Consider the following 57671-nt stretch of genomic DNA (forward strand, 5'->3'; position numbering starts at 1 on the left):
GTCACCGACTTCTTGATCGACACGGGCGGGACCAGCTTGGCGGCCTCGGGCGCCGCCTCGGGTGCCCCGCCCATGCCACTCAACGCAGCATGGATCGTCGAGATCAGTTCCGGCAACTCGGCCGCGCGGACATGGTTCTTCGACACGTAGGCGGCGGCGATCTCTGACGTCATCTCGATCAGGGTGGCGGTTTCGGCTTCGGACATCGGCTTTCTCGCGTGATGGTGGTTGGTCCCATGCCCGGCGGTGATCCGCAAGGCGATAGACGCGCCGATGTCGCGCCTGCGGAGCCCGCTGGCGGCTTCCTCACGGTTGCCTGCCCGAATGGGCTCAGCTACCTGCGAAGGCTTCCCACAAACGAGCCCGCGCCCATGCTGAGACTCCGGAAGACGATCGACGCCGCCGGCAGGCGAGCCAAGCTCGACGATTGCCTTGCGGCTGTCCGGCGCGAAGGCGAGGGTGCCGAAGCGGACCCCTTCGACGACGCCATGCTGGCGGCCGTGGCTGGCCTCGCGGAGGCGATGAAGGCGGAGGCCAATGTGTTGGCCGAGATTGAAGCGCGGCACAGGAAAGCGGCGTGGAAAGCGTGAGGCAGGAACCTCACGCAAGATCGGCTCCGCCTCCACGGTCTTCATCACTCGGCCGATTGAGGGTGCTGACGCGGACGAAGACTAGCAGTGGTGCGAAGCCGCTCCATCGGAACTCGGTTGCCACCCGAGGGTTGGCCTGTGCCCGCCGGCTGAAAGAGACGATACACGCCACGATGCCGAGCGGGGGAGGTGACACCATGAACCGCATCACGATCATTGCCGGCGCGACTGCCTTCGCGCTGCTGGCCGCTTCGTCGGTCCAAGCCGCCAGCGCTGCCAACTCGCAAAACGGAACGGACTCGTCCAATCCGAACGCCACCCTGTCGCCGCCGACCAGCACGTCAGCCATGCCGGCCACGAACATGCCGATGGGAAGCTCCTCCGCGGACGGCACGGCCGTCCCCAATGGTGCCGGGACAGGCGCTGCCGGGGCGATGAACCCAAATGCTGGAACAGGCACCGCGCCGGGTGCCGGCATGGGTGGTGGGGCCGGTACGGGGGGCGGAACGTCCAAGTAGACGTTTCTCGCGACAGGGGCTCGACGTGAAGCGCCTGGCCCTTACCGTCGCGGCTTTCGCCATAGGCCTCATTGCCCGACCGCGCCGGGCGCGGTAGCCTCGACTACCCCGATGCGATCGGGGTAGCTCGGACTCAAGCTCATGTGCCTCCGTCTCGCCCTCTCCGCCATCACTTTTGTGGTCGCCGTGGGGCCGGGGTGGGCGGCACAGAAACAGGTCAGACCGATAGGGCTGGTGATCTTGTCTGGCACGTGCACCAAACTCATTGTAAACGGAAAAGATCAAACAAGTGAATGCGGTAACAAAATTCTGAATACGGACTATTCCGATAGTAGGACCGGTTTCTACTTTACCACTAATTCTGACTTAGTCCTTACATTGTCGGGAATCGGTGACCGGCAAGTGAAACTTGATGCAAACAATGTCGTTATGCCGATCGACATGGTCATATTAGGTCTGAAAGAGCAGAATGACCCCGTGACGGTTGTCGGAACCTGCAAATTCGCCAATCCATATTTAGGCCCTGTACTAGTCACATGCAAGGCCGAAGGTGCTCTTGGCACCTTCGAGGGTTCCTTCATGACTGATGGATCTAAGCCAAACCGCAAGGTCTTCTGACCCTACGCCAATCCACTGTTGACCTGTGCCACCTCCCGGCTTCGGGCGAGGTGCCGCTCGATGTCCGCCATGAGGCGCGGCCCGTCCTGAGCTGCGGTGTGGACCTGCATGCCGTGAATCGTCGTGGTGTTTGTCGAGCTGTGGTCGTTGTGGTTGGTCACGGCGTGCGTGTAATTCGACGCCATGGAGCGACTGCGGAAGCCTTCACGTAGGTTCTCCGTGTGCCGCATCGTACGGTCCATCGCCTCGTAAACATGGCTGCGATGGGGTCGGCTACTCTTGCCGATGCGCTCCGCGCTGCGCTCCGTCACGTCAACGGGGACCGGGCCGCTGCCGTGCGTGGTGAGCCGGTTGGCGTGCCCGATCGCCGCTAGCGCGCGGTGCAGCCCATAGTGGGCGGCTACGCTCGGGTCTCGCGCCCGCATCGCATCGGCGAGCTTCTGATGCGCGGCGTCGAGCGGCTTCGGTGCGTACCTCGGATCGCGATGATCCGTGGTTCTGACCGCCCCGTCGGCGCCGCGCGCCATCCATGACGGCAGCGGTTTGCCGTGCTCCACGTAAATGCCGTTCGGCCCGGCGACGCGGTTGGGATGCCTTTCCGCTGCCCGCATCGCATCCGCCAACTTCTGATGCGCGGCGTCGAGCTGTCCCGAACGCTCCAGGTCGCTCAGGGCGTTCGCGGTGCCGTGCTGGTGCTGCTTGTCGAGGGCGTAGGGGGCCGTGGCCGTGACGACGGGCTTCGGGTGCTCGGGTTGCGGCGGAGGGGCTGCGGGCTGCGCCTGAACGGTCGGCGTTGGCGGGGTGTTCTGTTCCTTGAGGTAGGGGCCGATGAGAGCATGGTCGCCGGAACGGGAATGCCCATCGGCGAGGCGGCGCCGTGCGTCCAGGGCCTGCTGATCCGTGACGTGGTTCGGGGTGGGCGCGGGGGGAGATACTGGAGCGGAAGGCTGCGCGGGCGGCAAACCACCCTTGGCCGTGCTGTCGAGCCGCGCGAGGGCGTTGGCGTGGGCCGAATGCGTCATGCCTTCGACATGGCTGGCTACCGTCATGCCTGGCCGATCGCTGGCATTGTAGCGCCCGACGTCGGTAACAGCATGAGCAAGGGCATGACGAAGCTGTTCGACGCTTGGCGCAAGAAGGCGGAGAAGGGTCCGATCATCCTGTTCGTGGACGAGATCGACACCATCGGGCGGCGGAACGGCAACGGCCACAACGAGAGCTGGTTCACGTCGGTCATCAACGCCTGGCTCGCGTTCCTCGACGGCGCCGTCCCGCGCGACGGGATCGTGGTCGTGGCGGCCACGAACCACCCCGACCGCGTCGACCCGGCCCTGCGCAGGCCCGGTCGGCTGGACCGCCACGTCGAGCTGCCCATGCCCGACGTGGCGGCCCTGACGTCGATCGTGCGGGCGCACCTCGGTGCCGACGCGGTGCTGACCGACGACGAGCTGGCGGAGGCGGCGCGCGCGTGCCGGGGGCGTTCCCCGGCCGAGATCGGGCTCCTGGCCCGCGAGGCCCGCCGGATCGCGCGGTGGTGCGGACGTCGGGTCTGCGCGAGCGACCTGACGGACGTCGTGGCGATGGGGCGGGCGGACGAGGTGCCGGAGACCATGCGGCGCATCGCCGTCCACGAGGCGGGCCACGCGGTGGCGGGGGTGCTTCTGGATGCCGACACGCTGACGTGCGTCGACCTGGACGCGGGGCGGACGAGCTACACGCGGCTGAGCATCGACACCCCGACGGCGCTGGACAAGCGCGTCGTCATGATGCTGTCGGCCAGGGCGGCTGAGCAGGTCCTGCTCGGCGAGGTCAGCACCGGGTGCGCCCGCGACCTCGAGGACGCCACCCTGCTCGTCAGCGACATGCGGGCGACCTGGGGCATGGGCGACGCGGGCCTCGTCAGCATCGCCACGGCTGCCACCATCCACGACCCGCGGCACCAGGCCTACGTGCGCAGGACGCTCGACGCGGCCTACGCGAGGGCCGTCGAGCTGATGACGGGCGGCAGGAACGCGGTGGAGCGGGTGGCCGACGCCCTGCTCAGGCAGCGCTACCTCGACGCGGACGAGGTGCGGGCCTTGGTGGCGGGTCCCATGGCAGGTCCCCCGCGCGTGAGGCGGACGGCGCCGATGATGGGCGGTGCGATCAAGCGCGTCGTGGGCGGGCGTGCGACGGGCCCGGACGTGTAGACCAAGGGCCGTCCGGGGAGACTCGGGCGGCCCGTGCTTTTGGCGGCATTGTCCCGGATTTTGCCCCCAGAAACCGACGTAGGGAATGCCAACTCTTGGCGCTCTAAGTTTCGTTCGGCCTCGTCTCGTCCCACACGGGCGCCCAGCTCTCCGGCACGTAAAGGTGCCCTTCGACGACGACCTCGGGGCGGGCCGCGTTGCCCGCGTGGAGGCTCTCCCAGGGCCTTCCGCGCCACCAGACGACCTCGCCCGCCATGTAGGTGCGCAGGCAGGACCACCCGTCGTCCACCAGGGGGCGGCGGTCGTCCAGGCGGTGGACGACGGCGCCCCCCGGTCGACCCCGGGGCCGCGTCGTGGAGCGGGGACGGGGCCGCGTCAGTGTCGAACGTCACGGGCGGCATGAATGGGAACTGTGCCTCTCTCCGAAGGTCAGGAACGATGGTGGACATCGGTGCGCGAGCCCACCCTCGTACAGCCGCTATCGACCCAAGTCGGTCGTTCGGCGCCGATTTGGCCTGCTCCTAAATCTGACGTTCAGGACCATCGCAAATCGCTGCTGGAGAACCGAACCGGTCACCGATCCGACCGGTGTTGCGCTCACGACCGCGCGGATTGATTGAACAGGATGCGGCGCTCCTCCTCGGTGGGCGGGGCGGAGCGACGTAGCTCCTTGGCGAGGTCGACGCTGCGCTGCACGGCCGAACGGTCGCGGACCGGGACCACACGATAGGGCAGCCCCGTCTCCTCCACATGATCGACACCTTCCAGCCGTTCGGCGTCGGCCAGTAGTAGAAGTCGATCATGCCTCGCCCTCCCGCTCCGCCCCGAAAGCGCCCGCGCGCCGCCAAGTGGCGATCTCTTCGTCGCCAACGACCGCCTCGCGCAGCACCGCTTCCGTGTCGGCCCCGTAGGCCGGCGCGGGCGCGCCGATCGCCGCCGGGGTGCGGGAGAAGCGTGCGGCGGGGCGCGCATCGCGCACGCGGCCCGCGCTCGGGTCGTCGAACTCCTCGACGATGCCGTTGGCCCTGACCTGCGGGTCGTCGAGCGTGGCGTTGCGGGTCAGAACGGGCGCGCAGGGCACGCCCGCCGCGGCGAGCCGCTCCAGCCACTCGGCGGCTGGCCTCGCCCGCAACACCTCCTGCGTCAGGGCGAGGCGGTCGTCGATGTTGCGCTGTCGATCGGCGACGGTGCGGAAGCGGGTGTTATCCAACCAGCCGGGACGATCGACGGCCCGGGCCAGGGCGTGCCATTCACGGTCGGACTGCACCGCGACGCTGATCGGCGTGTCGGCGGTGTCGTAGATGAGGTCAACGAAGCTCGCCGCCTCCTGCTGGGGCAGGCTGTCGCCCACAGGGTCTGGCTGCCCATGTCCGAAGCCCACAGGAACGCCACCACAGCATCGAGCATCGACAGGCGGACATGTTGGCCCTCGCCGGTGCGGGCCCGGGCGAAGAGCGCCGCCGTGACGGCCTGTGCCGCCACAATGCCTATGAGTTTGTCGGACAAGATTGTTCGCACGAGGCGCGGCCGCTCGTCATCCGACCCGGCCTGAACGGAGGCGAGGCCCGACACGCCCTGCATCAAGGGGTCGTAGACCGGCTTGCCGCGGTAGGGCCCGTCCTCGCCGAAGCCGCTGATCGACACGTAGATGATCGTCGGCGCGACGGCGCGGACCGCCTCCTCCCCGACCCCGATGCGCTCGGCGACGCCGGGGCAGAAGTTCTGCACGAAGACGTCCGCGGTGGCGGCGAGCCTGAGAAGCACCACGCGGCCCGCCACGGTCTTGAGATCGATCACCGCGGAGCGCTTCGAGCGGTTGTTGTGGAGAAACGAGGCCGAGACGCTGCCGCGGCGGTTGGCGCCGGCGCGGGTGTGGTCACCGCCGCCCGGCGCTTCGACCTTGATGATGTCGGCGCCCTGGTCGCCCAACATCATGGTGGCGAGCGGCCCCGAGATCATCGAGGTCAGGTCCAGGACGCGGATGGAGTCGAGCGATCCAGGCATCTGCGACAGTGCTCGGCAGCGGTCCCAATTCAATCGGGTCGCTCCGGGCGCTGTTCCGTCGCTGGTCGGCCCCGGGCTGAGGCGAGGCCTCCCCGCTCAGCCGAGGAAGCGGGACAGCTCGGCGAGCAGGGCCGTCGGGTTCTCCTCCGCGATCCAGTGACCGCACCGCGGGATCCCGGCGACCCGGACGTCGGAAGCGACCTCGCCCAGCATCTTCTCCGCGATCGGCAGAAAGAAGCTCGACGTCCCGCCAAGGCCCAGCACGGGCATCTTCAGCCTGCCGCCCTCGGCCAGCGCGGCCCGGTTATCCTCGCCGTCGCGGTCGAAGGCGCGGTAGACCTCGAAGCCCGCACGCATCGCGCCGGCGGCGGCGAAGGCCGACGCGTAGACGTCGAGATCCGCCGGTCCGATCGCGCCCTGGTCATAGGCCAAGCGCTCGAAGAAGTGCTGGAGGTACTGCCGCTCCCTCCCGAAGGTGAGCAGTTCCGCGAGGTCGTTGTCGGCGTTGTGGAAGAAGAAGTGCCACATGGCGGCGCTGCGCAGCCGCGGCGTGGCGACCAGCGCGTCGTAGGCCGCGGTGCCGGGCAGCGGCGCTTCCATCAGCACCAGGCGTTCGACGCTCTTCGGATAGGCGCTGGCGAAGGCATAGGCCACCATCATCCCGATGTCGTGGCCGACGAGCGCGATGGGCTCATTCACGCCGAGATGGTCGCCGAGCAGGACGTTGACGTCCCGCGCCATAGTGCGCTTGTCGTAGCCCTCCTGCGATTTGGAAGAGGCGCCGGCGCCGCGATAGTCCGGTGCAATCACGCGCCATCCGGCCGCGGCCAGTGACGGGATGACGTGGCGCCATTCCCACCAGGTCTGCGGGTAGCCGTGCAGCAACACGATCGTGCGCGGTCCCGCTCCGGCCTCGACGTAGTGCATCTTCACGCCCGGCTGCAGCTCCGCCGTGCCGTGGGTGACCTGTAGATTAGCCGCCTTCGTCATGGTTTGCCTCTCTACTGCTTCCGCCGCTGGTTTACGCACGCCCGCCAACGTGGTCCCCCAATCGATGGGTTCACGTTCCAACGGCGTGCACCACCATCAGCATTCCGGACTGGTTCTAGCCCTGGCACAGCGCCATCGTCCTTTACCCTCGGCAGCGATGGCGATCCCGCCTTCCGCCGCCCCTCGGTCGTAACGACGTAGACGCGCTACGGCGGCTTGCAGTTGGGGTCCTGGGGGATGGGACAAGCGTCAGCTTCGCAGTGATCCAGATCCAGATCCAGGGTGTTGGGCGTCCGATTGGGAGGTCCACCGTATGCCAGACAGCTACACCGTCGAGCATATCGCCCGCTTCGCTCATCGTGCGGACGGCATTGCCATGCCGGCCGAGGCGCGCGACCGCCTGAAGCGCAGCCTGCTTGACGCGCTCGGATGCGCCATCGGAGCGTTGGGAGCTGGCCCGGTCCGGGCCGTGCGGGCACTGGTCGAAGATTTGGGCGGGGCGCCGCTCTGCACGCTGATCGGCGGCGGGCGGTCCTCGCCCGACCGCGCCGGCCTCTACAACGGTTGCCTCGTCCGCTACCTCGACTTCATGGATAACACCGCTCGGCAGGGCGAGGTGTGTCACCCGGCCGACAATACCTCCGCCGTGCTGGCCGCCGCCGAGCACGCGGACGCCTCCGGTGCCGACTTCCTCACGGCGCTCGCCGTCTCCTACCAGGTGCAGACGCGACTGCTCGAACTTCCTACCATGCGGGCCGGCGTCAATTACACGACCCCGCTGGCCTTCTCGGTGGCGGCCGGGGCCGGCCGCGTGCTCGGGCTCGATGAGGGGCGCCTCGCCCATGCGCTGGCCCTGGCTGGCGTCGGCGCCGTGTCATTGGCCACCATCCAGGCCGAGCCGGTTTCAAACTGGAAGGGCCTGTCTTCGGGCGAAGCCGCGGGGCGAGCACTCCACAACACCTATCTGGCCCGCAACGGCATCACGGGCACGCTCGGGGTCTTCGACGGGCCGCTCGGGTTGTTCCAACTCGTCGATGCCCGGCTCGACACGGATTGGGAGCGGGAGAAGCTCGACATCGGACTGCAGGTTTCGATCAAACGGCACAATGCCGAGTTCCAGTCGCAGACCTCGGTCGACCTCGCAATCGAGCTACGCGACGCCCACGCGCTCGCCGGAGCCGCGATTGAGCGGGTGATCGTCGAGGTGGCGGATGGCGCCTACGAGGTGCTCGGCGGAGGCAAGTACGGCCCAAAGCTCGACTGCCGCATCAAGGAGCAGGCGGACCACAACCTCCTCTACCTCGTCGCCGTGGCGCTCCTCGACGGCGAGGTTTGGCCCGGGCAGTTCGCCCCGGAACGCATTCTGCGCGACGATGTTCAGGCGCTGCTGCGCAAGGTGGTCGTAGGGCCCGATAGTTCCTTCACTCGCCGGATCCCGGGCGAGATGCCCGTGCGCATGACAGTCCAGCTCGCTGACGGGCGCGCCATCACAGGCGAGAAGACAGACTATGAGGGGTTCCACACGCGGCCGCTCTCCTGGGACCAGGTGCGGGGCAAGTTCGACCGGCTGACGACGGGCAAGCTCGACCCCGCCCTCGGTCGCGACATCGCGGATGCGGCCCAGGGCATCGACAGCCTCGCGGTCCGAGAACTCACCGCGCTGCTGGCGCGCGTGCCGGCGGATTAAGGGCTCGAAATCCGCCGGATATCCTTTGGCATGACGAGCCGGGCGTAGAGCTCGACGGCCGGTATGGCCCGGCAGACGCCTACGGTCCGGTCAGTCGCCGAAACGGCGCATTAGCTGGTCGGCCGACGCGATGAGCCCCGGACGCCCGAGGTTGCGCACCACGCGCCGCATGGCTTCCCAGGCCCGCGGCGGGTCGAAGGCGGGCAGGCCTTGAACCGCTTTCGCGAGGGGACTCGTGATGAGGCCGGTGGCTGCCTCGCCCGTGTAGGAGTATCCGAGCTCGGTCTCGCCGCCGGCCTCCACTTCGCATAGGATTAGCGTGGTGCTTTCTCAGGAGCAAGGTGCCGTCCGCCTCCGGCCGGTCGGTCGGCACCGTGAAGGCCGAGGCCCGGACAGCGCCGATCGTCGGCGCCGAACCCTTGTCGCGTATGCCCGTCACTCGAGGTCGATCGCCAGCAGGTAGTCCGTCGCGGCCACGAAAAACCGTTTCTTGCCTTTTCCGCCAAAGCAGCAGTTCGCCGGCGTGGACGGGGTCGGGAAGAAGCCGAGCTTGGTCCGGTCCGGCGCGTAGATCTGGATGCCGTCGCCCGAACTCGACCAGACCCAGCCGCGCTCGTCCACCGCGAACCCATCCGGGTACCCGTGGTCGGTGCGCAGGAAGAAGCGCCGGTTGGACAGCGTGCCGTCCTCTGCCACGTCGAAGGCGATGATCTCGTGCGTGTCCTTCTCATGGCCGCCGATGATCTCGCCGAGCGAGCGCGCCGTGTCGGACACGTAGAGGGTGCGCCCGTCGGGCGAGAAGAACAGCCCGTTGGGCTGCTCGAAATCGGCCATCCGCCGCAGGTCCTCCGTGGCGGGATCGAAGCCGTAGACGCTGCGGTGGTCGAGGTCCGGCTCGACGATCGATCCCTGGTTCGGCATCAGGATGCCGAAGGTGGGGTCGGTGAACCAGATCGCCCCGTCGGCCGCCACTGTCACATCGTTGGGCGAGTTGAGGCGCTTGCTATCGTAGTGGGTGACGATCGGCACGGCGCCGCCCCGCCCGTCCGAGCGGCTGATGCAGCGGCGGCCGTGCTCGCAGTGGACCAGCACATCCGGACATGCTGCTATAAGGCAAGCGCCTCATCGGGGTGATGGGCGGCGGCGGCCAGACACCGGCTTTCCATCGCAGCCTGATATACCTTCAGGCGCAGGGCCTGTTCCCGCTCGAAAAGCTAGTGCGGACCTACGCCTTCGCGGACGTGAACCAGGCGATCGACGACAGCGATGCCAGGACAGTGGTCAAGCCGATCTTGACGATGCCGTAGACCGGGACGGAGGCGAAGGGCCGCCGTCGGTCGTCAAAGCCCGGTAGGACCCTCCCTTTGAGCGGGTTCGTTGGATTATGGATCGAGCCTGCCGGCATCGGCAGCAGGGGTTCCCGACGCAAGATGAAGGAAGACGACCTTGAAATCTCGTGACATGGCGCGTGGCTTGGCTTGGTTTGGGATCGGGCTTGGGGTGGCCGAAATGCTGGCGCCCAGGGCCGTAGCCCGCGCCACAGGATTGGAGGGGCACGAGAAGCTCCTGCGGCTGTTCGGAGCTCGCGAGATCGCCTCGGGCATCGTCATCCTGGTGGCCGAGGACCCGGAGGCACGACTGTGGACGAGGGTCGCCGGTGACCTTCTCGACGGCCTGCTTCTGTCCGCGGGCATGAGGGCCGGCAATCCTCACCGTCACCGTGCCGTGTTGGCGACCGCGATCGTCGCCCCGGTGGTGGCGCTCGACGCCCTGTACGCGCGCTATTCGTTAGGCCGCGAAGCGGCCGAGTACCTGCCCGCGCCGGCCGCCGAGCCCCTCCCATCGGCTGACGCGTTCGTTCGTTATAGTGACGGAGTCGAAAGTGTCTCCGAGGACGAGGAAGCGACGATCAACGCCATCCTCGCCTCCACGCATCGCCTGCACGAGCGCACGCGGGCCAAGTTCGGGCAAGCCGTCCGGGTCTCGCATGCCAAGGCGCACGGCGTCGCGGTGGGCGAACTCATCGTCGCCGACGATCTGCCGGCGGTGTTCGCCCAAGGAGTGTTCAAGTCCGGCTCCCGCTATCCCGTCATCGCGCGGCTCGCCAACGTGCCTGGCGAGATCGACCGCGACGCCGTCGCGACGCAAAGAGGGATGGCGCTCAAGTTGCTCGGGGTCGAAGGCGAGAGATTACCGGGCCACGATGCGGCCACTCAGGACTTCGTGCTCGACTCGGGTAACCGCTTCGCTTCCGGCACCGCCACCCAGTTCCTGATGAACCACCGGCTGCTGGAGCACGCCCCGCAGGTCCCGGATATGATCAAGGCCGCTGTCTCGACGGCCTCCCGCGCCGGCAACAAGGCCCTGCACCAGTTGCGCGGGGACAGCCCCACCCTGGACTTCTTCGGCCACAGCCGGGTGCATCCCATGGCCGAGGCCTACTTCACCCAGGCGCCGATCCGCTACGGCGATTATGTGGCGAAGCTCGCCGTCGTGCCGGTGGCACCGGCTCAACGGGCGCTCGACGGCACGGCCGTCGACCTCCGCGACCCCGATGCGTTGCGGACCGCGACGGTCGGCTACCTCCGCGATCACGATGCCGAGTTCGAGATCCGGGTCCAGCTCTGTACGGACCTCGACACGATGCCGGTCGAGAATGCCAGCGTGGAATGGTCGGAGGAGCAGAGCCCCTACCGCACGGTGGCGCGGCTGCGCCTGCCCCGGCAGGAGGCCTTTAGCTTGGCCCGGCGTGCCTTCGTCGATAACCTGTCATTCTGCGTGTCGCACGGGCTCTCGGCCCACCGGCCGCTCGGCTCCATCATGCGGGCCAGGATGCGCGCCTACCCTGTAATGTCGCGTCTACGCCGCGAGACGAACGGCGTAGCCCTGCTGGAACCGATATCGATCGGCGACGTGCCGCTTTAAGCCGAGCACGATCGCTGGAGACGATGGTGATCCCGTCGCATCTGCGGGCTCACGGCCACGGCCACGGCCACCTGCTCAAAACCCGATCTGCCCGGGAAGCCCGCCGATCTACAATAGGCCAATTCTTGCCGAAGCGGCAACGTCTGCTTCAGCCCGACGCCGTCAGAAAACGGCCGTTCCGCTGCCCACCCGCTTCCGCTGTCCGGCCGGAGTCGACCCTTTATGGTCGTTCGACCGTCCGATGCAGTTTCTTCGAAGCGGTCGTTTAAGAGCGCGTTTCACCCCCCCCCCCCGCTCCACGAGTTCCTCCTGGCCACCGGATGTGCTTCATCTCACGACAAAGATCTGCGCCTTGGCGGCGTTAGCCTTCCCCTCGCCCCGCAGGACGGCCAAGCTGGCCTCGATCCGGAGACCGCCGCCAGGGTCCCCAACATGTCCCTGAACGCCGGGACGACGACGGCGTGGGCCTCCAACCAATTGCACGCGATGTTCGTGGTCCCCCTCTCGAGTGGTCGTCGGGCGTGACGTCACCCAACTCCACGACGTCAGACGGACCCGAGAACCTCGCCGGATCCCCCGTCCGTGGAGGCTCCGATCGTCGCGCCTTTCTACCCTGCCGCTGTCCCGAAGACGCCCAGCATGTCGAACGACACCGGGCGGCGTCGGTCGAGCGCGATGCCGGCCTCCAACTCTCGGATATGGTCCCGCATCAAAGAGACGGCCGCCTCCGCTCGCCGCGTCCTACACAGGGCGATGAGGTCGCCGTGATGGTCGTGCCATCCTTGAAGGCCGCTTCGGTTCTCGAAGAGCGCGATCACGAGGCTGGTCCGGGCGACGAGCAGGCGCACCTGCTCGGCCAGGATGGCGTTGCCCGAGAGCTCCGCCATGAGGAGGTGGAAGCCTCCCGAGAGGTGGATAGCCTCGCGCATCCGGCCCTCCTGACGGAGCGCCTGCTCCTCGGCGAGGTTGGTCGAAAGGCGAGCGAGCGCGGCCTCGTCGGCCGTACGGGCGACGGCTTCAGTCGTCCCGGCCTCGATCGCGAGACGGGCCGCAAAGATCTGGCGGACCTCGTCGGCCTCAGGTGCGGCCACGTAGGCACCGCGGTTGGGGAAGACCACGATCAGGTCTTCCCAGGCAAGGCGCTGAAGGGCGAGCCCCACAGCGCGCCGCCCGATCCCGAAGGCTTCCACCAACGCCATCTCGGTTAGCTTCGTCCCAGGCAGCAGGCGCTGGTCGACGATCGCGTCGAAGAGATGCCGGTAGGCATCGTCGACCCCCTCGACCTTCGGCCGGGTCCGGTCGTTCATGACGCCGACCATTCGCCCAGGTTGCTTCGACATCGACTACTTCACTGGTTCAGAGGCATTCAGATTGAGCGCAATCCTACATGGAGGTCTGCGTGCCGTATAGCGCACACCTGGCACAGGGGTTGCTGAGAGCACTCAGCCCCTCTGCCGAAGGACTCCGCATGTCTCCCGTTTCGCTCACGCGACGTACCATGATCACGGCGCTCGTGGCGTCACCCTTCGTGCTGCGCGCGGGGCCGGGCCGGTCCGCGGCCGCGACCAACATCAGGTTCTCCTTCTCGGCTCCCTTCGACGGATCCAACGCCGCCTTTCTTCTGGGAGATAGTCGGGGCTGGTACGCCGAGGCCGGGCTGACCTGCCAGTTCGACTCGTCCGGCGGCGCGGCCGAGGTCGTGTCGCGGGTGGCGTCCGGCGTCTACGACGCCGGCATCGGCGACATCAACGTCATGTCGGAGTTCGACGCCAAGAACCCCGGCCAGGCGATCAAGGTCGTCTACATGATGTACTACCGCAGCCCGCTCAGCGTCTGCACGCTGGCGAAGTCCGGCATCGCCACGCCGGCCGACCTCGCGGGGCGGAGGGTCGGCGCCGCGGCGACGGACGGCGCCTACCGGCTGTTCCCGGCTTACGTGAAGGCGACGGGGTTCGATCCCTCGGCCATCAAGTGGGACATGGTGGGGCTGCAGTTGCGGGAAGCGGTGCTGTCGCGCGGCGACGTCGACGCCATTCTGGGCTTCGACTCCACCATGGACTTCGGCCTGCAGAAGACGGGCATCAAGGCGAACGAGATCCGCTTCCTCTACTATTCGGACGCGGGGCTCGACCTTTACGGCAACGGCATCATGGCGTCGCAGAAGCTGCGCACCGAGAACCCGGAGGCGCTGCGACGCTTTATCGCCGTGACGGCGCGGTCCTGGCAGGCCGCCATCCAGGACCCGGAGGCCGCCATCGCGGCACTCAAGGCCCACTCGCCGCTGATCAACTCGGCACTAGAACTTGAGAAGCTGCGCTGGGTCATCAAGAACCAGCTCACGACCCCGGAGTCCCAGGCCGACGGGCTCGGCGGCATCAGGGCCGCCCGACTGGCCAAGGTGCTGGACACGCTCGCCGCCACCTACGCCCTGCCCACCACGCCGAAGCCGGACGACGTCTTCGATCCCGCCTTCCTCCCCTCCGCCGACCTGCGGAGGCTGCCGGCGTGACGTTCGACCTCGTCATCAGCGGCGGCACGGTGGCGACGGCCGCAGACGTGGTGCGGGCCGACGTGGGCATCGTCGGAGGCCGCGTCGTGGCGATCGCCGAGCGCCTGAGGGGCGGCACCCGCACGGTCGACGCCGGGGGACGGCTGGTGCTCCCCGGCGGCATCGACGCCCATTGCCACCTTGATCAGCCGCAGGCGCCGGGCCTCGCCTCCAAGGGCGCCGCAATGGCGGACGGCTTCCGCTCGGGGAGCATCAGCGCGGCCTTCGGCGGCACCACCACCATCGTGCCCTTCTGCGTGCAGCACCGGGGCGGCTCGGTGACGGCCGCGGTCGCTGACTACCACCGGCGCGCCGAGGGCGAGGCGGTGATCGACTACGCCTTCCACCTGATCGTCAGCGATCCCACGCCGGCGGTGCTCGGCCAGGAACTGCCGGCCCTGATCCGGCGCGGCCATGCGAGCCTCAAGGTCTACATGACCTACGAGGCGCTGCACCTGTCGGACCGCCAGATCCTCGACGTCCTCGCCACGGCCCGCGAGGAGCGGGCCATCGTCCTCGTCCACGCCGAGAATCACGAGGTCCTCACCTGGCTCGCCGAGCGGCTCGAGGCCTCGGGCCGAACGGCACCGAAGGAGCACGCGGCCTCGCGCCCGCTCCCCGTCGAGCGGGAAGCCACGCACCGGGCCGTGACGCTCGCCGAGGTCGTCGGCGTGCCGCTCGTGGTGGTGCACATCTCAGGCGGCGAGCCCTTGGAGGAGGTGCGGCGGGCGCGGGCACGCGGCCTGACCGTCATCGCAGAGACCTGCCCGCAGTACCTCATGCTCACCGCCGCCGACCTCGACCTGCCCGACATGGAGGGCGCCAAGGCCATGTGCAGCCCGCCGCCGCGCGACACCGCCGCTCAGGCGGCGCTGTGGCGCGGCATCGAGGATGGCACGGTCGACATAGTCAACTCGGACCACGCCCCCTACCGCTTCGATGCCGGGGGCAAGCTGCGCGGCGGCCCCGGCACCTCCTTCCGCGGCATCGCCAACGGCTTGCCGGGGCTGGAAACCCGCCTGCCGATCCTGTTCAGCGAGGGGGTGGTGAAGGGGCGGATCGACCTGCAGCGCTTCGTGGCGCTGACGGCGACCAACAACGCGAAGTTCTACGGACTGCATCCGCGCAAGGGCACGATCGCGGTCGGGGCCGACGCCGACGTCGCGATCTGGGACCCGGAGAAGCGCGTAACGATCCGCAACGCGGACCTTCACCACGCCGTCGACTACACGCCCTTTGAGGGGCTTGAGATCCAGGGCTGGCCCGAAACGGTGCTGAGCCGCGGCGAGGTCGTGGTCGAGGCCGGCGCGCTGAAGGCGCAGCCGGGACGGGGTCGTTTCCTTGAGCAGCGGACCTCCTCGGCCTATCGTCCCCAGGGAGGGGCGTCCTCATGGACCTGAACATCTCCGGGCGGCGAGCCCTGGTGCTCGGCGGCAACCGCGGCATGGGCCTGGCCATCGCCAAGGCGCTGGCTACGGAGGGCGTACACGTCACCGTCGCGGCCCGCGACGTCATCGCGCTGACGAGCGCCGCGGCCGAGATGGGCGGTGGCGCCCGGGGCTTGCCGCTCGACCTCGCCGACACCGCCTCCCTCCCGGGTTTCGCCGCGGCCGTCGGCGCGGTCGACATCTTGGTCAACAACACCGGCGGCCCGCCCTACGGCGGCGCCGTCGGGCGGGAGCCGGAGGATTGGGAGGCGAGCTTCCGGTCGATGTCGCTCTCGGTGATCCGCCTGACCGACCTGTTCCTGCCCGCCATGCGGGCCGCTGGCTGGGGGCGGGTCCTCACGCTGGTCAGCACCGGCGCCGTGCAGCCGATTCCCGTGCTCGGCATCTCCAACACGCTCCGCGCGGGGCTGATCGCCTGGTCGAAGTCCCTGGCCCCCGAGGTCGCCCGCGACGGCGTCACCGTCAACGCGTTGATGCCGGGTCGGATCGGCACCGATCGCGTGCACCTGACGGACGAGGCCACGGCGGCGCGCGAGGGCCTCGCCGTGGAGGCCGTGCGGCAGCGGTCCTGGGCGCAGATCCCTATGGGCCGCTACGGCACGCCGGAGGAGGTCGCCAGCGTGGCGGCCTTCGTCTGCAGCGACCTCGCCGCCTACGTCACCGGTGCGGTATTCCGGGTGGACGGGGGCTTCGTGCGCCATGTGTGACCGCCCTACGGAGACTCCAGGCATGATGCTCCGCCCCGCGGTCAAGCTCACCCACGAGGGGGCGCGTAACGTCCTCGACGCCGCCGTTGCGGCTGCCGCCGCGATGGGCGTGCCGCAATGCGTCGCTGTGGTGGACGAGGGCTGCAACCTGCTGGCCTTCCTGCGGATGGACGGCGCGCGGGTACTCTCGGTCGAGAGTGCCATCCGCAAGGCCATGACGGCCGCCACCACGGGCCAGCCGAGTGGGCTGCTTTCGGCCGAGAAGGCTCCGGCCCTCGCCGCCGCCACCGACGGGCGCATGACGAAACTGAAGGGCGGGCTGCCGCTCCTCGTCGACGGGCAGGTGGTGGGTGGCATCGGGGTCGGGTCGGGCTCGGGCGACCAGGACCTGGAGGTGGCCGAGGCGGCCGTCGCAGCCTTCCACGCCCTGCTGAGGGAGGAGCCGTCATGAGCCTCGCCGTGGCGGTTGAATTTCTCACCCCGATGCCGGCGCGGCGCATCGTCCAGCTCGAGGACGTCAAGGTGCGCTTCGGTGCTGGCCCCACCTCCTTCCTGGCGCTCGACCGCACCAGCCTCACCGTGCATGCCGGCGACTTCGTCGCCATGGTGGGTCCCTCGGGCTGCGGCAAGTCGACGATCCTGAAACTCGTCACGGGCCTGCTGCGCCCGACCGAGGGCGAGGTCTTTGTGGCGGGCCGGCAGGTCGGCGCCGAGCGGGTCGGCGTCGGCATGGCGTTCCAGAACCCCACCATGCTGCCCTGGCTGACCATTCGCCAGAACGTCATGCTGCCGCTGAAGATTGTCGAGCCTTACCGCTCCGCCTTCCGCGCCGAGAAGAACGGCGCCTTCCGCGACCGCGCCGAGGCGCTGCTCGCCAAGGTGGGGCTGTCGGGCTTCGGCGACCGGCGCCCCTGGGAACTGTCGGGCGGCATGCTGCAGCGCGCCAACCTGTGCCGCGCCCTCATCCACGAGCCGAAGCTGCTGATGCTCGACGAGCCCTTCGGAGCGCTCGACCAGTTCACCCGCGAGGAGCTCTGGTCGATCCTGCAGGCGCTGTGGATGGAAGCGCGCCCGACCGTCTTCCTCGTCACGCACGACCTGCGCGAGGCGGCCTTCCTGGCGACGCGTATCTTGGTGATGAGCGCCCGGCCCGGGCGCGTCGTCGAGGACCGGGACGTGGGCTTCGTCCGGCCGCGCACCATCGACACCACCTACGAGGAGGGCTTCACGGCCCTGACCCACGGGCTGCGCTCGTCCATCATGGCGGCCCGACAAAGCGAGGCGAAAGCGTCATGACGGTCACGGCCCGCCTGCGCGAGCACCTGAACTCCGCCCTCCTGATCGCGGGCATCTTCGTCGCCTGGGAACTGGCCTGTCTGCTTTTCCACGTCAGCCCCATCGTGCTGCCGCGCCCGAGCCAGGTCGTCTCGACGCTCGTGGTCGACATGCCGGCGCTGTGGCCCAACATCCTGCAGACGCTGTTCACCACCCTTGTCGGCTTCGTCGGCGGCATGACGATCGGCGTCCTGCTGGGCGTCCTCGTCGGCGTGTCCCGCACCGCCTACAACACCGCCTATCCGCTGCTCGTCGGCTTCTCGTCGATCCCCAAGGTCGCGGTGGTTCCTATCTTCGTGCTGTGGTTCGGGTCCGGCACCATCCCGGCGGTGCTCACCGCCATGACGACTTGCCTGTTCCCGATCGTGGTCAACGTGGCGACCGGCCTCGCCACCACCGAGCCCGAGATGGAGGACGTTCTCAAGGCGCTGGGCGCCACCCGCTGGCAGGTGCTGTGGAACGTCGGCCTACCCCGCGCCATGCCGTACTTCTTCGCCTCGCTGAAGATTGCCGTCACCCTCGCCTTCGTCGGGACAGTGCTGTCCGAGACCGTGGCGTCCAACAGCGGTATCGGCACCGTGATGATGATGGCCAGCGCCAATTTCGACGTGCCCCTCGCCTTCGCGGGCCTCTTCGCCCTGGCGATCCTCGGCATCATCCTCTACGCGGTCTTCGCTGTGATCGAGCATCGCATTTGCGGGTGGGCGAGCCGAAAGACCGAACTCGCCACAGGTTGAACATGAGCGCATCCCGGGCAGGGAAAGTGTTCTTTCGATTTCAGCTTTGGCCTGTTCTGCTGATCAGGAGTACGGGCTTCATCGCCTGGACTTTCCCAATGTGACGTCTTCGACGGTGGCCGGCCCTGCTTCGAAGCAGCTGCTCAGTGCGACCGGCCGGAATCGACCCATGCCGGGCGTTGTGTATCGGTGTAGCGCTCCTCTGAAGCGGTCGTTCGCAAGTCCTGATGCGACAGCTCATGTCGAATCAGCGATGTGTCGTCTCTTCTCGCCTTGAACACGCTGCGCTCAGTCGGCTTCGTGCCTATGGCCACCCTCGTTGCCGCGGCCGCCAACGCACTCACCATCCTGTCCATAGCGGCGTTCGGCCTCGGCCTCGACTTCCTGGTGGTGACCAGAGCGGGGCTGTGCGTCGCCGGTGCGGCGACGCTGTCTCTCGCGGCCCTTGGCGCGCTGAGCCTCGGCCCGATCCGCGTCCTCGGACTCGCCTGAATGCCCTGCCGGCTCGGCCGCAACCGGGGACCGCCCCGAACCATTCCGCCCGCAGCCCGAGGAGGATCCCGTGTTCAACCCGTTCCGCAAACATCCTGAGTTGATTGTGCACGGCGCCTATCCGCTCAATGCGGAGCCGCCGCTGCCGAAGCTCCGCGACAGCTATCTGACCCCGCAGGATCTCCTCTACGTGCGCTCGCATGGCGACATCCCCAGGCTCGACGGCGCGGCCCACCGCGTGAACGTCGGGGGCCGGGTAGCGCGGAAGCTGTTCCTGTCGCTCGCCGACGTGCGCGTCATGCCGTCCCGCACGGTGCGGGCCGTGATGCAGTGTGCCGGCAATCGCCGCCCCGACCTGCGCGCCGTGAAGCCCGTCAAGGGCGACCCCTGGGCCGCGGGCGCCATCGGCTGCGCGGACTGGACCGGCGCGCCGCTCGCCGCCGTGTTGGAAGTCGCTGGCGCCGAAGCGGGCGATGGGCTGCACGTCGCTTTCACGGGCGCCGACGTCTGCCAGCCGAGCGACGGCGGCGCGCAGTGCGGCGTGTCACTGCCGATGTCGAAGGCGCTTCACCCCGACACGCTGATGAACTACGCGATGAACGGCGAGCCGCTCGCCTCCGAGCACGGCTTCCCACTGCGGATCGTCTCGCCGGGTTGGGCAGGGGTTCGCAGCCCGAAGTGGCTCAGCGCGATCTCGGTGCAGGACCGCCCGACTGGCGCCCATTAGCAGGCTGCAGACTACAAGCTGATCCCGCCCGACATGCGTCCAGACACCGAAGACCTTTCGCGCGGGCTGACTATCGAGGCCATGCCGCTCAACTGCGCCGTGACATCGCCTGGGCCCGGGGCCGAGCCGAAGGCGGGGCGCGTCGACGTCTCGGCCGACGGCGGCCGGACCTGGACGTAGGCGACTCTCGAGGGCCACGGCGCCTTGCGCTGGGGCTGGACCTTCTGGCTCGGCACGCTGGACCTGTAGCCCGGAGATCACGAGATCTGTGCCCGCGCCTGGGACGCGGCCGGCCAAACGCAGCCGGCGCTGCCCGACGATACCTGGAACTTTAAGGGCTACATGTCCGCCGCCTGGCACCGCCTTCGCGTGACGGCCGCGTGACCACAGCGCAGCCCGACGCCTCGGGCGACGACGGCCCGGCTGCCCGAAGCAGCCGAACCGGACACAGCGCGGTCCTGCCGCGAACCGAGCCTTCCTGTCGACCCGATCGGGACGCGGGACATCTGCGGGCCGCGCTCCCGAACAGCCGTTCGAGGAACGCTGCCCCGCTGCCCCACGCACCGTGCGCAGCGCACCGATTCGAACCCCGGGCATCGGTGCCCCGAGCGGACGTCACCCGTCCGATTCCCCCGCGGGCCCGAGCGAACGCCGTCGGCCGCACGGGTGGAACCTCGTCCCGCGCAGGGGCACGCTTCACCCCAATCCGAACCCGGCGGCGATCTTCTCGGCCCCCATGATGACGGGGATGTTGGTGTTGGCGCTGGGGAGACGCGGCATGATCGAAGCGTCCGCCACCGTCAGCCCTTCCAAGCCGATGACGCGTCCTCCGGGGTCGACGACGGCTTCGAGGTCGTGAACTCGCCCCATCCGGCAGGTCCCGCTGGCGTGCCAGACGCCGAAGACGTTGCCGCGGACGTAGTCGTCGAGGTCGTCACCCGCGCGGCACAGCGACGCCAGTTCGGCTCCCCCCGTGAGAGTGCGCAGCATCAGCCGTCGGAGCGGTGGGGGGCCGTCGAGCAGGCGCGCCAGCACCGCCGTCAAACGCGCATTGCGCGGCGACACCGCGCTGAGCCGCTTGATCGCAGGAGAGAAGCTCGCCGGGAAAAGCTCACGGGGGTTCGGATTGAGGTGCGGCGACACGGCGAGGCCGACCAGCATGCGGACGCCCGAGGCGAGGCGGTCGAGGTCGCGCGGGTCCGACAGGAGGCCGAGGTCGATGTCCGGCGATCCCACGGGGTCCGACGGACGGAGGCGGAGCCGTCCGACCGAATGGGGCTGGTTCACCCATAGGAAGTAGAGGCCCAGGCTCCGGCCGAGCGCGTGCCAGCCACCCCGCGCCGCGGCCGTGAGGTACATGTCCGAAGCGCTGCCGCCGGGCCGCCCGGACGAGTAGCGCAGGGCGAGGAAACTCGCCCTTCGATAGTCGTCGGAGAGCCGCAGGGCGCGCGGCAGGTATTGGGCGATGGTCAGCGCGGGGTGGTCGCGCAGGTTGGCGCCGACGCCGGGCCGGTCGGCCACCACAGCGATCCCGCAGTCCCGGAGGTGTGCGGCGGGCCCGATGCCGGCCCGCAGCAGCAGGGTCGGTGAATGGAGGGCGCCGGCGCAGAGCACGACGTGCCGCGCCCTGACGGCCCGGTCGGAGCCGTCCGGGCGACGCAGGACCGCGCCCGTCACGCGGCGTCCCTCCGTCGAGAGCGCCCGGACTTCCGTCTCGGCCGAGATGACGAGGTTCGGGCGCGCGCGCGTCGCCGCATCGAGGTAGGCGGCGGCGGCCGACACCCGGGCGTCGTCCCGGTTGGAGAAGGCGGTGGGGAACAGCCCGTCGGCGAAGTCGCCGTTCTGGTCGGCGCGGCGCGGCAGGCCGCTCGCGTCGAAGGCCCGGGCGGCGGCTTGAGCGAAGGGCGGCCAGTCGGCTTCGAGGATGCGCCTGATCGGCAGCGGCCCGTCCCGGCCGTGCAGCGGGCCGCCGAAGTCGAGGTCCGTTTCCAGCTTGCGAAAGAAGGGCAGCACGTTGTCCCAGCCCCAGCCGGTGGCGCCGAGCGCCGCCCAGGCGTCGTAGTCGCGCGGCAGGCCCCGGTTGGCGGACTGGACGTTGATGCTCGACGAGCCGCCCATGACCCGGCCTTGCTCGTAGGCGCGCCGCCTTGGGCGGCCGGCCGCGTCCGTCGTGGCGACGGCGTCGAGGCCGGGCCAGACGTAGCGTTCGCCGTGGAACAGCGGCATGGGATAGCTGTCGAGGATCTCGGGCGGCACCCGCCCGGGCGGCGTGTCGACGCCGGCCTCCGCCAGCAGCACGCGGCGGCCCGGATCTGCCGACAGGCGGTTCGCCATCACGCATCCGGCCGATCCGCCGCCGATCACGAGCACGTCGACCTCGGAAGGCAGCTCAGCCATGGGTCAGCCCCGCGGCGGCGCGCCAGTCGGCGGCGGGGTCGATGACGGCGGCGAGGTCCATCTCCGCTTGGCCCGGGACCGCGATGCGCTTGAACTTCATGGGCGGCGCGCCGACCGGCACGGTGGCGTCGAGGCCCATCTTGGCGCCGACGCCGTCGCGGGCCGAGGGGTCGAGCTTCGAGCCTTGCGCTTCCGCGACGACGACGAGGTCGCGGTCGGCCTGGAACCGAGTCGCCACCGCCCATTCCACCTCTTGCGGATCATGGATGTCGACGTCGGTGTCCACCACCACGGCATGTTTGATGTCGTAGTGAGCCGCGAAGGCGCCGAGCAGGACGTTTTTGCCCTCTCCGTCCTGCGTCTTCCGCAATTTGACGTAGAGATGGTAGCGGCCGACCCCGCCGAGCGACAGGTGGACGTCCTCGACCCCCGGAAAGCTGCGCCGCAGCGCGGCCAGGATGGTCGCCTCGCGCGGGATGGCGCCCAGCAGCAGGTGTTCGAGGCCGCCCCCCACGATCATGTGGAAGATCGGAGCCTCGCGGTGCGTCACGGCGTCGACCTGCATCACGTGCCGCTTGGCGCGCTCGCCGTAATATTGCGGGAACTCGCCGAAGGGCCCCTCGGGCTCGCGCACCTCGGGCAGCAGGCGTCCCTCGATGACGATCTCGGCCTCGGCCGGGACGCGGACGCCGTTGGTGAGGCACCTGACGACGTCGAGCGGCGCGCCCGTCAGCGTGCCCGCGATCTCGAGCTCGTCGTGGCCGAGCGGCACGATGGCCTGCGACGCCAGGAGGCAGGCGGGATCGACGCCCACCACCAGCGCCACTTCGAGCCCCCGGCCGGCCGCCTCCGCCTTGCGGTAGAAGCTGTCGGTGTGGCGGGGTAGGACTAGCACGCCGATGCGGTCCGGCGCGCTGATCTGACAGCGCAGGATGGCCACGTTCTGCACCCCCGTCTCGGCGTCGCGCGAGATCATCAGGCCGGCCGAGATGTAGGGGCCGCTGTCGTGCTCGTTCAGCGTCGGCACCGGCAGGAGCTTCAGGAGATCGATGCCGTGCCGGTGGACGACCTCCTGGGCGGGGCCGCCCGGCAGCTCGCGCCACGGCATCGGGTCGGCGGCGGCCCGGGTGAAATGGGCGACGAGGGCGTCCTCGGTCGTGCCGAGCGCTTCGGCCATCCAGGCCCGGCTCGACACGAGCCCCGACACGATCGTGCCCTCGCCGCCGCCGGGCCGCGGGAACAGCGTGGCGCGCGTGCCGTCGAGACGGTTGGCGACGGCGGCGGCCTCGTGCTTCAGGCCGATGCCCGGGCGGGCCACGGCGAGCCGCCCGTCGGCCGACAGACGCTGAAGCCACGCGCGGAGCGATCGGACGGGGGCGGTTCGGCTCATGAGGCTCCTCCAGGCGACGATCTCGCGTGTCTTCCGGGGATCAGCGGTAAACCGCGTTTGGGGCGCTGAAAAATCAGGAATAATGATCCGCGCCATCACGGGGACGGGCCATGGACCTTCGGCAGATCTCCTATTTCGTCGCGCTCTTCGAGGAAGGCAGCGTCACACGGGCGGCGGAACGGGTCCACGTGGTTCAGCCCGCGCTCAGCATGCAGATCGCCAAGCTAGAGCGCGAACTCGGCCAGATCCTGTTCGACCGTCAGCCCAGGGCCGTCGTGCCCACGGTCGCCGGCCGCGCGCTGCACCGCCTCGTCCGCCCCATCCTCGACGACGTCGCGGCGGCGCATGCCGCCATGGCGCGCCTGTCGACCGCCGTGTCGGGCCGCGTCACCGCCGGCGTCCTGTCGTCGCTGACGATGAGCGTGGTGCCGGGCGTGCTGCTGCGCTTCGCCGAGGCTCACCCGGACGTCGAGCTGTCGCTGGCCGACGGCACGACGTCGAGCTTCATCGCGGCGGTCGGCGACGGCTCGCTCGACCTCGCGGTGATCAACCGGCCGGAACGGCCGCTCGGGCTCGTGGTCGAGCCCCTGTTCGGCGAGGAGATGGTCCTGGTGGGCGGCCGGGACGCCGCCTTGCCCGTGCCGCTGCCCCTGCGCCCGCGCGACCTCGCGCGCCTCGACCTGCTCCTGCCCTCGGCACGCAACGGGCTCCGCTCGGCGCTGGACCTGCGGCTCAGGGCGGAAGGCGTGACGCTTTCGCCGAAGCTCGAACTCGATCTCGTGCCGGCGATCGTCGAGGTCGTGAGGCGCTCCGCCCTGTTCACGATCCTGCCGGCCATCGCGGTGTCTCGGCAGCTCGCGGAAGGCTCCCTCAGGGCCTACCGCATCGGCGAGCCCCGCCTCGTCCGCCAACTCGCTATCGTGCATCGCCGCGACAGGCCGCTCAGCACCGCCGCGACCGCGTTCGTCGCCACTCTGACCGAGGAGTTCGCCGCCGCCACGCTGGGCCTCGGCGACCGGATCACGGCAGGCCCGTGACGGGCGACGCGCGTGACGCATCGCTGATGGCGGCCATCAACCATCCTTATTCGACACGCCCCGGCCCCCTCCGTAACCCTCCGCGACGCGCATCCGTCCGGATCGTGCCGCCGCACCGGGCGGCGACCGGACCGACGGCGGGACGCGGGAGCCGGCCCATGGGTGGAAGTCTCACGAGCGCCGAGCTGCCGCTCGTCGTCGGCATCTCGGGTGCCTCAGGGGTGATCTACGGCGTGCGCATGCTGGAGATCCTGCGGGACCTCGGCATCCCGAGCCACCTCGTCATGTCGCGGTCCGCCGAGGTGACGCTGGCCCACGAGACCGATCTCAAGGTGGCGGCCGTGCGGGCGCTGGCGACGCGCTGCTACGCGCAGGCCGACATCGGCGCTGCGATCTCGTCGGGCTCGTTCCGCACCCGCGGCATGGTGGTGGCCCCGTGCTCGATCCGCTCCATGGCGGAGATCGCCAGCGGCGTCACCTCGGGCCTGCTCACGCGGGCCGCCGACGTGGTGCTGAAGGAGCGGCGGCGGCTGGTGCTGATGGTGCGCGAAACGCCGCTGCACGCCGGGCACCTGCGCAGCATGGCGGCGCTGTCCGACCTCGGCGCCGTCATTGCGCCGCCGGTGCCGGCCTTCTACGCGCGGCCGGGCAGCATCGCCGAGATGGTTGACCACACGGTGGGGCGGGTGCTCGACCTGTTCGGGATCGAGTCGGGCGGGGTCAGGCGGTGGAAGGAACAGGAGCAGCCCTCGACGTAGGCGAGGTCATCCGCACCACCCATCCGTTTCGCAGATCTAAACTTCGACCAGCACCTGCACGGCCGCTTCCGGCAACGCGCGTCCCAGATGGGCGGCGTAGAGCGCGAGGTTGCGGACTGCCGCACCAGCTTCGACGCTGCACATCTCCGGTGCCATGGCGGACAGCGCCGCCAACGCGAGCCGTTCGGCTTCGAGTTCCACCGCCTTGACGCACCCGCGACAGGCCTCCGTTTCGACGCCGGGCAGCAGCGCCTCCTTCATGGCCCGCCGCGCGGCGCGCAGCGGCTCGATCACCGCGGCGCGCCAACGCGCCAGCCGCGCGTCGGCGGCCGCGATCGCGCCCGCGTCGAGCGGGCGGCCGTCTTCGGCGCACCAGAGGAGCCAGAGCACCAGCATGACGTCGCAGCCGGCCTCGTCCTGCAAGGCGAGGCAGGCCGGGGCCGCGCCGGGCCGGGCGTAGAAGCCCAGCGCGAAGCGCCACAGCGGATCGTCACCCACGCCGCGATCCCCCACGTCGCTCACATCCGGTCGAGGTTGCCGCGGGTTTCGGGCGTCGCCAGGGCGCCGACGAGGTACACGATCGTCACGCCCACTGTGAAGGCGGCCAGCACGGCCGGGATATGGCTCGACTCCCCCGCGGCCAGCGACACGAAGGTGGGCAGGATGCCGCCAAGCGCGAAGCCGACGTTCCACGACAGGCCTGTGCCGGTGGCGCGCAACGCGGTGGGGAAGCTCTCGTTCAGGGTGATCAGCAGCGGCCCGTAGCTGGCGTTGGCGATGAACGACAGCGACAGGACGCAGACGGTCAGGAGCGTGACGTCCGTGATTGACCCCATGGCGAGGAACAGGGCCGGGAAGGCGATCAGCCGGACCACCCCCATGGCGAGGAACACAGGCCGCCGGCCGACGCGCTGGCTGAGCTCGCCGGCCGCGCAGGCGCCGAGGCCGGCGGCCACGTTGGCGCCCACCAGCATCAGCGAAGCGGTGGCGTTGGGCACGCCGTTGACGAGCTTGAGGAAGCTCGGGAGGTAGCCGGAGGTGAGGTAGTAGGCGCCGCCGCCGCCGAAGGACAGCAGGATGGCCACGACGAAGTTGCGACGGTGGACGGGCGACAGCAGCACCCGGACGGGCGAGGCGACGGCTCCGGCGGAGCCCTGCAGCGCCTCCTGCCGCTGCAGGCGGGCGAAGATGGGCGACTCTTCGAGGTTGCGGAACAGCACGACCCCCACCAGCGACGTGAGGAGGCCCGAGAAGAACATCAGCCGCCAACCCCAGGCGGCGAAGGCCGGCCCGGGCGCGATCAGCGACACGACGAAGAAGACCAGCGAGGCCAGCAAGCCGCCCAAGGCGGATCCGCCCCCGCCGACCGCGCCCGACATCAGGCCGCGCCAGCGTTCCGGCAGGGTTTCCGTGCCGATCGTGTGGGAGGCCGCCACGACGCCGCCCACGAAGATGCCCTGCACGAGGCGGAAGACGAGGAAGATCGCTGTGGCGATCCAGCCGACCTGCGCGACCGAGGGCAGCAGGCCGAAGGTCGCCGTCGACACGCCGACGCCGATCACCGCCACCATGAGGGCGCGGCGGCGGCCGAACCGGTCGGCGTAGGAGCCGAAGAGCGCGGAACCGTAGGGGCGGATCAGCAAGGTCACGCCGAAGGACGCGTAGGCGCCCGCGAGCGACAGCATCGGCTCGTCGGCCGGAAAGAACAGGCCGCCCACGACCGGCGCCACGTAGAGCAGGATGAAGAGGTCGAAAAGGTCGAGCCCCCATCCGAAGAGCGAGGCCGCGCAGGCGACGGCGACCTGTCGGCTCGTCGGTTTGACGAGCAGATCGTCGTCCAGGGCGATGGTGGCGGTCATGGCGTTCCTCCTCGTGGCGCGGCGCCGTCCCGCGGACATGCGCCGTCGCTGCCCGGGCGCGGGGCGGCCGGGGTTCGCGGCCTTGGGCCGTCGTTGTGCTGCGGTGGACCGCCGGCGGCGCGGCCGGCGGGGTGGGTCGCGCTGGGACCAGTTCAGGTCCCGCGGAAGGCGGGGTGCCGCTTCTCGTGGAAGGCCGTGACGCCCTCGCGGAAGTCGTCCGACTGCCGCAGGCGGCTGTAGCAATGGCCTTCGAGCTCGATGGCCGTCGCCACGGTGGCATTCTCGCTGTCGTTCAGCAGCTTCTTGGCGGTGCGCTGGGCCAGCGGCGAGAAGGCCCGGAGCTCGTCCACCAGCGCGTCCACGGTCTTCTCGAGGTCGGCGTCCGGCACGCAGTCGGTGGCGATACCCCAGTCGAGCGCCTGGCGGCCGGGGATGCGCCGCGACCGCATGACGATGTCCTTCGTGCGGGCGATGCCGACGATGGCCTGGAGCCGGGCCGAGCCGCCCGATCCCGGGATCTGGCCGAGCTTCTGCTCGGGCAGGGCGTAGCGGCAGGTTTCCGAAACGATGCGGAAGTCGCAGGCGAGCGAGATCTCGAAGCCCACGCCGAAGGTGTAGCCGCGGTTGGCCGCGATGACGGGCTTGGAACAGCGCGCCGGCGCGGCGATGTTCCAGGCGAGGTGCGACACGTGCTCGGGCGAAGCGTCGAGAAACCCTTTGATGTAGCCGCCGGAGGAGAAGTGCTCGCCCTCGGCGCGCAACACGATGATCCGCACGCGCGCGTCCTCGTCGAGCGCCTCGAAGACCCGGCGCAGTTCGTCGCGTTGCGGCATCGAGATGATGTTCATCGGCGGGCGGTCGAGCACGATGTCGGCGCGCTCGCGGGCGGGGTCGATCGCGACGCGGAAGCCGTCGAGGTCGATCAAGCGGGAGTCAGTCATGTCAGGGCCTCGACGGAGGTGTGAGAAGGGAAGGCTGACGCGGCTTCGAGCTCGTAGTCGCCCGACACGAGCCGGCGGCGCAGCAGCTTGCCGACCGGCGATTTCGGGATCTCGGCCACGAAGACGGTGCTGCGGGGCAGCTTGTGGCTCGGCAGGCCGGCGGCCCGGCAGTAGGCGACGAGCTCGGCGGGCTGGACCGGCCCGCGGCGCTTGATGAAGGCCGCGACGACCTTGCCCCAGCGCTCGTCGGGCAGCCCCACCACGGCCACTTCGGACACGGCCGGGTGCAGCGACAGGCAGCTCTCGATCTCGACGGGGGACACGTTCTCGCCCCCCGTGATGATCATGTCGTCGACCCGGCCGGTGACGAAGAGGTCGCCGTCGGCGTCCGCGTAGCCGGTGTCGCCGGTGAAGTACCATCCACCGCGGAGGGCCTTGGCGTCCGCCTCGGGCCGGCGCCAATAGCCCTCGAAGGCCTCGTCGCCGCCCGCGATGACGGCGATCTCGCCCTCCTCGCCGGGGTGCGCCGTCGCGGCGGGATCCCGCGCGCCGAAGGGCACCACGCGCACCATGGTGTTGAGCCCGGCGCGGCCAGCCGAGCCGGGCTTCCGGGGCGCGTCCTGGTCGATTGTGAAGGTGTACACCTCGGACGAGCCGTAATGGTTGACGAACAGGTCCGGCCGGAACGCTTCCGTGAGCCGGGCCAGCAAGCCGTCGGTCATCGAGGCGCCGGCGAAGCCGAGCTTGCGCACGCTGGACACGTCCGTCGCGTCGAAAGCGGCGTGATGCACGAGGTCGTGGTAGAGGGTCGGGACGAGGTAAAGGTTGGTCACCCGCTCGGCCGCGACGAGGCGCAGGGCTTCGGCGACGCTGAAGCGCGGCAGGCACACGAAGGTGCCCCCAATCAGCGACATGGCGAGCAGCGAGCGCACCCCCATCGTGTGGTAGAGCGGCATGACGCCGAGCGTGCGCTCGCCTCGCCGGTAGAGGTTCTGCGCCACATGGGCCAGGGCGGCGGCGCGCTCGGCCCTGTGTCGCCGCGGCACGCCCTTGGGGCGCGCGGTCGTGCCCGAGGTGTAGAGCATCAGCGACAGGGCTTCGGCCGAGGCGGCGGCGCGCGCCGGGGCCGCGTCGCGGGCGACGACGTCGGCGAAGGCGGTCTCGCCCGGCCCAGCCGCAGCGCCCACGGCGAGCCGGGGCAGGACCGCCGCCGCGGGGCTCGCCGCGACGGTGGCGGCCGCGACCGGCTCGTAGACGAGCGCGCGGGCGTCGGAGTCCGCGAGGGCATGGTCGAGTTCGTCGGCCGTGGCGCGCCAGTTCAAGGGCACGATGACCACGCCGGCGAACTGGCAGGCCCAGTGCAGGGTCGCGGCTTCCCAGCGGTTCTGCAGGATGGTGACGAGGCGGTCGCCCGGCCGCAGGCCGAGCGCGTCGAGCCCCTCCACCACGGACGAGATCGCCCGGTACCAGCCGGCGTAGGTCAGCCGGACCCCGCCGTCGACGACAGCGAGCGCCTCGGGGTCGCGCGACACGCTCGCCAGGAAGCTCGTGCCGAGGTCAAGCATGGGCCGCGTCCTCCGGATGTTCGCTCGTGCCGCGCAGTTCGGCGGCGGCGTCGAGGGCGGCGGCCACGATGGGCGCGTAGCCGGTGCAGCGACAGAGATGGCCGCCGATCACGAGGGTGAGGTCTTCCCGCGACGGGTTCGGGTGCCGGCGCAGGTAGGTGTCGAGCGACATCAGGATGCCGGCCGTGCAGAAGCCGCATTGGAGGGCATGGTGCCGCTTGAAGGCAGCTTGCAAGACGCCGAGCCGGCCCGGCGCGGGCGCCAGGCTCTCGACAGTGCGGAGGTCACAGCCCTCGGCCGCCACCGCCAGGGTGAGGCAGGCGCGCGCCATGGCGCCGTCGATCGCGACCGTGCAGGCGCCGCAGACGCCGTGTTCGCAGCCGACGTGAGTGCCGGTCATCCCGAGCCCGTGGCGCAGCGCGTCGGTGAGCAGCGTGCGTGGCTCGACCTCGACGGTTCTCGGCACGCCGTTCAGCGTGAAGGCGACGCTGTGGCGGATCGCGGCGCTCAGTTTCGGCATCGCATGGCCTCCTCGATCACCTGCCGGCCGAGATGGCGGACTAGGTCGCGCCGGTAGCGCGCCGTGGCGTGGACGTCCTCCCCCGCGCCGAGGTCCCATGCCAGGGCGTTCAGAGCGTCGTCGAGGGCGGAGCCGTCGAGCAACGGCAGGTCGCGGGCGGTGGGCCGGTCGGCGACCCCGCCAACCGCGAGCCTGATCCCCCGGCCGTCCACGACCGCCGCGCAGGCCACGATGGCGTAGTCGCCGTGGCGCCGCGCCACCTCGGCGAAGCCGTAGCCGGTGCCGGGCCTGCGCAGCGGCAGCGCGATCGCCTCCACCATCTCGTCTTCGGCCTTGGCCGTGACCATCATGCCGGTGAAGAAGTCGGCTGCCTTGACGGCGCGGGCGCGCTTCTTCGACCGCAACCGCACCTCGCCTTCCAGCGCCAGCAGGCAGAGCGGCGTTTCCGCGCTCGGGTCGGCATGGGCGACCGAACCGCAGGGCGTGCCCCGTGCGCGCGTCTGGGCATGGCCGACCCAGGGCAGGGCCAGCGCGAGGAGCGGCGCCTCGTCGACCAGCGTGGCGCGGTCGAGCAGGGCCGCCTGACGCACGCCGGCCGGCACCACGAGCGCGCCCTTCTCGATCCGCGGCTCCGCCAAGGCGCCGAGCCGCATGATGTCGACCAGCACGGCCGGCCGCGTCAGCCGCATGTTGAGCATCGGCATCAGCGACTGGCCGCCCGCCAGGATGCGGGCGTCGCCCCCCGAAGCCTGCAGCGCCGCGAGCGCCTCGTCGAGGTGGGCGGCGCGGATATAATCGAAGGCGGCGGGCTTCACGACTTGATCCCCATCAGGGCCAGGAGGGGCGCCAGCAGGCGCCGCAGCGGGCCGGTGCGGTCCGCGCCGCCCGCCCGCCGGGCGAGGGCCGCGAAGAACCCCCCGATCACCACCCGGGCGGCGCCGTCGAGCAGGCGGCCGCCGACGGCCGCCACCTTGCCGCCAACGGCGGCCTCGTAGGTGTAGCCGATGCGGGTGCCGCCGGTGCCGTCCGGCTCCAGGGTAACGCGCCCCGTGCCGCCGCCGTCCCCGAGCCCGCCCGACACAGTTCCGGTGAGGGTGGCGCCCCGCGGGGGATCGAGGTCCGACAGGGTGATGTCGGCCGCATAGCGTCCCTTCACCGGGCCGACCCCGAGCGTGACGTCGGCGGTGAAATGGGTGTCGGAAAGCTTGTTGACCCCGTGGGCGCCGGGGATCACCGAGGCCAGCACGTCGGGATCGAGCAGCAGGGCCCAGACCGCCTCGGGCGACGCCGTCACGACTGTCGCGCCCGCACCCCGCAGGGTGCGGTCGCCGGCCTTCGCCGCCGGTGCCGCGGAGCGATGGCCGGCAGGCGGGGGCGGCTCGTCGGCCTCCGCCACGAGGGCGCGAAGCTTGGCAGGGGTCAGCGGCAGATCGACGTTGTCGAGGTCGAGCGCGTCCGCCACCGCATTGGCGAGGCACACCGGCGTCGACATGCAGTTGCCCTCGCCGACGCCCTTGGCGCCGAGCGGCGTGAAGGGTGAGGGGCTCTCGACGTGGAGGATGCGGAGATCCGGCACCTCGGTGGCGGTGGGCAGCAGGTAGTCGGCGAGGGTGCCGGACAGGAAAGCGCCGTCCTCGCCGTAGACGAGTTCCTCGTAGACGGCGGCCCCGAGCGCCTGAACGAAGCCGCCGCGCACTTGGCCCTCCACCATGCCGGGGTGCAGGATCACGCCGCAGTCGTGCATCGTCACGTAGCGGTCGATGCGGAGCTTGCCCGTCGCGCGGTCCACCTCGACGCCACAGAAGTCGAAGATGAAGCCGTGGCACAGCGACGAGGCGACGTGGTCCTCGGCGTCGGGCGCGGTGAGTTCAGGCGGCGTCCAGAAGGCCGTCTCGCGGATCGCGGCCCCCACGTCGTCGGGCACGAGGCCGGGCGACCAGTGGCTCGTGGCTGCGACGCGGGCGAAGGGCAGGGATGCGTCGGGGTTGGTTCGCGACGACACCCGGCCACCCCCGAAGACGAGGTCCTCGGCTCTGATGTTGAGCTGCGCCCCCGCGATGCGGGCGAGCTTGTCGCGCAGGCGGGTCGCCGCGAGATGGGCCACGCCGGCCACGGCCGCGGCGAAGCGACTCGAATAATTGCCTGACGCGATCGACCAGGCGTCCTTGGCGGTGTCGAGGTCGGTCGTGACCCGCACCTGGGCGGCGGGGATGCCGAGCACGTCGGCCACGATCCCGGCCAGGACGGTGCGGTGCCCCTGCCCCTGCGGCACGGAGGCGACCTGCACCGTGACGGTGCCGACGGGATCGAGCGTGACGGTCGCGGTCGACTGAGCGCCGTTCTTCGGGCCCGCCTTGGCGCGCTCGGCGGGCGTCAGCACCGCCGTGATGTATCCCATGTTGGAAACGCTGGGCTCGACCGCCGCCGTGAACCCGATGCCGTAGAGCCGCCCGGCCGCGCGGGCCGCGTCGCGCCGGTCGAGGAGGTCGGCGAGGCCGCCGTGGCGCGCTGCGTCGTCGAGCGCCCGCTGGTAGTCGCCCGAATCGTAGAGCGCGCCGGTGGCGGTCCGGTAGGGGAAGGCGTCCGCCGGGATCAGGTTGCGGCGGATGACCTCGAGGGGGTCCAGCCCGAGATGGCGGGCGATGCGCTGCATCAGCCGCTCCAGCGGATAGTAGACCTGAGGTCCACCGAAGCCGCGCACGAGCCCGGTGGGGAGCTTGTTGGTGAGCACGACGCGGTTGCGGATGCGGACGTGGGGGATCGCGTAGGCGCCGGTCATGTTGCCGTGCATGCGGTAGAGCGTGGCCGGCTCGGGCGCGCGGAGGTAGGCGCCGCAATCTTCGAGTTGATCCCAGTCGAGCGCCGTCACGCGGCCTTCGCCGTCGAAGGCGGCGGTGAGGGTGGTGACGCGGTTGGTGGCCGAAACGGATCCGGCGAGGTGCTCCAGCCGGTCCTCGACCCACTTCACCGGCCGCCCGACGATCCGGGCCGCGGCGCCGATCAGCACCGCGTAGGGGGCGACGCCCTGCTTGACGCCGAAGCTGCCTCCGCTGTCGGGCGGGGTGCGCAGGCGCAGCCGATTGCCCGGTACCTTGAGGGCACGGGCCATGACGGCGTGGATGCTGAACGGCCCTTGGAAGTTGGCGAGGACGTCGTAGGCGTCCTCGTGGGGGTCGTATTCGGCCACGACCCCGTAGCATTCCATCGGCGAGCCGGTGTTGCGGGGATAGCGGACCGTCACGGCGAGGCTGTGGGCCGCGGCCGCGAAGGCGGCGTCGGGGTCGCCGTAGCGGAAGCGGCGGTCGCTCATCAGGTTGGAGCCGGCATCCTCGTGCAGAACCGGCGCGCCTTCCCCGAGGGCTGCCTCGGGGTCGACCACGGCCGGCCGGCTCCGGTAGCGCACGTTCACGAGGTCAGCGCCGTCCTCCGCGCGGTAGCGGTCCGCCGCCACCACGATGGCGACGGGCTCGCCGACGTAGCGGACGCGGTCGACCGCGATGGCGCGCGCATCGACCGACACGCGCAGGGCCGGGACCAGGCCCGCGGTGACGCCTACGAGGTCGGCGCCGGTAATGACCGCGGCGACGCCGGGCAGGGACAGCGCGGCCGCTTTGTCGACCGAGAGGAGGTCGGCGTGGGCGTGCGGCGACCGGACGATCGCGGCATGCAGGGTGCCGGGCCGGACGCCGAGGTCGTCGATGTAGCGGCCGCCCCCGGACAGGAGGGCCGCGTCCTCGACGCGCTCGGCGGATGGCCTAATGAAACGTTCGCCCTGGATGCCCAAGATCTCGCTCCCGGACGGCGCATCCCGACGAGCCCCTCGGACCCGTCCATCGTTGCGATCCGGGCGAGCGCGGCGGAAGCCGCGCGGCCGCACGGGGGGCCGTTCGCGTTCGAGATTGCCGGATCGGGGGGAGCCAGACGATGCCGCGGCGTCTCACGGCTGACCGAAACGTCTCATTTTCAGGGCGCGGCTTCTCAGGGCGCGGCGGATCCCTCGGTTCGGCGCGCGAGGGCGCGGAAGGCGCTCGGCGACACGCCGGAATGGTCCCGAAAGAACCGAGAGAAATGGCCCGGTGCCGCGAAACCGAGGTCGGCGCCGATCTGCGCCAGGCTGCTATTTCCCTCGACGATGGCCGCGACGGCACGCTCGACCCGGATCCCGTTGAGGAAAACGTGGGGCGGGGCGCCGGTCGACTGCTCGAAAAGGCGGTAGAAGTGCGCCCGCGACAGTCCGGCATCCCGGGCCAGGGTTTCGACCCCGTCGAGCAGGCCGGGCTCCTCCCTCATCCGCCGCATGGCGCGCCGGATGCGGTGGTCGGGACCGCTGCGGCGCGCGAGGTCGCGCAGCGAGGTGCCGACCTCCCGCCATGCCGTGAAGCGCTCCAGGGCCGCCACCATCAGCCCCGACAGCAGGTCGTCCTGGATGCGCGAGGAGCCCGGGGCGATGATCATCTCGGCGGCGAGGTCGTGGGCGAAGCGCCGGATCGCCTGCGTCACGGCGCCGACGGGTTCGGCGAAGAAGCCCGGCGCCGCGCTGGCGACCCAATTGCTGCGGAACCCTCCGAGCCACGCCGGCTCGATGTAGAGGGCCAGGATGACGGCCTTGTTGCGGCATGCGTCGTGGACGTAGGCGTGGGTCTCCCAGGCGTTGACGAGCACGGCCTGCATGTCCGTCAGCGAAACGATGCGCTCGCCGACGAGGAACTGCGTGTCGTCGCCCTCGACCTTGAGCAGGACGTGGCAGTGCGGATGGGCATGGCGCACCAGCCCGCGATCCATGTCGAGCAGGGCGACGCGGCCGAACGGCCCGTGGGCGATCTCGATCGCGTCCGACATCCTCCCCTCCGCTCCCGGGCGTCCCATACATCACGGACTAAGAATAAGTACCGAGACGCCGGAAATCGATGGCTGACCGTACTCGGCTCACGAATACGCCGGACTGTCCTCCGAAGCGCGCCATCCCTGTCTCGCCTGGCTTCGAGCTTCCCCGTTCGGCGGGCAACTGTGTCGAACCGCGCTTTCGGAAGCTGTTCGGAACCATTCGCTGCAGATGCCGGGAGCGAGGGCTCGCTCAGAACGAACCGCCGACCCAACCAGCCAACTCGGACGCTTCCCGCGCGGCGTCGGCCGGCGGCAGGTCGGACCGCCAACGCTTGGCATCGATCCGTCGGCCGGTGAACGCGTGCGACGCGTCGGAAGCGAGCCACGACAGCGGAGGGACGACGATCGTGGGGCGAAGCATCCCGGCGCGCGCCTCCGGACAGACGGAGGGCGGGATCAGACCCGTCTCGGTGGCGCCCCCGGGCAGGAGCGCGTTGACGGTCACGCTTATCGCGGCGAGGTCCTGCGCCCAGATGACCGTCTCGAACTCGAGTGCGGCCTTGCTCGGGCCGTAGGGCGAGAAGCCGGCGCGCCGCATGGTTTTGTGGTTCATGGAGATGTTGACGATGCGGCCGCGGCCCGAGGCGATGAGGGCCGGCACGGCAGCGCGAGCCATCAGGAACGGGCCGTTGACGTTGGTGTCGACGATGTCGCTCCAGACCGCGGGTTCGACCTCCTAAAACCGCGTGGGAGTCGTGAGGAAGTCGTCGCTGACGAGGCGCATGCCGCGGCCCGCGTTGTTGACCAGGATATCGAGCCGCCCGAAGCGCGCGACCGCGACTTCGACGGCCGCGGCGCAATCCTCCTCCCGCGTCACGTCGGCCCGGACAGGGACGATCACGTCGTCGGAGGCTTCGGCCGCGACGGCCGCGACCTCCGCGAGGCTCCGCGCCGAGGTGGCGACTACGCTGGCGCCCGCGGCTGCCAAGCCCAGCGCCATGGCACGGCCGAGGCCGCGGCCGGCCCCGGTTATGATGGCGACGCGCCCGGCGAGAGCGGGCTTCGGTTCGCTCATAGACTCAACTTCTCCGTACGCCTTTGGTCCGGGCGGTATTGCCGCAGCGGATTTCTCCGCCCGAGGTTCGGCGGCTCAGGTGAGCATGGATCATAGACCGGCGATGTGGCGCCGATGTACAACCTGCGCGGCCATGCGAGGGCGAGCGAAGGCGAACGGACGGGCCGCCAGCGTTGTTCGGCGGCGGATCCTAGGCTCGCATCGGCACAGCTCACACGAGGGTGCGACGGTATGTTTCCCCGAGGAAGACCGCGCAAACGAGGCTGAGAATCGCCGTTGACGCGATATAGCCGGCGATCGGCATCGTCGAGCCGTACTGCGCGTAGAGATAAGCGGCGATAAGGGGCGTCGGTGCCGAGGTGAGGATGCCCGCCACTTGATAGGGGAGCGATGCACCGGTGTAGCGGACCCGGGTCCTGAACGCTTCGGCGAACCACGTCGATTGTACGCCGTAGACGCAGGGTTGCGACAGCGCGACGCCCCCGACGAAAGCCAAGATGACCACGGCCGGCTGGCGCGTCGCGAGCAGGGAGAAGAAGATGAAGCCGTATGCCGCGACGAAGACGCATCCGCCGACAAACACCGTGCGCCGCCCGATGCTGTCGGACAGCCTGCCGAAGGCGGGGATCGTGAACAGCGCCACGACGGAGCCCGCGATGATCGCGTCGAGTAGGAGCCCGCGATCCAGGCCGAGTTGCTGCGTGCCGTAGGCGAGCACGAAAACGTTAATGACGTTGAAGGTGATGTCGGTTGCGAACCGCGTCCCGATCGCGAGCAGCACCTTGCCGCCGTGGTCCCGGAGTAGTTCGAGGAGGGGCGCCTGCGCCACGCCGTCCTCGGCCTCCATGGCCGCGAAGGCTGGCGATTCTTCGACGCTTAGGCGGATAAAGAGCCCGATCCCGACGAGCACGATGCTGAGAAGGAACGGGATGCGCCAGCCCCAGGCGAGGAACTGCGCCTCCGGCAGACCGGACACGAGCTTGAAGATGCTCGTCGACACAATGAGCCCGAGCGGCACGCCCAGCTGCGGAAATGCGCCGTAGAAGCCGCGGCGGTCGGCGGGCGCGGATTCGACCACGATCAGCACGGCCCCGCCCCACTCGCCGCCGACGGCTAGCCCCTGGCAGAAGCGCATCACGATGAGCAGGAGCGGCGCCCACACGCCGATCGCGTCGTAGTTCGGCAGAAGGCCGATGATGCAGGTGCACAGGCCCATGGTGGTGAGCGTGGTCACCAGGGCGGACTTGCGTCCGACCCGGTCGCCGAGATGACCGAAGGCGATGGCGCCGAGGGGGCACCGGGACGAAGAGGTCAGGGACGCGCGGCACCTGACCGACATCGACCGGCATGGGTGATCTCCGAAGGAAAGTGCGGCCGGCACCGGCGCCCTCCCGACCTTCCTGGCTTCCGTGTTGCTCGGCAACCCTGAATGCAGCCAAGGCGACGTCGTACAGACGTTTTCAGATCGATGGGGGGTACGGGGGGAGCGCGAAGCGCTGTCACCCCGCCGTGCGCCGCCGAGCCATAGCCGCCCGCCGTGCCGCCGCCACCCCGGTGGGCGCGGGAGCCGGGGCCCCCTCCCCCTACCAGGTCCCGAGAGACATACCTATCACTCCCGGGCCGATGAGCCGGCCGCGCCGCCGCTGACCGGAAGAGACTCCGGCTCCGTCCGCGGCGGCGCTCGAGCTCCGGCCTGTCGAGATCAACCTGTCTGATCCCGCCACGATCGGCGCCGCGCCCGCCGCCGGCAGCTTCGTCGAGGACGTGCCCAGGGGCCAGGATGGCTGCGGGGCGTTTGGAGTGGGTTCTTGTCTCGCAGATCACCAAGGCCTGCAGGGGGTTAGCCGGAGCGCTATTCCCTTTTTGGGGTGGTTCCGCTCCCTTTCCGGCATCCGCGCATCTACGTCACGGCTTCGTCGTCGTGCCGCGCCGGCCGGGAGCACATCCTCGATTGGGTGAGTGACGATCGGGCATCGGGCCGCCATCTGTCGTCTGTTCGTCGGGAACGTCCGGCCTGTCGACCGCCGCGGCGAGTCAGGGAACGGCCGCCGATCCGTTCATCCCGGGCGTGATGGTCGACCACTGCCTGTCCGATCCCGCCGACATCGTCGAGAGACCAGTCCCCATCCTGCCTACATGGATGAGGATGACCGGCGCGGCACCGGCAGCCACAGGTCCAGGTCGCCGTCCTTCATGGACGGGACGGGCCTCGTCAGGTGGGGCGAAGCGATGGTGGACATACATCCCACGGGTTACAGGTCATCCAAGGGCTTCGTGGGCGGCCATCCCCGTCCAGGCGGGCATCGAGGGGCTCCCCGGAGACTGGACATCGCCTCACCTGACTGTTGGACGACGTCCTCGGCTTCGTCGAGGGCCACGGGATGCCTGCGGGGATCCGGGCAGGGATGGACTCGAGTCCCACGACCCCGCCTTCGATCTGTGGGTAAGGTGTCCTCCGCTGACTCCGCCACAAGAGTGACGGAGCACCAGCTCGGCCTCGGACCGGGCAGCGGCGGATCCGGGGACGGTGACGCCATCGCGCCCTTCATGGACGTCGTTCCCTCGGCCGTGGAGGGCGCGAGAAAATCCGGCGCCGATCCAAAAAAATATGGAAGCCCGGCTCGGTAATTTCCGCCCGCGACGTCACCGGCTCCGATCGCCTGAAAGCGGCTATATCCCCGAGGACGGCTCCGCCTTCGTTTTCGGCGTCGTTTGCCGCAATCGTCCAAGGTCGGGGCTGATTCATCTGTCGAAGGAGCGCTCTTCCGGCGGTGGCACGCCCCGCGCGAGGCCCCTCCAGGCTTCGTGCAGGGCGTGCCGAACGGGATCGGTCCTCCCCGACCCCCGAGCCGCCACGTCCCATCCCAACGAGAGCGTGACGAAGGCCGGAAGAGCGCTCACCGGGTACGCGGCTTGAAATCCCCCGGACCCATGTATCGTATGACGACTTCGGTCCGGCTGGCAACAACGAAGATGTATTTCTGACGAATTTGCCGACTCCATGGGCCAGAGCGGCCGTATCTACTCGAAAATATCTCTTAACTACTTGTCGAAGATCCGGATTTTTTCATCGCGGCGGCCATTGCCTGAGCTACGTTGTCAGCAGCCGCTTTGGCCGGGTCGTGGGCGACGTGGGCGTAGCGTTGGGTCGTCTTCGGATCCTTGTGGCCAAGGAGGGCGCCGATCATGAGCAGGCTGCTGCCGGTCGACGCGCCCACGCTCGCGAACGAGTGCCGGAGGTCATGGATACGCACGCCGGGCAGACCGGCCCTGGCACGGAGGCCTTCCCACGCTTTGGGCAGCCCAACATAAGGTCCATCGCCTCGCGTGCTTGGGAAGACGTACGGATTGCCGTTCAGCTTGGGCATTGCATCGAGAAGGTCGACGGCAGGCGTGCCGAGGGGGATGTCTTTGGCGCCGGTCTTGCTGTCCGCGAGTCGGAGGTAGCCGTGCTTTAGGTCGACGTGCTCCCACTTGAGCCGGAGCACCTCCGACCTCCGCGCTCCGGTGAAGAGGAGGAGGCGGACCGCTCCCGTCGCCATCGGGCTCGCAGCACCCTTCGGAGGCCGAGGGGACGGGCCTTCGTGTCCGGTGGCGATCCACTCCTTCTGCGCCGAGGCGAACTCATTCCAGGCTGTCTCGTCGGCGTCGAGAATTTCCCCGAGGCGCTGTAGCTCCGGCCCGGACAGATATCGAGTGTTCCTCCCGTCTTTGAAGCGCTGGATGCCCTTCACCGGATTGTCGGGCCGCAATCCCTTCTTCACCGCGAAGGTGAAGATGCCGCCGAGCAGGCCGACGGTGCGGGTGGCGGTGCCACGACCACCCTTGACGATCGCACGGCCGTGCTTGCCCGTCTTCTCGTCGACCGCCGTCTTCCCAGCCGCCACCGCGTGGAGGAGGTCTTCGACATCCTTGGCTCGGACGTCCAGTACAAGCCTCTTGCCGAGGAGTGGCTTGATGTGGCGCAGGATGCGGCCTTCGTCCGTGGTGAGCGTGCTGACCTTCTTCGGTGTGTCGAACTTGGTCAGGATCTGACCGGCACGCATCGCGGAAACGTAGAGATCGCAGAGTTCGGCGACCGTCGTTCCCGCCGCCTTCCGATCCCGTTCGGCCTTTTGCGGATCAATCCCACTCCGGACAAGGCCGAGCACGTCAAGCGCTTCCTTGCGCGCGTTCTCAGGGGTCCAGGGGGAGCCGTGCTTGCCGATCGTGTGCCACGTCTGGTGCCCCTCGAAGGCGTATTTGAGAAGGTACGTCTTGGATCCGTCGACGTTCACGCGGAGGCCGAAGCCTTTCGTCGTGATGTCCCAGACGATGTACCGCTTCTCCTTCACCTCGGCATTCTTCACCGCTTGCACGGTCAACTTCACGGCCATACCTATCTCTCCGGGCTACCGCGGGGCTACCATCTGGACAGGTAGGGGTGGCGGTTCGCGGCGGAAAGGGGCGGGGTTAAGCCATTGATTTCTTATGATGACGACGGCTCACGGCGGCCCGTGGCGGTCTACGTCGACGCCGACGCCTGCCCGGTGAAGGCGGAGGTGTACCGCGTCGCCGAGCGGCATGGCGCCCGCGTCTTCGTGGTGTCGAACAGCCCCATGATGGTCCCGCGGGACGCCTTCATCGAGCGCGTGGTGGTGCCGGCCGGCCCGGACGTCGCCGACGACTGGATCGCCGAGCGCGCCACGGCCCGCGACGTGGTGGTGACGGCAGACATCCCTCTGGCCGACCGCTGCGTGAAGCGCGGCGCCGCCGTGCTGGCGCCGAACGGCAAGAGCTTCACCGCCGCCACGATTGGCATGGCGCTGGCGACGCGCGACCTGATGGACGGGTTGCGCGGCTCCGGCGAGGTGACGGGCGGGCCGCGCCCCTTCGGCCCGCGGGATCGCTCGGAGTTCCTCGGCGCGCTCCACCGCGCCATCGACCGCATCAAGCGGGGGCTGCCGCCCGGGCGGTGAACCTTGCTTCCCGTCGACCGCGGCTGTTACGTTTCGGCCATGGCAGATACCACCTCCGCTCCGATGACGGTCGACGCGTTCCTGGCCTGGGCCTTGGAGCAGCCGGGCCGCTACGAGCTGGAGAACGGGCACCCCGTCGCCATGGCGCCCGAGCGCATGGGACACGTCCGCGCGAAGACGGCGGCGTTCAACGCCCTGGATGCGGCGCTCGCGGCGGCGCGGCTTCCATGCCAGGCGCTTCCGGACGGCGCGGCGGTGCGGATCGATGCGGCGACGCTGTACGAGCCCGACGCCCTGGTGTTCTGCGGCGCCGAGCCGCCACACGACGCCCTCGCGATCGTCGCACCCGTCATCGTGGTCGAGGTGCTGTCGCCCAGCACGGGGCGCCGCGATCACCACGAAAAGCTGCTCGGCTATTTCACGGTGCCGACCGTCCACCATTATCTCATCATCGATGCGGAGCGCCGCGTCCTGGTCCACCACGCCCGCCGCGGCGACGAGATCGCGACGCGCATCCTCCACGGCGGCGCGCTCCGCCTCGACCCGCCGGGGCTGGACCTGAGGATCGAGGACCTGTTCGGCGGGTCGTCGGAGATGGACAGAGTCGGGTCGGCGCCATGACGGTCGAGGTCGCCGTCTTCAACGCCGCGAGGCTTCTGCCGCCGCCGCTGGAGGCCGAGATCCGGGCCGGCATCGACGACGCCCTCGCGGCCTTGCGGCAGCATCTCGACGTCGAGGACGCCGGCATCGTCGTGCTCCTCGCCGAGGGCGTGGATGCCGAAACTGGGATGGGCGGCCGCGCCTATGGTCCTGACGCCTGCGAGATCCGCGTCGACGAGGCGAGCCCGGCGCTTCGGGTGGGGACGCGGGTCAACGCCGCTTCGGTCACGGTCCACGAACTCCACCACATCCTGCGGATGCGGCACGGCGTGCCCCGCAGGTTCGCCGATCTCTGCGCCGGCGACGTCATCGTGCTGGAAGGTTTGGCGACCCAGTGCCAGACCTTTCTCGGCTATCCCGATCCGTCCATCGTCAGGGGTATCACGGCCGAGCAGGTCGCCCCCCTGCTGGACAGGATCGCTCCCATCGTCGGCGACCCGAGGGCGGCGTGGGCCTGGATCTACGATCCGAGCGGCCTTCCCGCCGAAGTCCACAAGGCGGTCTACCCCATGGGCCATCACGTCGTCGGGCGCTATCTCGCGCGGCGTGGGCTCACCCCGCTCGAAGCCGTCGGCGTGCCGTGGCGCGAGGTGTGGGACGCCGGCCTGCCCGTCATGGGGTGAGCTCCCCGTAATCGTGGACATACGCGCCGGGCGCGAAGGCGCCGAAGGCCTGTGACCACACCTTGCCGGGCCACACGTAGTCGACCCGTCCCTCGGCCGGCCGGTACACGGCGGTGTAGACGGTCGGGAAGGCGGCGCGGCGCGAATGGAGCGGCGGCTGGAGGAAGCGCTCGACGAGGCGGGGCAGCGTCATGCCGGGCTCGTCCAGCGCGTGCCGCGCCGCCGCGAGGCGCGCCTCGGAACTGGCCGATCCCCGCCGCTCCTGCTGGTTGGCGCAGGCGAGGTCGCGCACGACGGCGGGAGCGCGGTCCGGCCCGAGATACACCGTGGCGTGGTCGCCCGAACGGTCGAGCAGCACCACGTTGTGCGACGCCGCGACCGGGATGCGGGCGAGCGCCGCGGCGGCCTCGTCCACGGTGCGGCAGGTTTCGAGGACGTAGCGGGCCATCAGGATGATGGCGAAGCCTTCGCCGACGGCGACCCTGCCGCCGAGCGCGACGCTGACGGCAAGCCCGTCGGCGTTCAGGCCGTCCGTGACGCCGCCCCAGGGCCGCTGCGCCTTGGCGATGACCTCGCGCCCCATCCAGGCGCTCGAAACGATGCCGGGCGACACGAGGTCGAGCGGATAATCGTAGCTGCGCACCATCGCCGGGCCGCCCGCCCCGAGCCAGAGCGCGTGGGTGCAGCCGTGCGGGGCCGCCGGCGGGCGCCAATGGCTGACGATGCGGTGCGCGCCCTCGTCGTCGCCGAGCATGGAGCAGGCTCGGTCGTAGTGCGGCAGCAGTTCCGGCATGTGCCGCCCGAGCGCGGCCCGGCAAACCGCCGCGGAGGGCGGCGGCCCGCGTCCGTGGTCGCGGTACCAGCGCTCCGCTTCGGCGCGGCCGGCCGCGAACTCGGCGAGCCAGGCGTCGCCGGGCCGCTCCTCGCGCCGCGCGATGAAGGTCTTCTGCATGGTTCCACCCGATCAGCCTCGATCCGGGCCACGAGACCGCGCCGTGGCGTGGCGCGGCCCGTCGTGGCGCGGGGCAGAGCCGAGCCGCTCGTCGATGCGCCGCGCGCCGGGGTTTTCCGATGGGACGCCGAGGTCCGCCGTGCGGCCGTCCCCCATCCTGGGCGACGCGTGAGCGCGGCAGGCCAGGGCCGCCCTGGCAACGAGGACGTCTCGCCCGCAGCCGGACCGCGGGAGCGTCATGTCCCCGGCCCAGCTCGCGGCCGTGGCCCCCGGCCTGTCCTTTTCGATGGATCCGCAGGCATCGCCGGCTTGGCTTCGCTAGCCTGTCCACCCTCGCGCCGCGTAATCCAGCGCGAAGCGGTCCGGGTCCGTCGCCAGCGCCGCCATGCCGCCCAGCACGGAATCGGACTGCACGATGAGCCGCGTCGGGATGCGGCAGGCGAGCCCCGCCACGGGCGCCTTTCTTTCGAAGGCGACACGGAACGCGGCCGGGTCGAGCAGGTCGACGATGCGGGGCAGGATGCCGCCCGCCAGCGTGACGCCGCCCGTGGCCTTGAGCGTCAGGGCGATGTCGCCGGCGAAGCGGGCGACGAGGCGCCAATAATGGCGCACCGTGTCGCCCTCGGGCCCGTCCGGCGCCTCCAGCGCCGTGCCGGTGATGTCGGCGGCGGTGACGCCCGGCGACGAGGGCGCGCCCCGCACCGCCAGCCGCGCCCGGTGCAGCCGCTCCAGCCCCGCGCCCGCCAGCACGGATTCCCCGGTGACGCGGCCCTGCACCTTCTCGAGCAACGGCCAGAGCGCGAAGTCCTCGTCGGTTTCGGGGCCGAAGCCCATGTGGCCGCCCTCGCTCGACAGCGGCACGAAGCGGCCGTCCGCTTCGAGCAGCGCCGCGACGCCGAGCCCGGTGCCGGGGCCGAGGATCACCTGCGTGGCGCCCTCGGGCCGGAGGTCCGGCCCGATCACCTTCACCCAGTCGGGCTTCAGCGCCGGCAGCGACAGCGCCTGCGCCTCGAAGTCGTTGAGGAGCAGCCCGCCGCCGAGGCCGAGCCGCGCCGCGATCTCGGGGCCGTCGAGCACCCAGGGCGCGTTGGTGAGCTTCAAGCGACGCCCCTCGACCGGCCCCGCCCCGCAGGCGATCACCGAGCCGAGCCGGATGCCGTGCCGCTCCACCGTGGCCGCGACGGCCTCGCCGAGGCCCGGGTAATCGCCGACGAGGAGGTGGGTCAGCGGCCGCAGCGGCTCGGCGGGGCCGTCCTGCACGGAGATCCGGCAGTTCGTGCCGCCGACGTCGCAGACCGCGATCGGGAAGGGGAACAGCAAGGCGGGCATCCTCGGGCTGGGGCGGCAGGGAGCGGGTCGGGACCGCGGGGGTGCATCGGCTCGGGCGGGAACGCAAGTCCCGCGCCGCGCGCCGGATCCGATCACAATTCAGGCATGCACGCATCCGTCGCACGCTTGCAACGCAGGGCGATTCGGGGGAAACACACGCCCGACCCTGAGTTCACCTTTATCCGGACGGCGCGGGACCGGGTTGCCTGCGCCCGACAGGAACGTTTCGCATGGCACGCAAGAAGATCGCATTGGTCGGGGCCGGACAGATCGGCGGCACCCTGGCGCTGCTGGCCGGCCTGAAGGAGCTCGGCGACATCGTGCTGTTCGACATCGTCGAGGGCGTCCCCCAGGGCAAGTCTCTCGACATCGCCGAGGCTTCCCCGGTGGAAGGCTTCGACGCGCGCATGGCGGGCGCCAACGACTTCACCGGCATCGCCGGCGCCGACGTGGTGATCGTCACCGCGGGCGTGCCGCGCAAGCCCGGCATGAGCCGCGACGACCTCATCGGCATCAACCTGAAGGTGATGGAGACGGTCGGCGCCGGCATCCGCGACAATTGCCCCGACGCCTTCGTCATCTGCATCACCAACCCGCTCGACGCCATGGTGTGGGCCCTGCAGAAGGCGTCCGGCCTGCCGCACGGCAAGGTCGTCGGCATGGCGGGCGTGCTCGATTCCGCCCGCTTCCGCTACTTCCTCGCGGAAGAGTTCGACGTGTCGGTCGAGGACGTCACCGCCTTCGTGCTCGGCGGCCACGGCGACGACATGGTGCCGCTGATCCGCTACTCGACCGTGGCCGGCATCCCGCTGCCCGACCTCATCAAGATGGGCTGGACCACCCACGAGAAGCTCGACGCCATCGTGGAGCGCACCCGCAAGGGCGGCGGCGAGATCGTCAACCTGCTGAAGACCGGCTCGGCCTTCTACGCCCCGGCGTCCTCGGCCATCGCCATGGCGGAATCCTACCTGCGCGACAAGAAGCGCGTGCTGCCCTGCGCCGCCTACCTCGACGGCGAATACGACGTGAAGGACATGTACGTCGGCGTGCCGGTGGTGATCGGCGAGAAGGGCGTGGAGCGCATCCTCGAGATCGAGATGTCGAAGGACGAGCGCACCATGTTCGCCAAGTCCGTGGACTCGGTGAAGACCCTCATCGAGGCCTGCAAGACGGTGAACCCCGCCTTCGCCAAGTGATCCGAGGCGAAGCGATTCAGGGCGGCGCCCATTCCCCCGCCGGGCCAAGCCCGGCGGGCGGCCCGACCGGCGCCGCCCTTCAGACCGACAACGAACGACGCCAGGACATCCCCCATGAACGTGCATGAATACCAGGCCAAGGCGATCCTGAAGGAGTTCGGGGTGCCGGTGTCGCGCGGGGTGCCGATCATGGCGGCCTCCGAGGCCCGCAAGGCGGCCGAGGAGCTCGGCGGCCCCGTGTGGGTGGTGAAGAGCCAGATCCACGCCGGCGGGCGCGGCAAGGGCAAGTTCAAGGAAGCCACGGCCGGCGACAAGGGCGGCGTCCGCCTCGCCAAGTCGATCGACGAGGTCGAGCAGTTTTCGAAGGAGATGCTCGGCGCCACGCTGGTGACGCTGCAGACCGGCGCCGCCGGCCGCACCGTGGGCCGCCTCTACATCGAGGACGGCGCCGCCATCGACCGCGAGCTGTACCTGTCCGCCCTGGTCGACCGCGCCACCTCGCGCGTGTCCTTCGTGGTGTCGACGGAAGGCGGCATGGACATCGAGACCGTGGCGCACGACACGCCGGAGCGCATCCACACGATCTCGGTCGACCCCGCCACGGGCGTGATGCCCCACCACGGCCGCGCCGCCGCGGATGCGCTGAACCTCAAGGGCGACCTCGCCAAGGGCATGGCCAAGCTGCTGACCCAGCTCTACGCCGCCTTCGTGGCGAAGGACATGGACCTGCTCGAGATCAACCCGCTCATCGTCACCAAGGACGGTCAGCTGAAGGCCCTCGACGCCAAGATGAGCTTCGACGGCAACGCCATGTACCGCCACCCGGACGTGGCGGCGCTGCGCGACGAGGCGGAAGAGGACGCCAAGGAGATCGAGGCCTCGAAGCACGACCTCAACTACATCACGCTCGACGGCACGATCGGCTGCATGGTGAACGGCGCCGGCCTCGCCATGGCGACGATGGACATCATCAAGCTCTACGGCGAAGCGCCGGCGAACTTCCTCGACGTCGGCGGTGGCGCCACGAAGGAGAAGGTGACGGCGGCCTTCAAGATCATCACCGCCGACGAGAACGTGAAGGGCATCCTGGTCAACATCTTCGGCGGCATCATGCGCTGCGACGTCATCGCGGAAGGCGTGATCGCGGCCGTGAAGGACGTCGGCCTGCAGGTGCCGCTGGTGGTGCGGCTCGAAGGCACCAACGTGCAGCTCGGCAAGGACATCATCGCCAGGTCGGGGCTCAACGTCATCGCCGCCGACGACCTCGACGATGCCGCCCAGAAGATCGTCACCGCGGTGCGCGACGCGCGCGGCAAGGCCTGACGCTCCCGACCATCCCCCGCGCGGCGCCGCGGCCCAGACGGGCCCGGCGCCGTCCCGCATCGGGCAGGCCCGGCCTGCCCGTACCGCATCGGGGCAGGCACCGCCTGCCCGTCCCGCCTTCAGGCAGGCTCCGCCTGCCTGTCCCGCATCGAGGCAGGCTCGGCCTGCCGGAGTCCACCCCATGTCCGTCCTGATCGACAAGAACACCAAGGTCCTCTGCCAGGGCTTCACCGGCAAGAACGGCACCTTCCATTCCGAGCAGGCCCTGGCCTATTGCGGCACGCAGGTCGTCGGCGGCACCTCGCCCGGCAAGGGCGGCCAGACCCACATCGGCCTGCCGGTCTTCGACACGGTGGCGGAATGCAAGGCCGCCACCGGCGCCGACGCCTCCGTGATCTACGTGCCGCCGCCGGGCGCCGCCGACGCGATCCTGGAAGCCGTGGCGGCCGAGATCCCGCTCATCGTCTGCATCACCGAGGGCATCCCGGTGGCCGACATGATCAAGGTCAAGCGCGCGCTGTCGGGCTCGAAGTCCCGCCTCATCGGGCCGAACTGCCCGGGCGTGATGACGGCGGGCGAGTGCAAGATCGGCATCATGCCGGGCTCCATCTTCAAGCCGGGCTCGGTGGGCGTCGTGTCGCGCTCGGGCACCCTCACCTACGAGGCGGTGTTCCAGACCACCGTCGAGGGCCTGGGGCAGACCACCGCGGTCGGCATCGGCGGCGACCCCGTCAAGGGCACCGAGTTCATCGACGTGCTGGAGCTGTTCCTCGCCGACCCCAAGACCGAGTCGATCATCATGATCGGCGAGATCGGCGGCTCGGCCGAGGAGGAAGCGGCGCAGTTCCTGGCCGACGAGGCCAAGCGCGGCCGCAAGAAGCCGATGGTCGGCTTCATCGCGGGCCGCACCGCCCCCCCCGGCCGCCGCATGGGCCACGCCGGCGCCATCATCTCGGGCGGCAAAGGCGACGCAGAGAGCAAGATCGCCGCCATGGAGGCCGCGGGCATCCGCGTGTCGCCCTCGCCGGCCCGCCTCGGAAAAACCCTCGTGGACGTCTTGAAGGGCTGAACGGGACCGGGCGCGGGCAGGATGCTACCAAAAGCGCCAGCCCGCGCCCATATCAGATGCAACAGCGCGACAGCTGACGCGACCATCGGGGGCCGCCGCCGGCCGCCACCCAAGGATGCCAACCTCATGTCACAGCGGGACGACGAAGCCCTCCTCGGATCGAGCTTCCTGTCTGGCGCCAATGCCAGCTACCTCGAACAGCTCCAGGCCCGGTACGAGACCGACCCCGGCAGCGTCGACCCCGAATGGCGCAGGTTCTTCGACGGGCTCGACGACCGCGGCGCGGATGCGGCGAAGAGCGTGGAGGGCGCGTCCTGGAAGCGGCCGAACTGGCCCCCGCTCGCCAACGGCGAGATGACCGCCGTGCTCGACGGCAACTGGGGCGCGGCCGAGCCCATCCTGGCCAACAAGATCAAGGCCCGCGCGGAAGCCAAGGCGCCGGACGCAAAGCCCGCCCCCGTCGAGACCAAGCCCGCCGCGGCGCCGCAGCCCGCCGCCATCTCGGACGAGGACCTGCGCCGCGCCACGCGCGACAGCCTGCGCGCCCTGATGATGATCCGCGCCTTCCGCATGCGCGGCCACCTCCACGCCAACCTCGACCCGCTGGGCCTCGAGCCCGAGCGCGAGAAGGAGGAGATCACCCCCGAAGCCTACGGCTTCACGGCGGCCGACTACGACCGGCCCATCTTCATCGACAACGTGCTCGGCCTCGAGACCGCGACGGTGCGCGAGATGCTCGACATCCTGCGCCGCACCTATTGCTCGACCATCGGCTTCGAGTTCATGCACGTCTCGGATCCGGACGAGAAGGCCTGGATGCAGCTCCGCATCGAGGGGCCGGACAAGTCCATCTCCTTCACGCGCGAAGGCAAGCGCGCCATCCTGCAGAAGCTCGTCGAGGCGGAAGGCTTCGAGAAGTTCCTCGACGTGCGCTACACCGGCACCAAGCGCTTCGGCCTCGACGGCGGCGAAGCCATGATCCCGGCGCTGGAACAGATCATCAAGCGCGGCGGCGCCCTCGGCGTGCAGGAGATCGTGCTCGGCATGGCGCATCGCGGGCGCCTCAACGTGCTCAGCCAGGTGATGGGCAAGCCGCACCGCGCCATCTTCAACGAGTTCAAGGGCGGCTCGGCCTCGCCGCAGGAGGTCGAGGGCTCGGGCGACGTCAAGTACCACCTCGGCGCCTCGTCGGACCGCGAGTTCGACGGCAACAAGGTCCACCTGTCGCTGACCGCGAACCCGTCGCACCTCGAGATCGTCGACCCCGTGGTGCTCGGCAAGGTGCGGGCCAAGCAGGACCAGCTCAACGACCAGGTCGAGCGCGAGAAGGTCATGCCGCTGCTGCTGCATGGCGACGCCGCCTTCGCGGGCCAGGGCGTGATCGCGGAATGCTTCGGCCTGTCGGGCCTGAAGGGCCACAAGACGGGCGGCTCGATCCACTTCATCATCAACAACCAGATCGGCTTCACCACCTACCCGCGCTATTCGCGCTCCTCGCCCTACCCGTCCGACGTGGCGAAGATGATCGAGGCGCCGATCTTCCACGTCAACGGCGACGACCCCGAGGCCGTGACCTTCGCCGCCAAGGTCGCGGTGGAGTTCCGCCAGCGCTTCCACAAGCCCGTCGTCATCGACATGTTCTGTTATCGCCGCTTCGGCCACAACGAGGGCGACGAGCCGGGCTTCACCCAGCCCCTGATGTACAAGACCATCCGCGGCCACCGCTCGACGCTGGAACTCTACGCCGAGAAGCTCGTCGCCGAGGGCACCGTCACGGCCGAGGAGGTCGAAGCGCAGAAGGCCGAGTTCCGGGCCAAGCTCGATGCCGAGTTCGAGGCCGGCGCCTCCTACAAGCCCAACAAGGCGGACTGGCTCGACGGCCGCTGGTCGCACCTGAAGCCCGCCGGCACCCAGGAGGACGAGCTCCGCGGCCGCACCGGCGTCGAGATGGCGAAGCTGAAGGAGATCGGCGAGCGCATCACGGCGGTGCCGGAAGGCTTCCAGGTCCACAGGACCATCGGCCGCTTCCTCGACAACCGCCGCAAGATGATCGAGACCGGCGAAGGGCTCGACTGGGCCACCGGCGAAGCGCTGGCCTTCGGCTCGCTGCTCGACGAGGGCAAGCCGGTGCGCCTGTCCGGCCAGGACTCGGAGCGCGGCACCTTCACGCAGCGCCATTCCGTGCTGATCGACCAGGAAACCGAGGCCCGCTACGTCCCGCTGAACAACATCCGCGACGGCCAGGCCAACTACGAGGTCATCAACTCGATGCTCTCGGAAGTGGCGGTGCTGGGCTTCGAATACGGCTACTCGCTGTCCGAGCCGAACGCCCTGACGATGTGGGAAGCGCAGTTCGGCGACTTCGCCAACGGCGCCCAGGTGGTGTTCGACCAGTTCGTGTCGGCCGGCGAGCGCAAGTGGCTGCGCCTGTCGGGCCTCGTCTGCCTGCTGCCGCACGGCTACGAGGGACAGGGCCCGGAGCACAGCTCCGCCCGCCTGGAGCGCTTCCTGCAGATGTGCGCCGAGGACAACATGCAGGTGGCGAACTGCACGACGCCGGCCAACTACTTCCACATCCTGCGCCGGCAGCTGAAGCGCGACATCCGCAAGCCGCTGATCCTGATGACGCCGAAGTCGCTGCTGCGCCACAAGCGCGCCGTGTCGACGCTGGACGAGATGGCGGCGGGCTCGACCTTCCATCGCGTGCTGCGCGACGATGCCGAGCGCTTGGCGGGCGGCCCGAAGCTCGTCGAGGACGCCAAGGTCCGGCGCGTCGTGCTCTGCACCGGCAAGGTGTATTACGACCTCTTCGAGGAGCGCGAGAAGCGCGGCATCGACGACGTGTACCTGCTGCGCGTCGAGCAGCTCTATCCCTTCCCGCTGAAGACGCTGGTGGGCGAGCTGTCGCGGTTCCGCAACGCCGAGGTCGTGTGGTGCCAGGAGGAGCCCAAGAACATGGGATCCTGGAACTTCGTCGACCCCTACCTCGAATGGGTCATGGACCAGGCCAAGATGGAGCGGAAGCGCCCGCGCTACGCCGGCCGCCCGGCCGCCGCCGCCACCGCGACCGGCCTGATGTCGAAGCACCTCGCCCAGCTCAAGGCCTTCATGGACGACGCCTTCGCGGGCTGATAGTCCGCGGGCGAGACAGGATCACAGGCCGCGCCCCGCCGGGAGCGCGGCCGTTCCACGAGATCAAGAGGCGCCACGGCGCCGCACAATCGGGGCAATGCTTCAATGGCGACTGAGATTCGCGTTCCCACCCTCGGCGAATCGGTCAGCGAGGCCACGATCGGCCGCTGGTTCAAGAAGGCGGGCGACACCGTCAAGGCCGACGAGCCCGTGTGCGAGCTCGAGACCGACAAGGTCACCCTGGAAGTCAACGCCCCCGCGGGCGGCGTGCTGAGCGAGATCACCGTCAAGGACGGCGAAACCGTGACGCCCGGCGCCATCCTGGGGCAGATCTCGGCCGCCGGCGCGGCGCCCGCCGCCAAGCCGGCCCCCAAGGCCGAGCAGGCCAAGGCAGAGCAGCCCAAGGCAGAAGCCGCCAAGCCGGGTCCCGCGGCCTCGGCGGTCCAGGGCATCGAGACCGGCGCCGGCTACGGCAACCACTCCGATCCGGCTCCGGCCTCCGCCGGCGGGGCCCCGTCCGAGGCCGGCCGAGGCGGCACCGACATCAAGGTCCCGACGCTGGGCGAGTCCGTCAGCGAAGCCACGGTCGCCAAGTGGTTCAAGAAGCCGGGCGACGCCGTGAAGGCCGACGAGCCGCTGTGCGAGCTCGAAACCGACAAGGTGACGCTGGAAGTCAACGCCCCCACGGCCGGCGTGCTCGCCGCCATCGGCGTCGAGGCCGGCGCCACCGTCACCCCCGGCGCCGTGCTGGGCCAGATCTCGGCCAGCGGGAGCGGCGCCGCGCCCGCCGCGGCGGCACCCGCCCCCGCCTCGAACGGCGCCGCGAAGCCGGGCCCGACCTCCATGCCTCCCGCCCCTTCGGCGGCCAAGATGGCGGCCGAGCGCGGCGTCGACCTCGCCTCCGTGGACGGCTCGGGCAAGCGTGGCCAGGTGCTGAAGGGCGACGTGATCGCCGCCTCGGCCGCGGCGCCCGCCCCCGCGGCGCCCCGCCAGGCCCCCGCGCCCACCCCGGCCGCGGCGCCTCGCCAAGCCCCGCCGCAGGCGGATGCCGCGCGCGAGGAGCGCGTGCGCATGACCAAGCTGCGCCAAACCATCGCGCGCCGCTTGAAGGATGCGCAGAACACCGCCGCCATGCTGACCACCTTCAACGAGGTGGACATGTCGGGCGTGATGGCGCTTCGGGCCAAGTACAAGGACGTCTTCGAGAAGAAGCACGGCGCCAAGCTCGGCTTCATGGGCCTGTTCGTGAAGGCCGTCGTGGGCGCGCTGAAGGAGCTGCCGGCCATCAACGCCGAGATCGACGGCACCGACCTCGTCTACAAGAACTTCTACCACATCGGCATCGCGGTCGGCACCGAGAAGGGCCTCGTCGTGCCGGTGGTGCGGAACGCCGACGAGCTCAGCCTGTCCGACATCGAGAAGACCATCGCGGGCTACGGCAAGAAGGCGCGCGACGGCCAGCTCAAGATGGAGGACATGCAGGGCGGCACGTTCACCATCACCAACGGCGGCATCTACGGTTCGCTGATGTCGACGCCGATCCTCAACGCCCCGCAGTCGGGCATCCTCGGCATGCACAAGATCCAGGATCGGCCGATCGTGGTCGGCGGCAAGGTGGAGGTGCGCCCGATGATGTACCTCGCCCTGTCCTACGACCACCGCATCGTCGACGGCCGCGAAGCCGTGACCTTCCTGGTCCGCGTCAAGGACGCCCTGGAAGACCCGACCCGGCTCATGCTCGACGTTTGACCGACCCTTCGACGTCGAAGCGGAACGGGGGCGTCGCGCATCGTGCGCGGCGCCCTTTTCCGTTCCGGACGGGGCGGCGCGCCGCCCTGCGGGCGAGCCCGGCCCGCGTTCATCCGATCCGCGCCGGGCGGCGCGGGACTTGCGTCAGGGGGCGGCGGGCAGCCGGGAAAGGACAGCTCATGGACGATCCGGTTTCCCCCGCCCGCCGGCCCGCCGCGGCGCGCCCGTCGCGGCGCGAGGTCCTGGGCCGCGGCTTGGCGCTCGGCGCCGGCGCGGCCCTGCCCGGGCTGCTCCCCTGCCCCGCGGCCGCCCAAGCCGAGCCGGTGGGCGGGGGCACGCTGAGGCTCGGGCTGGCCGGCGGCTCCACCACCGACAGCTTCGACCCCCGGGCCTGGGACGATTCGGTGATGATCGACGCGGGCTTCGCGGTCTACAACAACCTCGTCGAGAATAGCGCGGACAACCGCGCCGTCCCCGAGCTGGCGAGCGGCTGGGAATCGAGCGACGGGGCCAGGGTGTGGATCCTGACGCTCCGCAAGGGCGTGCACTTCCGGTCCGGCAAGGAGTTCGACGCCGACGACGCCGTGTATTCGTTGAACCTGCATCGCGGCGCGTCGAACTCGGGCGCGGCCGGGCTGATGAAGCCCGTCACCGAGGTGAGGCGGATCGACCGTTCCACGGTGCGGGTGACGCTGGCGTCGGGCAACGCCGACTTCCCCCTCGTCCTCACCGACTACCACCTCAAGATGGTGCCGTTCGGCTTCACCGATTGGGCGCGGCCGGACGGCACCGGCGCCTTCGCGCTCGACGCCTTCGAGCCCGGCGTGCGGGTGGCGCTGAAGAAGGAAGGCCCCTACTGGAAGCCGGATCGCGGCCACCTCGACGCCGTCGAGATCACGGTCATCAACGACACCAGCGCGCGCATGAACGCGCTGATCACGGGCCAGGTCGACGCCATCAACCGCGCCGACACCAAGACGGTCACCCGCATCGAGAAGAGCCCGACGCTGGAGATCGTCCGCGCTGCGGGCGGCTGGTATCCCGTGATGGCGATGAACGGCGACCGGCCACCCTACGACGACCTCGATCTCCGCCGGGCGATGAAATACGCGGTCGACCGCGAGCAGATGATCAAGGTGCTGTTCTCGGGCTACGGTTCCCTCGGCAACGACAACCCGATCCCGCGCAGCGACCCCTATTGGAACGGACAGCTCGACCAGCTCCGGTACGATCCCGACAGGGCCCGCTTCCATTTCAGGAAGGCCGGCATCGCGGACCCGAAGATCGTGCTGCAGACGTCGGACGGCGTGTTCGGCGGCTCCACCGAGATGGCGGCGCTGATGCAGGGCTCGGCCGCGCGATGCGACATCCCGATCGCGGTGAAACAGGAGCCCGCCGACGGATACTTCTCCAACGTGTGGCTGAAGGGCCCCTTCGTGGTCAGCTACTGGGGCGGTCGCCCGTCGGCCACCCAAACGCTGGACGTCGCCTACCAGAGCGGCGCGCCCTGGAACGAGTCCCGCTGGAACAGCCCGAGCTTCGACCGGCTGCTCGCCCTCGCCCAGGCCGAGGTCGACGACGGCAGGCGCCGCCAATACATCTGGGACATGCAGGCCATGCTGACGGCGGACAGCGGCACGCTGATCCCCTGCTTCCGCGACTGGCTCGACGCCCACAACCGGAAGGTCGGCGGCCACACGCCCCATTCCGGCTTCGACATGGACAACGGCCGCATCTGCGAGAAAGCCTGGATCAAGGCGGAGAAGGGGTGACGCCGGCGCCGATGCCGGGTCATGCCGTCAGAGCGACAGGGCGCGCAGCGGGCTCGAACGCCCGCCCGGGAGCTCGAACAGGAAGGGCGGAGCCGCCGGCCCGACGAGGGCTTCGACGTCCGGCCACCGCCGCAGCAGCAGCGACGCCTGCGCGTCGACCTCGAGGGCCTGGAAGGCACCCGCCAAGAGGATGCCCCCCAGGCCGGCCTGCCGGAACGCGAAACGTCGGATGGGGACGCGCTGCAAGCGGAGATCCCCCGTGACGAGCGTCCAGGCCAGGCCCGTGCCGCGCAGGTGCTCGATCCAGGCGATGTCGGACGGGTGTCGCCCGCACGGCAGGTCCCCGACGTGGACCGCTCGACCGCCCGATGGCGACAGGTGCCCATCGAGGGTCGCGGCGAGCCGCGGCGGCGTGCCGTGATCGAAGACGACGTTCAAGCGGCCTTCCGCTCGTCCATGACGCCCTGGAAGGCCAGGGCCCGTGCGACGGCGCGCGGCGGCACGTTCCAGGCCCGGGCCGCGCCCTCGACGGATCGTTCGGCGCGGACCGCCCGCACCAGGGCGTCGACCGGGATGGACGTTTCGGCCTCGATCGGTCGACCGAAGGACCGTGCGGGATCCACCAGCACCCACCGCGACCGGCCGAGGGGCCACCAGAGCGCGGGGCGTCCCGTGTCGTCGAGGTCGACGTGCCGGAGGCTCCGCTCGACCACGTCGCGGAAGGCGTATTGCCGGCTGAACAGGTCGATCAGCGCGGCCTCGCCGTCGTGCTTCGCCACCTGCAGGAAGATCGAGCGTCCGTCCGTCCGGAACGCCCGCGTCGACAGGGGATGGTCCTCGCCGACGGCGTCGCGGGCGAGCACGATGGCTTGGCGGAGGCGGAAGGGCGGGAGCCCCTGGGCGATGAACGACGCTGCCACGCGGACCTCCATCAGGTCGCGGAAGCCGAGGCCGATGTCGCCGTCGAGAACGATCTGCGGCCGCCACAGCGGCTCGTGACGCTTGCCGTTGGCGACATGCCCGCGCAGCCAGCGCGCGATCTTGCCGGGCGCGACCCCGAGGAGGAGCCCGGCCTCCCCCGGCGTGTAGAGGCCCATCCCGATCAGGCTCGCGTCCATCCGGGCACCGCTCCTCCGCACCGCCTCAGTGATGGGGCGGGCGCCGGGGGGCGGTCAAGCGGGGCGGTGCCGTCAAGGCGACGCCGGCACCACCATCACGCCCGCCGGCCAGGGCTGGTTCGGCCCTGGGGGCAGCTTCAGGTCGGAACCGTCGCCGAGGTTCCTGGCCCAAAGCTCGGTGTAGGTGCCGGTCGCCGCGACGACGTGCCCGTACCATCCGTCGGGGAAGCCGAGCGGCGCCGCGGCCCGCGCCAGCGGTTCCGCCCCGGCGCCGGAGAAGCCGGAGCGCGGCGCGGAGCCCAGGACCAGGGCCTGCAGCACCCAACCCGCCATGGCGGTCCAGCGGCCGTCCTCAATGCCGGTCGCGAGGTAGACGGGGTCGAGCGCCAGCGGGGCGTCGAGGAGGCGGCTCTTCAGCCCGTGCACGCCGCCGTCCTGCCGGACCTCGGCGAGAAAGGTGGCGTCGCCCGCCACGGCGGTGCAGCGGCCGACGTTGTAGGCGTCGCGCAGCTCGACGTCCTCGCCGAAGCCGAGCCGCTTCACGGCGACGCGGTCGCGCTCGAGCGCGCCTTCGAGCGCGCGCTGGGCCCCCGTGCCGATCATGAAGCAGACCGACGCCCCCGCGAGGTCGGCGACGGAGCGCACCGACGACGCTTCCGGCACCATGACGGACTCGGTCTCGACGAAGGCCGGCGCCCCGAGGGCGACGCGGTCGGCGAGCCGCTCGGACGCGAGCGTGCCGCCCGTCAGGAACAGCACGTCGAGCCTGCCGTCGCGGGCCGCGGCGAAGTCCGCGACCGAGTCGATCACCGTGAAGGTGGACCTGCCCCCCGGCCCCAGCACCGCGACCGCGACCGCGCGGCACAGGTCGACCGCGAGGCCGTGCGCGGAGGCTTTGTTCGGGCCGGCTCCGGGCTCGCCGGCCTCGGCGAAGCCCGGCCGCTCCTCGGCGCCGCAGGACACCGCGCCCGACGCCCTCACCCGGTCGAGCACGGGGCCGGCCGCGGCGGGGAACACCACGGCCGCCGACAGCACGGCGGCGGAGGCCAGGAGGCCGGCCCGCCCGAGCGGCCGCACCCTCGGCCTCACCTGTTGTAGGCCGGGAAGGTGATCGGCAGCGTGTTGAACCCGTCCGGCACGGAGGACGAGATCCCCTGGCGCCTGTCTTCCGGCACGACGCCGATCGCCTGGCAGCCCTTGCCGTCGTAATGCGGCAGGTGGTTCACCACGGCGTCAGGGATGGTGGCGTAGGAGCCCGGCAGCGGCGGCAGCTCGCCCGTCAGGCGCTTGGGCTCGAAGGCGGACAGGAGGTCGTCGGTTTCGGGCGTGTTGATGTCGCGCGGGCCGAGGTGGTGCTGCACGAAGCCGTTCGGCCCGTTGAACTTGGCGTCCTCGCCGGCGATCAGCGCAGCGGCCTCGTCGGGCAGCGACGCCAGCGGCGGTAGGTCGTAGATGGCGTTCAGCGTTTCGATCACGGCGTTGTGGTCGCCCTCCGCGCGCGACACCGCATGGGCGCGGGCGTAGGGCGACACCACGATCATCGGCACGCGGATGCCGCGCGCCAGCGGCAGCCCGTCGGGCCCGTAGCTGAGGATGCGGGGGGCGACGTGGTCGAAGAACCCGTCCGATTCGTCGTAGGTGACGATGATGGCGGACTGGTTCCAGATGGCCGGGTCGGCCGCGACCGCGTTGATCACCCGCGCCGCCATGCCTTCCGAGATCTGGCGGTCGGAATAGCCGGGATGGTCGTCGTCGCCCCGCTTGTTGGACGCGATCGTGGCCCGCTCCATCGGGGTGAGACCGGCGGGGTTCGGGTAGTTCGAGTTCTGGATCGGCGGGCTTTCGCCCGAGATCGCCGAGAAGCCGCCGCGGATGTAGAACACCCCGCCGTCCATCGGCAGCTTGCCGC

The 57671-nt window shown here is 70.2% G+C and carries 49 protein-coding genes and 3 pseudogenes (1 of these 52 running past the window's edge); 24 read left to right on the top strand and 28 right to left on the bottom strand.

What is annotated here, in order from left to right; all coding sequences use genetic code 11:
- Window positions 1-635: MucR family transcriptional regulator (locus D3273_RS29250; RefSeq protein WP_245501241.1), on the bottom strand; the 635-nt coding region annotated here is incomplete at its 3' end.
- The gene (locus tag D3273_RS17400) at window positions 601-954 is read right to left on the bottom strand and encodes a hypothetical protein (RefSeq protein ID WP_129228169.1); all 354 of its coding nucleotides are present in this window, start codon (window positions 952-954) and stop codon (window positions 601-603) included. The genes D3273_RS17400 and D3273_RS29250, both read right to left, overlap by 35 nt.
- A gap of 295 nt (window positions 955-1249) precedes the next feature.
- Here D3273_RS17400 and D3273_RS17405 point away from each other — a divergent pair, with 295 nt between their 5' ends.
- The gene (locus D3273_RS17405) at window positions 1250-1726 is read left to right on the top strand and encodes a hypothetical protein (protein WP_129228170.1); all 477 of its coding nucleotides are present in this window, start codon (window positions 1250-1252) and stop codon (window positions 1724-1726) included.
- 2 nt (window positions 1727-1728) lie between these two features.
- Here the strand turns inward: D3273_RS17405 and D3273_RS28335 are convergent, their stop codons facing one another.
- Entirely contained in the window at window positions 1729-2775 is a 1047-nt protein-coding gene (locus D3273_RS28335) for a hypothetical protein (protein WP_165359542.1), read from the bottom strand.
- Between the two features lie 45 nt (window positions 2776-2820).
- Between D3273_RS28335 and D3273_RS17415 the strand changes: the two genes are divergently transcribed.
- Complete coding sequence (locus D3273_RS17415) at window positions 2821-3915, top strand: AAA family ATPase (protein ID WP_281011311.1); 1095 nt, start codon at window positions 2821-2823, stop codon at window positions 3913-3915.
- Window positions 3916-4018: 103 nt separating this feature from the next.
- Here the strand turns inward: D3273_RS17415 and D3273_RS17420 are convergent, their stop codons facing one another.
- The 4 genes and pseudogenes from D3273_RS17420 to D3273_RS17435 form a co-directional block, all read right to left on the bottom strand.
- The gene (locus D3273_RS17420; RefSeq protein ID WP_129228173.1) at window positions 4019-4204 is read right to left on the bottom strand and encodes a hypothetical protein; all 186 of its coding nucleotides are present in this window, start codon (window positions 4202-4204) and stop codon (window positions 4019-4021) included.
- Between the two features lie 431 nt (window positions 4205-4635).
- Window positions 4636-4718, bottom strand: a pseudogene (locus D3273_RS29980) (glutathione S-transferase family protein); the annotation flags it as partial.
- Window positions 4715-5919: pseudogene (locus tag D3273_RS29815) on the bottom strand (CaiB/BaiF CoA transferase family protein). The pseudogenes D3273_RS29815 and D3273_RS29980, both read right to left, overlap by 4 nt.
- A gap of 96 nt (window positions 5920-6015) precedes the next feature.
- Window positions 6016-6909, bottom strand: coding sequence for an alpha/beta fold hydrolase (locus tag D3273_RS17435; RefSeq protein WP_129228174.1), 894 nt, complete (start codon window positions 6907-6909; stop codon window positions 6016-6018).
- 313 nt (window positions 6910-7222) lie between these two features.
- Between D3273_RS17435 and D3273_RS17440 the strand changes: the two genes are divergently transcribed.
- A complete protein-coding gene (locus D3273_RS17440) occupies window positions 7223-8596 on the top strand; it encodes an MmgE/PrpD family protein (RefSeq protein ID WP_129228175.1) in 1374 nt (457 codons plus the stop codon).
- A gap of 435 nt (window positions 8597-9031) precedes the next feature.
- Here the strand turns inward: D3273_RS17440 and D3273_RS17445 are convergent, their stop codons facing one another.
- Window positions 9032-9688, bottom strand: a complete 657-nt coding sequence (locus tag D3273_RS17445) for an SMP-30/gluconolactonase/LRE family protein (protein WP_245501243.1) — start codon at window positions 9686-9688, stop codon at window positions 9032-9034.
- Between the two features lie 354 nt (window positions 9689-10042).
- Between D3273_RS17445 and D3273_RS17450 the strand changes: the two genes are divergently transcribed.
- Window positions 10043-11521: a catalase family protein gene (locus D3273_RS17450; protein ID WP_245501244.1), complete on the top strand. Its 1479-nt coding sequence runs from the start codon at window positions 10043-10045 to the stop codon at window positions 11519-11521.
- 608 nt (window positions 11522-12129) lie between these two features.
- Here the strand turns inward: D3273_RS17450 and D3273_RS17455 are convergent.
- Window positions 12130-12828: a GntR family transcriptional regulator gene (locus D3273_RS17455; protein ID WP_165359544.1), complete on the bottom strand. Its 699-nt coding sequence runs from the start codon at window positions 12826-12828 to the stop codon at window positions 12130-12132.
- Between the two features lie 161 nt (window positions 12829-12989).
- On the opposite strand from D3273_RS17455, the gene D3273_RS17460 reads away from it, so the two are divergent.
- The 9 genes from D3273_RS17460 to D3273_RS29675 all read left to right on the top strand — a co-directional run bounded on the left by D3273_RS17460 (window position 12990) and on the right by D3273_RS29675 (window position 19899).
- The gene (locus D3273_RS17460) at window positions 12990-14030 is read left to right on the top strand and encodes an ABC transporter substrate-binding protein (RefSeq protein ID WP_165359545.1); all 1041 of its coding nucleotides are present in this window, start codon (window positions 12990-12992) and stop codon (window positions 14028-14030) included.
- Window positions 14027-15469: a dihydropyrimidinase gene (gene hydA, locus D3273_RS17465; protein WP_129228179.1), complete on the top strand. Its 1443-nt coding sequence runs from the start codon at window positions 14027-14029 to the stop codon at window positions 15467-15469. Before D3273_RS17460 ends, hydA begins: the two co-directional genes overlap by 4 nt.
- Entirely contained in the window at window positions 15460-16224 is a 765-nt protein-coding gene (locus D3273_RS17470) for an SDR family oxidoreductase (protein WP_129228180.1), read from the top strand. The genes hydA and D3273_RS17470 overlap by 10 nt, the downstream gene beginning before the upstream one ends.
- Before the next feature lie 22 nt (window positions 16225-16246).
- On the top strand, window positions 16247-16675 hold the full coding sequence (locus tag D3273_RS17475; RefSeq protein ID WP_129228181.1) for a GlcG/HbpS family heme-binding protein: 429 nt from the start codon (window positions 16247-16249) through the stop codon (window positions 16673-16675).
- Window positions 16672-17520, top strand: a complete 849-nt coding sequence (locus D3273_RS17480) for an ABC transporter ATP-binding protein (protein WP_129228182.1) — start codon at window positions 16672-16674, stop codon at window positions 17518-17520. Before D3273_RS17475 ends, D3273_RS17480 begins: the two co-directional genes overlap by 4 nt.
- On the top strand, window positions 17517-18296 hold the full coding sequence (locus D3273_RS17485; protein WP_129228183.1) for an ABC transporter permease: 780 nt from the start codon (window positions 17517-17519) through the stop codon (window positions 18294-18296). The genes D3273_RS17480 and D3273_RS17485 overlap by 4 nt, the downstream gene beginning before the upstream one ends.
- Window positions 18297-18602: 306 nt before the next feature.
- Window positions 18603-18788 (top strand): hypothetical protein, encoded by a 186-nt coding sequence (locus tag D3273_RS17490; protein WP_129228184.1) that lies wholly within the window; start codon window positions 18603-18605, stop codon window positions 18786-18788.
- 70 nt (window positions 18789-18858) lie between these two features.
- The gene (locus D3273_RS29670; protein ID WP_281011315.1) at window positions 18859-19515 is read left to right on the top strand and encodes a molybdopterin-dependent oxidoreductase; all 657 of its coding nucleotides are present in this window, start codon (window positions 18859-18861) and stop codon (window positions 19513-19515) included.
- 264 nt (window positions 19516-19779) lie between these two features.
- Window positions 19780-19899 carry a hypothetical protein gene (locus D3273_RS29675; protein WP_281011320.1) on the top strand — a complete coding sequence of 40 codons (120 nt, stop codon included), beginning with the start codon at window positions 19780-19782 and terminating at the stop codon, window positions 19897-19899.
- A gap of 312 nt (window positions 19900-20211) precedes the next feature.
- On the opposite strand, the gene D3273_RS17500 is transcribed toward D3273_RS29675, so the two are convergent.
- Together D3273_RS17500 and D3273_RS17505 are read right to left on the bottom strand one after the other, a co-directional pair.
- Complete coding sequence (locus D3273_RS17500; RefSeq protein WP_129228185.1) at window positions 20212-21912, bottom strand: GMC family oxidoreductase; 1701 nt, start codon at window positions 21910-21912, stop codon at window positions 20212-20214.
- Window positions 21905-23302, bottom strand: a complete 1398-nt coding sequence (locus D3273_RS17505) for a UbiD family decarboxylase (RefSeq protein ID WP_129228186.1) — start codon at window positions 23300-23302, stop codon at window positions 21905-21907. Before D3273_RS17505 ends, D3273_RS17500 begins: the two co-directional genes overlap by 8 nt.
- Window positions 23303-23412: 110 nt before the next feature.
- Here D3273_RS17505 and D3273_RS17510 point away from each other — a divergent pair, with 110 nt between their 5' ends.
- Together D3273_RS17510 and D3273_RS17515 are read left to right on the top strand one after the other, a co-directional pair.
- On the top strand, window positions 23413-24339 hold the full coding sequence (locus tag D3273_RS17510; protein ID WP_129228187.1) for a LysR family transcriptional regulator: 927 nt from the start codon (window positions 23413-23415) through the stop codon (window positions 24337-24339).
- A 158-nt stretch (window positions 24340-24497) separates the two neighbouring features.
- Complete coding sequence (locus D3273_RS17515; RefSeq protein ID WP_129228188.1) at window positions 24498-25097, top strand: UbiX family flavin prenyltransferase; 600 nt, start codon at window positions 24498-24500, stop codon at window positions 25095-25097.
- 36 nt (window positions 25098-25133) lie between these two features.
- Here the strand turns inward: D3273_RS17515 and D3273_RS17520 are convergent, their stop codons facing one another.
- The 11 genes and pseudogenes from D3273_RS17520 to D3273_RS17570 form a co-directional block, all read right to left on the bottom strand.
- The gene (locus D3273_RS17520; protein WP_129228189.1) at window positions 25134-25595 is read right to left on the bottom strand and encodes a TIGR02444 family protein; all 462 of its coding nucleotides are present in this window, start codon (window positions 25593-25595) and stop codon (window positions 25134-25136) included.
- 20 nt (window positions 25596-25615) lie between these two features.
- The gene (locus tag D3273_RS17525; RefSeq protein ID WP_129228190.1) at window positions 25616-26956 is read right to left on the bottom strand and encodes an MFS transporter; all 1341 of its coding nucleotides are present in this window, start codon (window positions 26954-26956) and stop codon (window positions 25616-25618) included.
- Between the two features lie 152 nt (window positions 26957-27108).
- Window positions 27109-27897 carry an enoyl-CoA hydratase/isomerase family protein gene (locus D3273_RS17530; protein WP_129228191.1) on the bottom strand — a complete coding sequence of 263 codons (789 nt, stop codon included), beginning with the start codon at window positions 27895-27897 and terminating at the stop codon, window positions 27109-27111.
- The gene (locus tag D3273_RS17535) at window positions 27894-29462 is read right to left on the bottom strand and encodes an AMP-binding protein (protein WP_129228192.1); all 1569 of its coding nucleotides are present in this window, start codon (window positions 29460-29462) and stop codon (window positions 27894-27896) included. The genes D3273_RS17530 and D3273_RS17535 overlap by 4 nt, the downstream gene beginning before the upstream one ends.
- On the bottom strand, window positions 29455-29982 hold the full coding sequence (locus D3273_RS17540; RefSeq protein WP_129228193.1) for a (2Fe-2S)-binding protein: 528 nt from the start codon (window positions 29980-29982) through the stop codon (window positions 29455-29457). Before D3273_RS17540 ends, D3273_RS17535 begins: the two co-directional genes overlap by 8 nt.
- The gene (locus D3273_RS17545; protein ID WP_129228194.1) at window positions 29970-30797 is read right to left on the bottom strand and encodes an FAD binding domain-containing protein; all 828 of its coding nucleotides are present in this window, start codon (window positions 30795-30797) and stop codon (window positions 29970-29972) included. Before D3273_RS17545 ends, D3273_RS17540 begins: the two co-directional genes overlap by 13 nt.
- Window positions 30794-33766, bottom strand: a complete 2973-nt coding sequence (locus D3273_RS17550) for a xanthine dehydrogenase family protein molybdopterin-binding subunit (RefSeq protein ID WP_129228195.1) — start codon at window positions 33764-33766, stop codon at window positions 30794-30796. The genes D3273_RS17545 and D3273_RS17550 overlap by 4 nt, the downstream gene beginning before the upstream one ends.
- Window positions 33767-33960: 194 nt before the next feature.
- Complete coding sequence (locus D3273_RS17555; RefSeq protein WP_129228196.1) at window positions 33961-34821, bottom strand: helix-turn-helix transcriptional regulator; 861 nt, start codon at window positions 34819-34821, stop codon at window positions 33961-33963.
- Window positions 34822-35056: 235 nt separating this feature from the next.
- Window positions 35057-35881: pseudogene (locus tag D3273_RS29265) on the bottom strand (SDR family NAD(P)-dependent oxidoreductase).
- A 211-nt stretch (window positions 35882-36092) separates the two neighbouring features.
- Window positions 36093-37220: an MFS transporter gene (locus D3273_RS17565; protein ID WP_129228239.1), complete on the bottom strand. Its 1128-nt coding sequence runs from the start codon at window positions 37218-37220 to the stop codon at window positions 36093-36095.
- A gap of 1699 nt (window positions 37221-38919) precedes the next feature.
- Entirely contained in the window at window positions 38920-40257 is a 1338-nt protein-coding gene (locus D3273_RS17570) for a tyrosine-type recombinase/integrase (protein ID WP_129228197.1), read from the bottom strand.
- 120 nt (window positions 40258-40377) lie between these two features.
- Here D3273_RS17570 and D3273_RS17575 point away from each other — a divergent pair, with 120 nt between their 5' ends.
- From D3273_RS17575 to D3273_RS17585, 3 genes are read left to right on the top strand one after another with little or no spacing between them, the layout of a single operon-like run.
- Window positions 40378-40839: a YaiI/YqxD family protein gene (locus D3273_RS17575; RefSeq protein ID WP_245501245.1), complete on the top strand. Its 462-nt coding sequence runs from the start codon at window positions 40378-40380 to the stop codon at window positions 40837-40839.
- 39 nt (window positions 40840-40878) lie between these two features.
- The gene (locus D3273_RS17580; protein WP_245501246.1) at window positions 40879-41460 is read left to right on the top strand and encodes a Uma2 family endonuclease; all 582 of its coding nucleotides are present in this window, start codon (window positions 40879-40881) and stop codon (window positions 41458-41460) included.
- On the top strand, window positions 41457-42122 hold the full coding sequence (locus D3273_RS17585) for a DUF2268 domain-containing putative Zn-dependent protease (RefSeq protein ID WP_129228198.1): 666 nt from the start codon (window positions 41457-41459) through the stop codon (window positions 42120-42122). The genes D3273_RS17580 and D3273_RS17585 overlap by 4 nt, the downstream gene beginning before the upstream one ends.
- Here D3273_RS17585 and D3273_RS17590 read toward each other — a convergent pair.
- Together D3273_RS17590 and D3273_RS17595 are read right to left on the bottom strand one after the other, a co-directional pair.
- A complete protein-coding gene (locus D3273_RS17590) occupies window positions 42112-43074 on the bottom strand; it encodes a C45 family autoproteolytic acyltransferase/hydrolase (protein WP_129228199.1) in 963 nt (320 codons plus the stop codon). The genes D3273_RS17585 and D3273_RS17590 overlap by 11 nt on opposite strands.
- Window positions 43075-43392: 318 nt before the next feature.
- Window positions 43393-44394, bottom strand: coding sequence for a glucokinase (locus tag D3273_RS17595; RefSeq protein ID WP_165359546.1), 1002 nt, complete (start codon window positions 44392-44394; stop codon window positions 43393-43395).
- A gap of 239 nt (window positions 44395-44633) precedes the next feature.
- Between D3273_RS17595 and mdh the strand changes: the two genes are divergently transcribed.
- The 6 genes from mdh to D3273_RS17625 all read left to right on the top strand — a co-directional run bounded on the left by mdh (window position 44634) and on the right by D3273_RS17625 (window position 54644).
- The gene (gene mdh, locus D3273_RS17600) at window positions 44634-45599 is read left to right on the top strand and encodes a malate dehydrogenase (RefSeq protein ID WP_129228201.1); all 966 of its coding nucleotides are present in this window, start codon (window positions 44634-44636) and stop codon (window positions 45597-45599) included.
- Window positions 45600-45713: 114 nt separating this feature from the next.
- Window positions 45714-46922: an ADP-forming succinate--CoA ligase subunit beta gene (gene sucC, locus D3273_RS17605; RefSeq protein ID WP_129228202.1), complete on the top strand. Its 1209-nt coding sequence runs from the start codon at window positions 45714-45716 to the stop codon at window positions 46920-46922.
- A 181-nt stretch (window positions 46923-47103) separates the two neighbouring features.
- Window positions 47104-47991, top strand: a complete 888-nt coding sequence (gene sucD / locus D3273_RS17610) for a succinate--CoA ligase subunit alpha (protein WP_129228203.1) — start codon at window positions 47104-47106, stop codon at window positions 47989-47991.
- A gap of 126 nt (window positions 47992-48117) precedes the next feature.
- Window positions 48118-51123 carry a 2-oxoglutarate dehydrogenase E1 component gene (locus D3273_RS17615; protein WP_129228204.1) on the top strand — a complete coding sequence of 1002 codons (3006 nt, stop codon included), beginning with the start codon at window positions 48118-48120 and terminating at the stop codon, window positions 51121-51123.
- A gap of 105 nt (window positions 51124-51228) precedes the next feature.
- A complete protein-coding gene (gene odhB / locus D3273_RS17620) occupies window positions 51229-52872 on the top strand; it encodes a 2-oxoglutarate dehydrogenase complex dihydrolipoyllysine-residue succinyltransferase (protein WP_129228205.1) in 1644 nt (547 codons plus the stop codon).
- A 179-nt stretch (window positions 52873-53051) separates the two neighbouring features.
- Window positions 53052-54644: an ABC transporter substrate-binding protein gene (locus D3273_RS17625; RefSeq protein ID WP_129228206.1), complete on the top strand. Its 1593-nt coding sequence runs from the start codon at window positions 53052-53054 to the stop codon at window positions 54642-54644.
- A 27-nt stretch (window positions 54645-54671) separates the two neighbouring features.
- Here D3273_RS17625 and D3273_RS17630 read toward each other — a convergent pair whose 3' ends face one another.
- The 4 genes from D3273_RS17630 to D3273_RS17645 all read right to left on the bottom strand — a co-directional run.
- The gene (locus D3273_RS17630; RefSeq protein ID WP_129228207.1) at window positions 54672-55082 is read right to left on the bottom strand and encodes a PIN-like domain-containing protein; all 411 of its coding nucleotides are present in this window, start codon (window positions 55080-55082) and stop codon (window positions 54672-54674) included.
- Complete coding sequence (locus D3273_RS17635; protein WP_245501247.1) at window positions 55079-55762, bottom strand: hypothetical protein; 684 nt, start codon at window positions 55760-55762, stop codon at window positions 55079-55081. Before D3273_RS17635 ends, D3273_RS17630 begins: the two co-directional genes overlap by 4 nt.
- A 72-nt stretch (window positions 55763-55834) precedes the next feature.
- The gene (locus tag D3273_RS17640; protein WP_165359547.1) at window positions 55835-56839 is read right to left on the bottom strand and encodes a type 2 periplasmic-binding domain-containing protein; all 1005 of its coding nucleotides are present in this window, start codon (window positions 56837-56839) and stop codon (window positions 55835-55837) included.
- A gap of 8 nt (window positions 56840-56847) precedes the next feature.
- Window positions 56848-57671, bottom strand: the 3' end of a protein-coding gene (locus tag D3273_RS17645; RefSeq protein ID WP_129228210.1) for a phospholipase C. Its footprint extends 1243 nt past the window's final position; the window shows 824 of its 2067 coding nt (coding positions 1244-2067); the start codon falls outside the window, past its right edge; the stop codon is at window positions 56848-56850.

The organism is Lichenibacterium minor, from assembly GCF_004137685.1.
GTDB classification, from domain to species: Bacteria; Pseudomonadota; Alphaproteobacteria; order Rhizobiales; family Beijerinckiaceae; genus Lichenihabitans; species Lichenihabitans minor.

Bases quoted from the DNA above. Each gene is read 5' to 3' on its own strand.
- D3273_RS17435 (WP_129228174.1), bottom strand. From the start codon at position 6,909: ATGACGAAGGCGGCTAATCTACAGGTCACCCACGGCACGGCGGAGCTG.
- D3273_RS17470 (WP_129228180.1), top strand. From the start codon at position 15,460: ATGGACCTGAACATCTCCGGGCGGCGAGCCCTGGTGCTCGGCGGCAAC.
- D3273_RS17500 (WP_129228185.1), bottom strand. From the start codon at position 21,912: ATGGCTGAGCTGCCTTCCGAGGTCGACGTGCTCGTGATCGGCGGCGGA.
- D3273_RS17515 (WP_129228188.1), top strand. From the start codon at position 24,498: ATGGGTGGAAGTCTCACGAGCGCCGAGCTGCCGCTCGTCGTCGGCATC.
- sucD (WP_129228203.1), top strand. From the start codon at position 47,104: ATGTCCGTCCTGATCGACAAGAACACCAAGGTCCTCTGCCAGGGCTTC.
- D3273_RS17475 (WP_129228181.1), top strand. From the start codon at position 16,247: ATGATGCTCCGCCCCGCGGTCAAGCTCACCCACGAGGGGGCGCGTAAC.
- D3273_RS17490 (WP_129228184.1), top strand. From the start codon at position 18,603: ATGGCCACCCTCGTTGCCGCGGCCGCCAACGCACTCACCATCCTGTCC.
- D3273_RS17615 (WP_129228204.1), top strand. From the start codon at position 48,118: ATGTCACAGCGGGACGACGAAGCCCTCCTCGGATCGAGCTTCCTGTCT.
- odhB (WP_129228205.1), top strand. From the start codon at position 51,229: ATGGCGACTGAGATTCGCGTTCCCACCCTCGGCGAATCGGTCAGCGAG.
- D3273_RS17570 (WP_129228197.1), bottom strand. From the start codon at position 40,257: ATGGCCGTGAAGTTGACCGTGCAAGCGGTGAAGAATGCCGAGGTGAAG.
- D3273_RS17565 (WP_129228239.1), bottom strand. From the start codon at position 37,220: ATGTCGGTCAGGTGCCGCGCGTCCCTGACCTCTTCGTCCCGGTGCCCC.
- D3273_RS17480 (WP_129228182.1), top strand. From the start codon at position 16,672: ATGAGCCTCGCCGTGGCGGTTGAATTTCTCACCCCGATGCCGGCGCGG.
- D3273_RS17405 (WP_129228170.1), top strand. From the start codon at position 1,250: ATGTGCCTCCGTCTCGCCCTCTCCGCCATCACTTTTGTGGTCGCCGTG.
- D3273_RS17635 (WP_245501247.1), bottom strand. From the start codon at position 55,762: ATGGACGCGAGCCTGATCGGGATGGGCCTCTACACGCCGGGGGAGGCC.
- D3273_RS17510 (WP_129228187.1), top strand. From the start codon at position 23,413: ATGGACCTTCGGCAGATCTCCTATTTCGTCGCGCTCTTCGAGGAAGGC.
- D3273_RS17505 (WP_129228186.1), bottom strand. From the start codon at position 23,302: ATGAGCCGAACCGCCCCCGTCCGATCGCTCCGCGCGTGGCTTCAGCGT.
- D3273_RS17580 (WP_245501246.1), top strand. From the start codon at position 40,879: ATGGCAGATACCACCTCCGCTCCGATGACGGTCGACGCGTTCCTGGCC.
- D3273_RS17535 (WP_129228192.1), bottom strand. From the start codon at position 29,462: ATGCTTGACCTCGGCACGAGCTTCCTGGCGAGCGTGTCGCGCGACCCC.
- D3273_RS17460 (WP_165359545.1), top strand. From the start codon at position 12,990: ATGTCTCCCGTTTCGCTCACGCGACGTACCATGATCACGGCGCTCGTG.
- D3273_RS17525 (WP_129228190.1), bottom strand. From the start codon at position 26,956: ATGACCGCCACCATCGCCCTGGACGACGATCTGCTCGTCAAACCGACG.
- D3273_RS17400 (WP_129228169.1), bottom strand. From the start codon at position 954: ATGTTCGTGGCCGGCATGGCTGACGTGCTGGTCGGCGGCGACAGGGTG.
- D3273_RS17485 (WP_129228183.1), top strand. From the start codon at position 17,517: ATGACGGTCACGGCCCGCCTGCGCGAGCACCTGAACTCCGCCCTCCTG.
- D3273_RS28335 (WP_165359542.1), bottom strand. From the start codon at position 2,775: ATGACGGTAGCCAGCCATGTCGAAGGCATGACGCATTCGGCCCACGCC.
- D3273_RS17590 (WP_129228199.1), bottom strand. From the start codon at position 43,074: ATGCAGAAGACCTTCATCGCGCGGCGCGAGGAGCGGCCCGGCGACGCC.
- D3273_RS17530 (WP_129228191.1), bottom strand. From the start codon at position 27,897: ATGACTGACTCCCGCTTGATCGACCTCGACGGCTTCCGCGTCGCGATC.
- mdh (WP_129228201.1), top strand. From the start codon at position 44,634: ATGGCACGCAAGAAGATCGCATTGGTCGGGGCCGGACAGATCGGCGGC.
- D3273_RS17455 (WP_165359544.1), bottom strand. From the start codon at position 12,828: ATGAACGACCGGACCCGGCCGAAGGTCGAGGGGGTCGACGATGCCTAC.
- D3273_RS17440 (WP_129228175.1), top strand. From the start codon at position 7,223: ATGCCAGACAGCTACACCGTCGAGCATATCGCCCGCTTCGCTCATCGT.
- D3273_RS17625 (WP_129228206.1), top strand. From the start codon at position 53,052: ATGGACGATCCGGTTTCCCCCGCCCGCCGGCCCGCCGCGGCGCGCCCG.
- D3273_RS17585 (WP_129228198.1), top strand. From the start codon at position 41,457: ATGACGGTCGAGGTCGCCGTCTTCAACGCCGCGAGGCTTCTGCCGCCG.
- D3273_RS17540 (WP_129228193.1), bottom strand. From the start codon at position 29,982: ATGCCGAAACTGAGCGCCGCGATCCGCCACAGCGTCGCCTTCACGCTG.
- D3273_RS17555 (WP_129228196.1), bottom strand. From the start codon at position 34,821: ATGTCGGACGCGATCGAGATCGCCCACGGGCCGTTCGGCCGCGTCGCC.
- sucC (WP_129228202.1), top strand. From the start codon at position 45,714: ATGAACGTGCATGAATACCAGGCCAAGGCGATCCTGAAGGAGTTCGGG.
- D3273_RS17415 (WP_281011311.1), top strand. From the start codon at position 2,821: ATGAGCAAGGGCATGACGAAGCTGTTCGACGCTTGGCGCAAGAAGGCG.